Annotated in this window: 55 protein-coding genes and 1 pseudogene (1 of these 56 cut by a window edge); 11 read left to right on the top strand and 45 right to left on the bottom strand. The window is 64.2% G+C overall.

The window, feature by feature from the left end; translation table 11 throughout:
• The 7 genes in view from hisF to AMA01_RS04365 are tightly spaced (each overlapping or abutting the next) and all read right to left on the bottom strand, a layout consistent with a single transcriptional unit that may run on beyond the window.
• A protein-coding gene (gene hisF / locus AMA01_RS04395) for an imidazole glycerol phosphate synthase subunit HisF (protein WP_067847915.1) crosses the window boundary here: on the bottom strand, positions 1-547 show its 5' portion. It extends 224 nt beyond the left edge of the window; 547 of the gene's 771 nt are visible here — the first part of the coding sequence; the start codon lies at positions 545-547; its stop codon lies off the left edge, out of view.
• On the bottom strand, positions 541-1,299 hold the full coding sequence (locus AMA01_RS04390) for a 1-(5-phosphoribosyl)-5-[(5-phosphoribosylamino)methylideneamino]imidazole-4-carboxamide isomerase (protein ID WP_067847910.1): 759 nt from the start codon (positions 1,297-1,299) through the stop codon (positions 541-543). The genes hisF and AMA01_RS04390 overlap by 7 nt, the downstream gene beginning before the upstream one ends.
• Positions 1,296-1,958 (bottom strand): imidazole glycerol phosphate synthase subunit HisH, encoded by a 663-nt coding sequence (gene hisH, locus AMA01_RS04385; RefSeq protein ID WP_067847904.1) that lies wholly within the window; start codon positions 1,956-1,958, stop codon positions 1,296-1,298. Before hisH ends, AMA01_RS04390 begins: the two co-directional genes overlap by 4 nt.
• A complete protein-coding gene (hisB, locus tag AMA01_RS04380) occupies positions 1,955-2,560 on the bottom strand; it encodes an imidazoleglycerol-phosphate dehydratase HisB (RefSeq protein WP_067847897.1) in 606 nt (201 codons plus the stop codon). The genes hisH and hisB overlap by 4 nt, the downstream gene beginning before the upstream one ends.
• Complete coding sequence (gene hisD / locus AMA01_RS04375) at positions 2,557-3,837, bottom strand: histidinol dehydrogenase (protein WP_067847894.1); 1,281 nt, start codon at positions 3,835-3,837, stop codon at positions 2,557-2,559. Before hisD ends, hisB begins: the two co-directional genes overlap by 4 nt.
• Positions 3,827-4,468, bottom strand: coding sequence for an ATP phosphoribosyltransferase (hisG, locus tag AMA01_RS04370; protein ID WP_067847891.1), 642 nt, complete (start codon positions 4,466-4,468; stop codon positions 3,827-3,829). Before hisG ends, hisD begins: the two co-directional genes overlap by 11 nt.
• A complete protein-coding gene (locus AMA01_RS04365; RefSeq protein ID WP_067847888.1) occupies positions 4,462-5,574 on the bottom strand; it encodes an ATP phosphoribosyltransferase regulatory subunit in 1,113 nt (370 codons plus the stop codon). Before AMA01_RS04365 ends, hisG begins: the two co-directional genes overlap by 7 nt.
• A gap of 175 nt (positions 5,575-5,749) precedes the next feature.
• On the opposite strand from AMA01_RS04365, the gene AMA01_RS04360 reads away from it, so the two are divergent.
• On the top strand, positions 5,750-5,983 hold the full coding sequence (locus tag AMA01_RS04360; RefSeq protein ID WP_230087983.1) for a LysM peptidoglycan-binding domain-containing protein: 234 nt from the start codon (positions 5,750-5,752) through the stop codon (positions 5,981-5,983).
• Between the two features lie 72 nt (positions 5,984-6,055).
• On the opposite strand, the gene ispG is transcribed toward AMA01_RS04360, so the two are convergent.
• From ispG to cyoE, 4 genes are all read right to left on the bottom strand, one after another.
• On the bottom strand, positions 6,056-7,141 hold the full coding sequence (ispG, locus tag AMA01_RS04355; RefSeq protein ID WP_067847882.1) for a flavodoxin-dependent (E)-4-hydroxy-3-methylbut-2-enyl-diphosphate synthase: 1,086 nt from the start codon (positions 7,139-7,141) through the stop codon (positions 6,056-6,058).
• A 64-nt stretch (positions 7,142-7,205) separates the two neighbouring features.
• The gene (locus AMA01_RS04350; RefSeq protein WP_067847879.1) at positions 7,206-8,354 is read right to left on the bottom strand and encodes a zinc-dependent alcohol dehydrogenase family protein; all 1,149 of its coding nucleotides are present in this window, start codon (positions 8,352-8,354) and stop codon (positions 7,206-7,208) included.
• A 35-nt stretch (positions 8,355-8,389) separates the two neighbouring features.
• Positions 8,390-9,445 (bottom strand): zinc-dependent alcohol dehydrogenase family protein, encoded by a 1,056-nt coding sequence (locus tag AMA01_RS04345; RefSeq protein WP_067847875.1) that lies wholly within the window; start codon positions 9,443-9,445, stop codon positions 8,390-8,392.
• A 161-nt stretch (positions 9,446-9,606) separates the two neighbouring features.
• Complete coding sequence (gene cyoE / locus AMA01_RS04340; protein WP_067847871.1) at positions 9,607-10,533, bottom strand: heme o synthase; 927 nt, start codon at positions 10,531-10,533, stop codon at positions 9,607-9,609.
• Positions 10,534-10,766: 233 nt separating this feature from the next.
• On the opposite strand from cyoE, the gene AMA01_RS04335 reads away from it, so the two are divergent.
• Together AMA01_RS04335 and acnA are read left to right on the top strand one after the other, a co-directional pair.
• Complete coding sequence (locus AMA01_RS04335) at positions 10,767-11,732, top strand: MraY family glycosyltransferase (RefSeq protein WP_067847868.1); 966 nt, start codon at positions 10,767-10,769, stop codon at positions 11,730-11,732.
• A gap of 241 nt (positions 11,733-11,973) precedes the next feature.
• Positions 11,974-14,688: an aconitate hydratase AcnA gene (gene acnA / locus AMA01_RS04330; RefSeq protein WP_067847865.1), complete on the top strand. Its 2,715-nt coding sequence runs from the start codon at positions 11,974-11,976 to the stop codon at positions 14,686-14,688.
• Between the two features lie 70 nt (positions 14,689-14,758).
• Here the strand turns inward: acnA and AMA01_RS04325 are convergent, their stop codons facing one another.
• The 6 genes from AMA01_RS04325 to AMA01_RS04300 form a co-directional block, all read right to left on the bottom strand.
• Positions 14,759-15,601 carry a carbohydrate ABC transporter permease gene (locus AMA01_RS04325; protein WP_067847861.1) on the bottom strand — a complete coding sequence of 281 codons (843 nt, stop codon included), beginning with the start codon at positions 15,599-15,601 and terminating at the stop codon, positions 14,759-14,761.
• Between the two features lies 1 nt (position 15,602).
• Positions 15,603-16,535 carry a carbohydrate ABC transporter permease gene (locus AMA01_RS04320; RefSeq protein WP_067847856.1) on the bottom strand — a complete coding sequence of 311 codons (933 nt, stop codon included), beginning with the start codon at positions 16,533-16,535 and terminating at the stop codon, positions 15,603-15,605.
• A gap of 58 nt (positions 16,536-16,593) precedes the next feature.
• Positions 16,594-17,859: an ABC transporter substrate-binding protein gene (locus AMA01_RS04315; protein WP_067847852.1), complete on the bottom strand. Its 1,266-nt coding sequence runs from the start codon at positions 17,857-17,859 to the stop codon at positions 16,594-16,596.
• Between the two features lie 71 nt (positions 17,860-17,930).
• On the bottom strand, positions 17,931-20,168 hold the full coding sequence (locus tag AMA01_RS04310) for an amylo-alpha-1,6-glucosidase (protein ID WP_067847847.1): 2,238 nt from the start codon (positions 20,166-20,168) through the stop codon (positions 17,931-17,933).
• Positions 20,169-20,193: 25 nt separating this feature from the next.
• Positions 20,194-21,192 (bottom strand): LacI family DNA-binding transcriptional regulator, encoded by a 999-nt coding sequence (locus AMA01_RS04305; protein WP_067847842.1) that lies wholly within the window; start codon positions 21,190-21,192, stop codon positions 20,194-20,196.
• 263 nt (positions 21,193-21,455) lie between these two features.
• The gene (locus AMA01_RS04300; RefSeq protein ID WP_067847836.1) at positions 21,456-22,622 is read right to left on the bottom strand and encodes an iron-containing alcohol dehydrogenase; all 1,167 of its coding nucleotides are present in this window, start codon (positions 22,620-22,622) and stop codon (positions 21,456-21,458) included.
• 147 nt (positions 22,623-22,769) lie between these two features.
• On the opposite strand from AMA01_RS04300, the gene AMA01_RS04295 reads away from it, so the two are divergent.
• Positions 22,770-23,675 (top strand): DMT family transporter, encoded by a 906-nt coding sequence (locus tag AMA01_RS04295; RefSeq protein ID WP_067847831.1) that lies wholly within the window; start codon positions 22,770-22,772, stop codon positions 23,673-23,675.
• A gap of 55 nt (positions 23,676-23,730) precedes the next feature.
• Entirely contained in the window at positions 23,731-25,011 is a 1,281-nt protein-coding gene (locus AMA01_RS04290) for an NAD(P)/FAD-dependent oxidoreductase (RefSeq protein WP_067847824.1), read from the top strand.
• Between the two features lie 67 nt (positions 25,012-25,078).
• Here the strand turns inward: AMA01_RS04290 and AMA01_RS04285 are convergent, their stop codons facing one another.
• Positions 25,079-25,273, bottom strand: a complete 195-nt coding sequence (locus AMA01_RS04285) for a hypothetical protein (protein ID WP_008336644.1) — start codon at positions 25,271-25,273, stop codon at positions 25,079-25,081.
• A 92-nt stretch (positions 25,274-25,365) separates the two neighbouring features.
• On the opposite strand from AMA01_RS04285, the gene AMA01_RS04280 reads away from it, so the two are divergent.
• A complete protein-coding gene (locus tag AMA01_RS04280; RefSeq protein ID WP_067847821.1) occupies positions 25,366-25,965 on the top strand; it encodes a Maf family protein in 600 nt (199 codons plus the stop codon).
• A 77-nt stretch (positions 25,966-26,042) separates the two neighbouring features.
• Here the strand turns inward: AMA01_RS04280 and AMA01_RS04275 are convergent, their stop codons facing one another.
• The 10 genes from AMA01_RS04275 to AMA01_RS04230 form a co-directional block, all read right to left on the bottom strand.
• Positions 26,043-27,209: an alpha-hydroxy-acid oxidizing protein gene (locus tag AMA01_RS04275; RefSeq protein ID WP_067847819.1), complete on the bottom strand. Its 1,167-nt coding sequence runs from the start codon at positions 27,207-27,209 to the stop codon at positions 26,043-26,045.
• 12 nt (positions 27,210-27,221) lie between these two features.
• Positions 27,222-28,901 carry a long-chain fatty acid--CoA ligase gene (locus tag AMA01_RS04270; RefSeq protein WP_067847816.1) on the bottom strand — a complete coding sequence of 560 codons (1,680 nt, stop codon included), beginning with the start codon at positions 28,899-28,901 and terminating at the stop codon, positions 27,222-27,224.
• Positions 28,902-28,934: 33 nt separating this feature from the next.
• A complete protein-coding gene (locus AMA01_RS04265) occupies positions 28,935-29,912 on the bottom strand; it encodes an alpha-ketoacid dehydrogenase subunit beta (protein WP_067847813.1) in 978 nt (325 codons plus the stop codon).
• A 1-nt stretch (position 29,913) separates the two neighbouring features.
• Positions 29,914-30,981 carry a pyruvate dehydrogenase (acetyl-transferring) E1 component subunit alpha gene (pdhA, locus tag AMA01_RS04260; protein WP_067847979.1) on the bottom strand — a complete coding sequence of 356 codons (1,068 nt, stop codon included), beginning with the start codon at positions 30,979-30,981 and terminating at the stop codon, positions 29,914-29,916.
• Positions 30,982-31,013: 32 nt separating this feature from the next.
• On the bottom strand, positions 31,014-32,090 hold the full coding sequence (locus AMA01_RS04255; protein WP_231862819.1) for a class I SAM-dependent methyltransferase: 1,077 nt from the start codon (positions 32,088-32,090) through the stop codon (positions 31,014-31,016).
• 172 nt (positions 32,091-32,262) lie between these two features.
• Positions 32,263-33,429, bottom strand: a complete 1,167-nt coding sequence (locus tag AMA01_RS04250; protein ID WP_067847810.1) for a trans-sulfuration enzyme family protein — start codon at positions 33,427-33,429, stop codon at positions 32,263-32,265.
• A gap of 70 nt (positions 33,430-33,499) precedes the next feature.
• Positions 33,500-34,702 (bottom strand): SWIM zinc finger family protein, encoded by a 1,203-nt coding sequence (locus tag AMA01_RS04245; RefSeq protein ID WP_231862818.1) that lies wholly within the window; start codon positions 34,700-34,702, stop codon positions 33,500-33,502.
• A 41-nt stretch (positions 34,703-34,743) separates the two neighbouring features.
• Positions 34,744-35,394 carry an SdpI family protein gene (locus tag AMA01_RS04240; protein ID WP_231862817.1) on the bottom strand — a complete coding sequence of 217 codons (651 nt, stop codon included), beginning with the start codon at positions 35,392-35,394 and terminating at the stop codon, positions 34,744-34,746.
• Entirely contained in the window at positions 35,381-35,668 is a 288-nt protein-coding gene (locus AMA01_RS04235) for an autorepressor SdpR family transcription factor (protein WP_269447883.1), read from the bottom strand. Before AMA01_RS04235 ends, AMA01_RS04240 begins: the two co-directional genes overlap by 14 nt.
• A 124-nt stretch (positions 35,669-35,792) precedes the next feature.
• Positions 35,793-36,377 (bottom strand): YdeI/OmpD-associated family protein, encoded by a 585-nt coding sequence (locus tag AMA01_RS04230; RefSeq protein WP_067847967.1) that lies wholly within the window; start codon positions 36,375-36,377, stop codon positions 35,793-35,795.
• Between the two features lie 306 nt (positions 36,378-36,683).
• Between AMA01_RS04230 and AMA01_RS04225 the strand changes: the two genes are divergently transcribed.
• Together AMA01_RS04225 and AMA01_RS04220 are read left to right on the top strand one after the other, a co-directional pair.
• Entirely contained in the window at positions 36,684-38,486 is a 1,803-nt protein-coding gene (locus AMA01_RS04225) for an alpha/beta hydrolase family protein (protein WP_067847807.1), read from the top strand.
• Positions 38,483-39,298 (top strand): annotated as a pseudogene (locus AMA01_RS04220) (DMT family transporter); the annotation flags it as partial. The gene AMA01_RS04225 and the pseudogene AMA01_RS04220, both read left to right, overlap by 4 nt.
• A gap of 30 nt (positions 39,299-39,328) precedes the next feature.
• Here the strand turns inward: AMA01_RS04220 and AMA01_RS13530 are convergent.
• From AMA01_RS13530 to AMA01_RS04200, 5 genes are all read right to left on the bottom strand, one after another.
• Positions 39,329-39,691 (bottom strand): DUF423 domain-containing protein, encoded by a 363-nt coding sequence (locus AMA01_RS13530; protein WP_082743955.1) that lies wholly within the window; start codon positions 39,689-39,691, stop codon positions 39,329-39,331.
• A gap of 12 nt (positions 39,692-39,703) precedes the next feature.
• A complete protein-coding gene (locus AMA01_RS04215; protein ID WP_231862816.1) occupies positions 39,704-41,131 on the bottom strand; it encodes an amidase family protein in 1,428 nt (475 codons plus the stop codon).
• A gap of 343 nt (positions 41,132-41,474) precedes the next feature.
• Positions 41,475-42,884, bottom strand: coding sequence for a PTS fructose transporter subunit IIC (locus AMA01_RS04210; RefSeq protein WP_067847797.1), 1,410 nt, complete (start codon positions 42,882-42,884; stop codon positions 41,475-41,477).
• The gene (locus tag AMA01_RS04205; protein WP_067847794.1) at positions 42,869-43,849 is read right to left on the bottom strand and encodes a 1-phosphofructokinase family hexose kinase; all 981 of its coding nucleotides are present in this window, start codon (positions 43,847-43,849) and stop codon (positions 42,869-42,871) included. The genes AMA01_RS04210 and AMA01_RS04205 overlap by 16 nt, the downstream gene beginning before the upstream one ends.
• Positions 43,850-43,853: 4 nt before the next feature.
• On the bottom strand, positions 43,854-44,627 hold the full coding sequence (locus AMA01_RS04200; RefSeq protein ID WP_067847791.1) for a DeoR/GlpR family DNA-binding transcription regulator: 774 nt from the start codon (positions 44,625-44,627) through the stop codon (positions 43,854-43,856).
• Between the two features lie 252 nt (positions 44,628-44,879).
• Between AMA01_RS04200 and AMA01_RS04195 the strand changes: the two genes are divergently transcribed.
• Complete coding sequence (locus AMA01_RS04195) at positions 44,880-45,332, top strand: PTS sugar transporter subunit IIA (protein ID WP_067847787.1); 453 nt, start codon at positions 44,880-44,882, stop codon at positions 45,330-45,332.
• Positions 45,333-45,418: 86 nt separating this feature from the next.
• On the opposite strand, the gene AMA01_RS04190 is transcribed toward AMA01_RS04195, so the two are convergent.
• From AMA01_RS04190 to AMA01_RS04155, 9 genes are all read right to left on the bottom strand, one after another.
• On the bottom strand, positions 45,419-46,072 hold the full coding sequence (locus tag AMA01_RS04190; protein WP_067847784.1) for a hypothetical protein: 654 nt from the start codon (positions 46,070-46,072) through the stop codon (positions 45,419-45,421).
• 103 nt (positions 46,073-46,175) lie between these two features.
• Positions 46,176-47,135 (bottom strand): thioredoxin-disulfide reductase, encoded by a 960-nt coding sequence (gene trxB / locus AMA01_RS04185; RefSeq protein WP_067847781.1) that lies wholly within the window; start codon positions 47,133-47,135, stop codon positions 46,176-46,178.
• A 27-nt stretch (positions 47,136-47,162) separates the two neighbouring features.
• Complete coding sequence (locus AMA01_RS04180; RefSeq protein ID WP_067847778.1) at positions 47,163-49,076, bottom strand: acetate--CoA ligase family protein; 1,914 nt, start codon at positions 49,074-49,076, stop codon at positions 47,163-47,165.
• A 72-nt stretch (positions 49,077-49,148) separates the two neighbouring features.
• The gene (locus AMA01_RS04175; protein ID WP_067847775.1) at positions 49,149-49,469 is read right to left on the bottom strand and encodes a thioredoxin family protein; all 321 of its coding nucleotides are present in this window, start codon (positions 49,467-49,469) and stop codon (positions 49,149-49,151) included.
• A 177-nt stretch (positions 49,470-49,646) separates the two neighbouring features.
• Positions 49,647-49,814 (bottom strand): hypothetical protein, encoded by a 168-nt coding sequence (locus AMA01_RS13880; RefSeq protein WP_014463746.1) that lies wholly within the window; start codon positions 49,812-49,814, stop codon positions 49,647-49,649.
• Between the two features lie 141 nt (positions 49,815-49,955).
• Positions 49,956-50,429, bottom strand: coding sequence for a hypothetical protein (locus AMA01_RS04170; RefSeq protein ID WP_067847772.1), 474 nt, complete (start codon positions 50,427-50,429; stop codon positions 49,956-49,958).
• Positions 50,430-50,547: 118 nt separating this feature from the next.
• Positions 50,548-51,015 (bottom strand): low molecular weight protein-tyrosine-phosphatase, encoded by a 468-nt coding sequence (locus tag AMA01_RS04165; protein ID WP_067847769.1) that lies wholly within the window; start codon positions 51,013-51,015, stop codon positions 50,548-50,550.
• Positions 51,012-51,716: a bacillithiol biosynthesis deacetylase BshB2 gene (bshB2, locus tag AMA01_RS04160; RefSeq protein WP_067847766.1), complete on the bottom strand. Its 705-nt coding sequence runs from the start codon at positions 51,714-51,716 to the stop codon at positions 51,012-51,014. The genes AMA01_RS04165 and bshB2 overlap by 4 nt, the downstream gene beginning before the upstream one ends.
• A gap of 3 nt (positions 51,717-51,719) precedes the next feature.
• Positions 51,720-52,091: a YojF family protein gene (locus tag AMA01_RS04155; RefSeq protein WP_067847763.1), complete on the bottom strand. Its 372-nt coding sequence runs from the start codon at positions 52,089-52,091 to the stop codon at positions 51,720-51,722.
• Positions 52,092-52,238: 147 nt separating this feature from the next.
• On the opposite strand from AMA01_RS04155, the gene AMA01_RS04150 reads away from it, so the two are divergent.
• Positions 52,239-52,745 carry a cupin domain-containing protein gene (locus tag AMA01_RS04150; protein ID WP_067847760.1) on the top strand — a complete coding sequence of 169 codons (507 nt, stop codon included), beginning with the start codon at positions 52,239-52,241 and terminating at the stop codon, positions 52,743-52,745.
• Here the strand turns inward: AMA01_RS04150 and AMA01_RS04145 are convergent.
• Positions 52,738-53,187 (bottom strand): GNAT family N-acetyltransferase, encoded by a 450-nt coding sequence (locus AMA01_RS04145; RefSeq protein ID WP_067847757.1) that lies wholly within the window; start codon positions 53,185-53,187, stop codon positions 52,738-52,740. The genes AMA01_RS04150 and AMA01_RS04145 overlap by 8 nt on opposite strands.
• Positions 53,188-53,265: 78 nt before the next feature.
• Between AMA01_RS04145 and AMA01_RS04140 the strand changes: the two genes are divergently transcribed.
• On the top strand, positions 53,266-54,642 hold the full coding sequence (locus tag AMA01_RS04140) for an MFS transporter (protein ID WP_067847754.1): 1,377 nt from the start codon (positions 53,266-53,268) through the stop codon (positions 54,640-54,642).
• 64 nt (positions 54,643-54,706) lie between these two features.
• On the opposite strand, the gene AMA01_RS04135 is transcribed toward AMA01_RS04140, so the two are convergent.
• Positions 54,707-55,924, bottom strand: coding sequence for a helix-turn-helix transcriptional regulator (locus AMA01_RS04135; protein WP_231862815.1), 1,218 nt, complete (start codon positions 55,922-55,924; stop codon positions 54,707-54,709).
• A gap of 172 nt (positions 55,925-56,096) precedes the next feature.
• The coding region (locus tag AMA01_RS04130) for an ATP-binding domain-containing protein (RefSeq protein ID WP_231862814.1) at positions 56,097-57,376 on the bottom strand (1,280 nt) is incomplete at its 5' end.

The following is a 57,376-nucleotide window of genomic DNA, read 5'->3' as shown; positions in this document are numbered from 1 at the left end:
ACTTGGTGCCATCCTGCCGAAAGCTGGTCAAAAGAATTTCGCCCGCGCCAAGTTGCGCCGCGCGCTTGGCCCACTCCACCGCGTCGGTGCCGGTGCCCACCTTGCCGCCCTGCAGCATGACCTCGTAGCGGCCGAGAGGCTCGCTCCAGCGCGCGTCGATGGCCACGACGACGCACTGTTCGCCAAACCGCCACGCGGACTCCTCGATGAGCCGATGGTTTCGGAACGCCCCCGTGTTCATCGATACCTTGTCCGCGCCCGAGAGGAGCAGTCGTCGCACGTCCTCGACGGTGGACACGCCGCCGCCCACGGTGAGCGGCACATTGACGCGCGCGGCCACCTGCTCCACCACCCGCAGCATGGCGAGGCGTCCCTCGCTGGACGCGGAGATGTCGAGCAGCACGAGCTCGTCTGCGCCTTCGCGGCAGTACGCCTCCGCCAACTCCACCGGATCGCCCGCGTCCCTTCGGTTCTCCAAGAAGCTCACGTGCTTCACCACGCGGCCGTCGAGCACGTCGAAACACGGAATGATGCGCTTGGTCAGCACGCGCCTCCCTCCTCTTCCTGCGCGAGGCGTTGAAACAGTTCGCCGAGATGGATGCGGCCATCGTGCAGCGCCTTGCCGATCACGGCGCCAGCGAGGCCCGCCCGGCGCGCGGCCACGACGTCGTCGATGGAACCGATGCCCCCCGAGGCGATGGCAAAAAGCCCCGACTGCTGCACGCCAATCGCCAGATCCAGATTCGGGCCTTCGCCGGTGCCATCGCGCTCGACGTCGGTCACGAGTGCCTGGACGAGGCCGACTTTGGCGAGCTCGCGGGCGAGATCGAAGATGGACCACTCGGTCTCTTCCAGCCAGCCGGACACCGCGAGGCGCCCTTTGCGGCCGTCAAGCCCTGCGACGAGCCGATGGCCGCCGAACTCCTGCGCCCACTCCGCCACAACCTCGACATGTCGCACCGCGGTGCCGATGACGACGCGTGCCACGCCCGCCTCCAGCCATCGGGCGATGGCTTCCCGCGTGCGAATGCCGCCGCCCACCTGCACCTCCGCGCCGTAGGACGCGGCCGTCCCAACAATGGCGCGCACCGCCCGCTCGTTCTCACTTTGGCCGGAGCGGGCGGCGTCGAGATCGACCACGTGCAAGAAGCGAGCGCCCGCGTCGCACAGGCGCCCGGCGACCTCTGCCGGGTGACCCTCGTAGCGCGTGACCTGCTGGTAGTCGCCCTGGCGCAGGCGAACCACTTCACCACCCAGGATGTCGATGGCCGGGTAGACCGTGAACCCTAGCCCGCTCATGGGCGCACCCCCTCGAGCAACGCCGGATATGCCGCAATGCGCACGAAGTTCGCGAGGATGCGCTCGCCCACCGAGCCGCTCTTCTCCGGGTGAAACTGCGCGCCCATCACGCCGCCGCGCGCCACCACCGCGGGCACCTCCACGCCGGCGTATGGCGTGCTCGCGATCACGTCCTCGCCTCGCTCGGCGACGGCGTAGTAGGAGTGCACGAAGTACACGTAATCCCCCTCCCGCACGTCGCGCAGAAGCGGGTGATGGGGCGCGCGCACCTTGAGGCTGTTCCACCCCATATGGGGCACCTTGGCGCCACCCGGAAATCGGACCACGTGGCCGGGCACGAGATCCAACCCGCGGAAGACGCCGTGCTCTTCCGAACTTGTGAAGAGAAGCTGCATGCCGAGGCAGATGCCAAGCAGCGGGATGGACCGCGCCACGGCGTCTCGCACCACGTCGCACAGGCCCCGGAGGCGCATCTGGCTGATGGCATCGCCGAACGCCCCCACGCCGGGCAGGATGACGCCCTGCACCGCACGTTCTTCGCCCATCGCCGCCTCCCATTCGCCGCGCGACGCCACCACGCGGCCCTCGGTGCCCACGCGGCGAAGCCCCCCAAGCACGCTGTGAAGGTTGCCAATGCCGGGATCGAGCACGATGATCATTCCAGCACCCCCTTGCTGCTTCGCACGCCGCCTTCCGTCACCTCGACCGCCTCGCGCAGCGCCTGGCCGAACGCCTTGAACAAGGCTTCCGCCATGTGGTGGTTGTTCTCGCCGTACAGGACAGCGAGGTGCAGCGCCATCCGGGCCTCGTTCGCCACCGACTTGAAGAACTCGTGCACCAGCTCGGTCGGAAACGTGCCGATGCGCGCGTCCGTGAACCCGGCGTACAGGACGAACGCCGGCCGGCCGGACAGGTCGATCACGGCCCGAGCGAGCGTCTCGTCCATGGGCACGTGGCGCTCGCCGTAGCGGCGGATGCCCGCCTTGTTGCCGAGCGCCTCGCGGATGGCGCGGCCCAAGCACAGCCCGATGTCCTCGACGAGGTGATGATCATCCACGTCCACATCGCCGGTCGCCGAGACGGTGAGATCGAAAGACCCGTGCACCGTAAACAAATGCAGCATGTGGCGCAAAAAGGGGACAGGGAAGTCCATCAATGCGCGGCCCTGACCGTGCAGGTTGAGCGAAAGGCGAACCGACGTCTCGCCGGTCTCGCGCTCGATGGCCGCGGAAAAGGTGGGGCGTTCCATGCTCGAACTCATCGCAACTCCTCCCTGCGGATGCGCACCGCGTCCCGATGCGCGGTGAGCGATTCGGCCTCCGCCAGCACCTCGATGTAGCGCGCGTGGCGAGCGAGCGTCTCCGCCGTGTAGGTGGCGGCCGTCATCCGGCGCATGAAATCGAGCGTCCCGAGCCCGCTCGAGAACCGCGCGCTGCCGTGCGTCGGCAGCACGTGATTGGTCCCGGCGAAGTAGTCGCCCACCGGTTCCGGCGTGTAGGGGCCGAGAAACACCGCCCCCGCGGTGCGAAGCCCGTCCAGCACGCGCCGCGGGTCCTCCGTCATCACTTCCACGTGCTCCGGCGCCATGTCGTTGACGAGATCGACCGCATCCTGAAGACTTTTCACGCAGACGAGTGCCCCGTGGCGCTCCAGCGCCGCGCGCGCGATGTCCACCCTCGGCAACGCCGCCAGCTGCCGCACGATCTCGGCGTGCACCCGCTCGAGCAGCGCGCGAGACGGGCTCAGGCACACGGCCCCCGCCTCCACGTCGTGCTCCGCCTGGGCGAGCAGATCCGCCGCCACATACGCCGGGTTCGCCGTCTCGTCCGCCACCACCACCACCTCGGTCGGCCCGGCGATGCTGTCGATCCCGACGTCGCCCATCACCATCCGCTTCGCCGTCGCCACGTACACGTTGCCGGGCCCGACGATCTTGTCCACTCTGGCGATGGTCTCGGTGCCGTATGCGAGCGCCGCCACGGCCTGCGCCCCGCCCACCGCGTACATCTCCTCGACGCCGACGAGGTGCGCCGCGGCGAGGACCGCCGGGTGAGGCAGGCCGTCCGGCCCCGGCGGCGACACGAGGGCGATGGAGCGGACGCCCGCCACCTGCGCGGGGATGACGTCCATCAGCACGGTCGATGGGTAGGCCGCTCGGCCCCCAGGCGCGTACACGCCGACGCGGTGGAGCGGTCGCCACAGCATCTCGAGCGTCTCGCCGTCCTCGCCCCGGATGACGATGTCGTCCGGCAGCTGTGCCTCGTGAAAGCGGCGGATGCGCTCCGCCGCGCGCGCGAGCGCCTCCCGCACCTCGGCGCGAAGCGCGCGAAACGCGGCCTCCATCGCCTCCTGCGGCACGCGCAAGGGCGCGTCCACGCCGTCCAACGCCCTCGTCAGCCGCCGCAGCGCGCCGTCGCCGCCCAGGCGCACCTCCTCGACGATGCGCGCGACGTTCCCCCACACGTCCGCGTCGCGGCCGGTCGTTCGCCGCCAGTCAAACGAAGCCTGTTCGATCACGTCGACCCGGTCAAGGCGCATACGCGTTCCTCCTCGCGACGGCCGCCTCGAGGCGCTCCAGGCAGGCCGAGATTTCTCGGTGTTTCATCCGGTAGCTGGATCGGTTGGCCACGAGCCTCGCGGAGATGTCGAGCACCTCGTCGAAGACGACGAGCCCGTTGGCCCGGAGCGTTTCGCCGGTCTGGACGAGATCGAAGATGCGATCCGTCAGGCCAATCACGCTCGCGAGCTCGATGGACCCCGCGAGCGGCACAATTTCCACCTGGTGCCCCTGGCTGCGAAAGTACCGGTCCGCGAGCTTCGGGTATTTGGTCGCCACGCGCCGCGGCGCGTGCCGGCGCTCCTCCTCGCGCCCCGCGACGCACAGCTTGCAGCGCGCGACGCCGAGATCGAGCAACTCGTACATCTCCCGCTCCTGCTCGAGCAGGATGTCGTTTCCGACAATGCCGAGATCGGCCACGCCGTACGCGACGTACGTGGGCACGTCGGCGGGCTTGGCGAGGAGGTAGCGCAGGGTCCAGTCTTGCCAAGGGATCTCGAACACGAGGGCGCGGCTCTCGTCCCAGTCGCGCGGATACGAGATGCCGGCCTCTTCCCAGAGCGGCACCACGTCGTCCAGCGTGCGCCCCTTGGCCATCGCCACGGTCAACATCCGGCTTCACCCTCCTCCTGCGCCTCGAGCACCGCCATGACGCGCTCCACCTCGAACGCGAAGCCGACGGCGGGCGCGCCAGCCCCGAATTGGGCCAAAAGTTCATCGTACCGCCCGCCCTGCGCGATGGGCGCGCCGACGCCCGGCGCGAACATCTCGAAGACGAGACCCGTGTAGTAGTCGAGCTCGCGGTGGAGGGCGAGATCGAACGTCACCACGTCCGAGGCGAGGCCCGAGTCGTGAAGCGCATCGGCGAGGCGGCAGAGATACCGCCACGCGTCCCGCACGTCCTCGGCCGCGCGCGGATCGACGGCGTCTCGGAGCAGCGCCTCAAGCTCACCTTGCGACGCCTCGCGGATTCGCTTCCCGGCGTCGCGCTCAGCGGGAGACCACGCGAGCAGGCTCGAGAGGAGATCCCTATCCTTCGCGGCGTGCGTCTGCCACAGCTCGCGGAACTGGACGTAATTTCCACTCGTCAAGCACGCGAGGAACGCGCGCGCGCGCGATGCGGAGATGCCCAGCGCCTCGAGCAAGCGCGGCACCAGTCGCGCGTGGCTCACCACGATGCGGTGGCGCCTCACGCCGGCCGCAGCGCTCGCCTCGTGCAACAGGCGCAGCACGTCCATGTCCACATCGACGCTCGCCTCCTCGCCGATGCGCTCGATCCCGACCTGCGTCGACTCCGCAGCTTTGCCGCTCGCCCAGGAGAGCGAGGCCGGATCGTCCGTGCGGCGATACACCCGCTCGCAGTAACACCAGCGAATCGGCGTTCGCCCCGCAGCCACGCGTGGCGCCGCCATGCGCGCGATGGACGGCGTCATCTCCGGGCGAAGCGCCACGGCGTGCCCGCCCCCGTCGAACAGCCGGATCCAGTCGCGGCTCGACTCGGGCGATCTCGCCCGCAAAAGTGTGTCCACGTATTCAAACAGCCCGCTCGTGACGGACTCATACCCTGCGTCCTCGACAAACGAGAGCAGGCGCGTTTCGACCGCCCTGCGGCGCTTGGCGAAATCCGGATACCCGTCCTGCATCCCCGGAGGCCGGTCCGCAAACCCGCGCACCGCCCCCCACGCCCGAGCGCCCCACGCGCTTCTCGCGTCATTCATGCGTCGTTCTCCTCCACGCCTTCTCCGCGCCGACTCGGCGCTCTTTACTTCGCTAATATGCTAAAGCAAGCATATCGGACACGAGCTCACATTGCAACTAGTGAATCTAGGCGTGCATCCGCGGCAAGTCCCGGCACATCCGCATACGTTGGAACGAACCACGCACAGAGGAGGGATGACAGTGGTTAAGTACATCGTCCAACCCGGTGACACACTCGGCAACATCGCCGTCAAGTACGACACCACCGTGTCGGCCATCGTCCGAGCCAACGGCATCAAGAACCCCAACATGATCTACCCCGGCCAGGTGTTGAAGATCCCGAGCAAGCACTACGAGGACGTCAAGTCGGGCTCGTATCACCACGGCATGCATCACGACATGCACTCGCACCACAAGAGCTGGTACTGAACGCGTGCAAAATCGCACAAAAAAAGCGCGCCCGCCTGCCGATCACGCCGACAGTCGGGCGCGCGTCCGCGATCACCAGATGGATCCCGTCTCCGCGTACCGCTTCGCCATCGTATCGATTTCTTTTTTCAGCTCGGTGAGAAGATCCTGCTCCGGAATTTTCCGCACGACCTGCCCCTTGCGGAACAGCAGCCCTTCGCCTCGCGCGCCCGCGATGCCGATGTCCGCCTCGCGCGCCTCACCCGGGCCATTCACGGCGCACCCAAGCACCGACACCTTGATGGGTGCCCGGACCTTCTGCACGTAATCCTCGAGCTCGTTCACGATGCTGATGAGATCGATGTCGATCCGCCCGCACGTCGGGCACGACACAATGGTCACCGCGTCCGAGACGATGTGAAACACCTTCAAGAGCTCGCGCGCCACCTTGACTTCCTCGACCGGATCCGCGGAGAGCGACACGCGAATCGTGTTGCCAATGCCCATGTGGAGAAGCGTCCCGAGGCCCGCAGCGCTCTTGATGGTGCCGCCGAATATGGTGCCCGACTCGGTGATGCCGAGGTGAAGCGGATAGCGGAACCGCTCCGCCGCCAGACGATACGCCTCAATGGCGAGCGGCACGTCGGAAGCTTTCATCGAGATGACGATATCGTCAAAATCCAGATCCTCCAGGATCTTCACGTGATGCTCGGCACTCTCGAGCATGCCCTCCGCGGTGGGGTAACCGTGTTTCTCGAGGATGTGTTTTTCAAGCGATCCCGCGTTGACCCCGATGCGAATGGGAATCCCGCGCTCCTTGCACGCCTTGACGACTTCCTCGACCTTCTCGCGCTTGCCGATGTTGCCCGGGTTGATGCGCACCTTGTCGACGCCGTTTTTGATGGCCTCGAGCGCGAGCCGGTGATCGAAGTGAATATCTGCGACAAGCGGTATATGGATCTGCCGCTTGATTTCCTTGATAGCCTCAGCAGCTTCGCGGTTGTTGACCGTCACCCGCACGACCTGACAGCCAGCGTCCTCCAGACGGTGAATCTCCTCCACCGTCGCCTTCACGTCCGCCGTCTTGGTCGTCGTCATGCTCTGCACAATAACCTGATTACTCCCGCCGATCACGACGTCGCCGACGCGAACCGGCTTCGTCTCCCAGCGACGATACATACTCTCGTCTCCCCGCTACGTGATGAGGTCCCACCACGGATCTTACCGAACGAGGGCCCGTCCTTCAACCAATACGCGGATCATGCTCGCTCATGCGCACGACGATGCGCACCGCTTGACCCGCGGCGAGGCGATCGAAGCCCTCGTTGATGTGGTCGAGATCGATCACGTCCGACACCAGCCGGTCGACGGGGAGTTTTCCCTGCTGAAACAGCGAGATGAAGCGCGGAATGTCGCGGGACGGGATGCAGCTCCCCACGTACGAGCCCCGAATCGTGCGCTCCTCGGCCGCGAGGAGTACCTGGGGCACGCTCCACTCGTGGCGCGGATCCGGCAGCCCTGTGGTCACGGTCGTCCCGCCGCGCCGCGTCACGGCAAACGCCGTCTTCATGGCGGCGACGGAGCCCGCCGTCTCGAACACGTACTCCAGGCCGCCCGCCGAATCGGCGCGCACCATGTCGATCACGCCGGGATCGCGCGCGTCGTACGTGTGCGTCGCGCCGAGTTCGCGCGCGAACGCGAGCTTCTCGGGATTCACGTCGATGGCCGCGATATGACGGGCGGAGGAAGCCACGGCGCCAAGCAGCGCGGCGAGCCCCACGCCGCCGAGGCCCACGATGGCGACCGAGGCGCCCACGGGGACGCGCGCCGTGTTGACGACCGCGCCGACGCCCGTCATGAGCGCGCAGCCGAACAGCGCCGCGTGCTCAAACGGAAGGGACGGATCGATTTTCACGAGCGAGCGGCGCGAGACGACCGCGTAGTCGCTGAACGCCGATACGCCGAGGTGGTGATGGACGGGCTCTTGGCCAAGGCGCAGCCTGCGCGCGCCGGAGAGCAGCGTGCCGCGGCCGTTCGCCTCGGCGCCCGGCTCGCAGAGCGCCGGCCGGCCCTCTTGACAGGGGCCGCAGTGCCCGCAGCTTGGCACGAAGGCGCAGACGACGTGATCGCCCGGCACGAGGTCGTTCACCCCTTCACCGAGTTCCACCACCTCGCCAGCCGCCTCGTGGCCGAGGGCCATCGGCATCGGCCGCGGGCGGGCGCCTTCGATGACCGAAAGATCCGAGTGGCACAGGCCGGCGGCGCGCGCCCGGATGAGGACCTCGCCCGGCCCCGGCGGTTCCAGTTCCAGCGTCTCCAGGCGAAGCGGCCTTGTTGATGCATAGGGCGGCCTCGCCCCCATCTCCATCAGGACAGCGGCTCGCGTCTGCACGGTCGACGTCCCCCTTCGAAATGATGTCCCAAGCCTCACACGAACGACGTGATCACGTTGAAGCCCTTCGTCTCAAAGCGCAGCATGCGATCGAACACGTCGTTCAACTCAGCGAGGCCCACCTCGCGCTCCACGAGGGCCTTGGGCCGGAGCCTGCCCGCGGCCACGAGGCGCAACAAGCCGTCGAAGGCGACGTGCGGGTTGCCAAAGCTTCCGATGAACTCGATCTCGCCCGTGGTCATGATGTCGACCGGCAGTGCCACCATGCCCTGTTCAGCCGACGAGGTGAGGCCGACCTGCACGTGGCGCCCGCCTTTGCGCAGGCACCGCACGGAGTTGAACACCGTCTCGGCGAGCCCGAGCGCGTCGATGCTCACGTGCGCGCCTCCGCGCGTGACCTGCTTGATGGCCTTGAACACGCGTTCCTCGCGCCGACTGTTGATGGTCACCGCGGCGCCTTCGGCCCGCGCCTTCTCCAGCTTTTCGTCGTCGATGTCCACGGCAATCACCTGAGCGCCGATGGCGTGAGCCGCCTGAATCGCGGACAGTCCGACGCCGCCAGCGCCGTGCACGGCCACCCATTCGCCGGGCTGGACGCGGCCGCGCATCACGGCATGAAAGCCCGTCATGTATCGGCACCCCATGGCGGCCGCAGTCACGAAATCGACCTCGTCCGGTAAACGGATGAGGTTGACGTCCGCGTTTGGCACGCGGACATACTCCGCGAAACACCCGTCATACGTGGCGCCGTAGAATCCGAACTCGTCGCACAGATTCGACCTGCCCGACTGACACTGCGGGCAGCGGCCGCAGCCGTTGTGGAACGGGACGGTGACGCGATCGCCCACCGCGAAGCGGCGGACACCGCTCCCCACCGCCACCACTTCGCCGCCGAACTCGTGGCCAAGGATGATGGGCAGCTGCGGGCGAATCCCCACCCAGGCGAGTTCCCCCTGCCAGATGTGAAGATCGCTCCGGCAGACGCCGGCCGCGCGGACCCGAACGACGGCGTCCTCCGGGCCTGGCTCGGGATCTGAGATGGTCTCGATGGAAAATGGCGTTTGGAATGCGTGCAGGCGTGCCGCTTTCACAGTTGCAACATCCTTTCAACTATGAAATAGAACAATCCACTTACGATGCCCGAAATCGTTTACACTCTTAGGAAAGCGGACTCCGTCGGTGATGTCAATAGGATGATAGAGGCGCGAAGCCCCTGCGACGGACGCGCGGCCCGCCGCAGGGGCTTCTTTCATCACAGGATGGAGACCGAGAGCACCGACACGATGCAGAGCGCGGTGAGATAGATGAGCGAAAAGCGGAAGACCTGGTTGGCCCACTCCATGTCCTTCTCCGGAGGGACAAGCAACCCCTTGACCGCGAGGTACAAAAACCACAGTCCGAGCGCACCCATGACGACGAAGTACAGCCATCCCTCGGCGCCGAGCACGGTGAGCATCAGCGAGACAGGCACCATGGCCGCCGTGTAGAAGACAATCTGCCGCTTCGTCTCGCGAAATCCACGGACCACCGGGAGCATCGGCACGCCAGCCGCTCGGTAATCCTCCGTCTTTTTCATCGCGAGAGGCAGGAAATGAGGCGGCTGCCACAAAAAGAAGGTGAAAAACATGCACCAGGCCGCCAGAGACAGCGTCCCGCCGCTTCCAGCCACCCACCCGATGAGCGGTGGCATCGCACCGGACACGCCGCCGAGCACCGTGTTCAACGTGGTGTGCCGCTTGAACCATACGGTGTACAGGTAGGAATATACGAACAGACCCACAAACGCGCAGACGGCGGCCTGCCAATTCACACCGACGAGCAGCACCGCGAGGCCAACAGCACTCATGGTGAGTCCGATGCCGAGCGCGACACCCGGGGACACTTTGCCTCGCGCGACGGCGCGCATCTTTGTCCGAGGCATCCGCTGATCGATGTCGCGATCGTAAAAATTGTTCAGTGCCGCGCCTCCTGCCACCACGAACATCGTGCCGACGAGCGTGAACAGCATGATGGTGAGCGGCGGATGGCCGCCGGACGCCACCCACAGCCCGGCGAACGTCGCCATGAGGTTGGCGACCGTGATGCCCCACTTCATAATGGAAAGATAATCGCGAAGCGTGGCCCGCGCGGATTCTACGCCCTTCGGGGGCTCCTGATACACAACGCCGTTTGCTTGCAACGGTTCATCACATCCTTCGCCATGAGGCCACGAGAGTCGATGATCGCCGCACGCTGACCTTCGTTTCCGTCCACTATGTTTGCAAAGAGTGCGCGGAAACACAACGGCTGTGCCCCATTTGTCATCCAACAGACATACTTTGGCCCCTGAAAAGACACAGATTGCAGTATAGCCCGCAAGGGTCCTGTTTAGTATAATTGCCGTGGAATGACACGAGCTAGGGAGAGAAACGTATGCCCCTTTGGCTGTCGGGTATTGTGGCTTTCGCGCTCGCCTACCTGTTGGCGCCGCACATGCGAAAAATCGCGCTCCGATACCGTTTTGTCGATCTTCCAAACGAGCGAAAAATTCACCGGGACCCGCTGCCACTACTCGGAGGCGCGGCCATTTTCGCAGGTGTCCTCGGCGCGTTTATCGCGGGGGCGCTCTGGAAGAATTGGCTCGAAACGCCCTACATCGGCGTCGTAATCGGCGCAGCGATGCTCTTTGTGATAGGCCTTCTTGATGATTATTACAAGACGAGAGGCAAGGACTTCTCTGTCGGCATTCGCTTCGTGGTGCAGATCCTTGCGGCCCTCATGGTGCCGCTTTTCGGCGGCGCGATTCAGGGATTCACGTCTCCCTTCGGCGGTCACCACTTCGTGGCCATCCCCCCTTATCTTTCGCTCTTCCTCACGCTCCTGTGGATCGTGGGCGTGACGAACGTCTTCAACTTTCTCGACGGCGTCGATGGCCTCGCGGCCGGCATCGCGGCCATTTCGGCGACGACGCTGTTTTTTGTGGCGCTCATCAAGGGTGACAGCGCGTCCGCTTGGTTCGCCATTGCGGTGACCGGCGCGGCCGTCGGCTTCCTGCGCCACAATTTTTATCCCGCGCGCATCATCATGGGGGACGCCGGATCGACCGTGCTCGGCTATCTGCTCGCCTCCATCGCTTCGGTTGGCGCGTTCAAGTCAGCCACCGTTGTGTCCATCGGCGTGCCCATTCTTGCCCTGGGCGTGCCCATTTTCGACGCCGTACGCGTCGTATTGCTCCGCGCGCGGGCCGGCCGGCCGGTGTACAAGCCGGATCAGAACCACGTGCACCACTGGCTCTTGCGCCTCGGGCTGACGCAGGTACAGACGGTGACTGTGGTCTACCTCATCAGCGCTTGTTTTTCGCTCGTGTCGATGCTCGTACTGCTTCTGAATCGGGGGTAACGAATCGCCGCGCCCGGCGCCTAGCCGGGCGTTTTTTGTGCCCCCTACAACTGGGACTCTTCGCCTTGCGTAAATTCCTCCATGGTAGTAGAGTGACAGAGGACTCGTCTCGTGCGAACGCTTCCAAGCCCTCGCCTCGCAGGTTTTCGATATCGGTATCGGCAATCTGGATGAGGATTCGACAGATGCGGGGGACGCGTCGCAAAATAGAGGCAGAACCTACATAGAAGGAGTGAGTAAGGTGGGCGCCAATCTGTTTCAATCCAAACAGAACCTCGCCGTCGGCGGGAAATCCTACACTTACTACCGCCTGAACGCTCTTCAGGAGCAGGGCGTAGCCGACATCTCCCGCCTCCCCATTTCCATCAAAATCTTGCTTGAATCTGTGCTCCGCCAGTACGATGGCCGTGTCATCACAGAGGAGCATGTGCGCGAACTCGCGAATTGGAACGCGCAGAACCCGGCGAAGTCCGAGGTCCCCTTTAAGCCCGCGCGAATCCTGCTGCAGGACTTCACGGGCGTGCCCGTCGTCGTGGACCTGGCCGCCATGCGCACGGCCATGCACAAACTTGGTGGCAATTCGAAGCGGATCAACCCACTCATCCCGGTCGATCTCGTCATCGACCACTCCGTCCAGGTGGACGCGTTCGGCTCCAAAGAGGCGCTCGAGTTCAACATCGCCAAGGAATTTGAGCGCAACGAAGAGCGCTACCGTTTCCTGCGCTGGGCGCAGACGGCATTTGACAGCTTCCGCGCGGTCCCACCGGGCATGGGCATCGTTCACCAGGTCAACCTGGAGTACCTCGCGCGCGTGGTGCAGGAGCGGACGGTTGACGGCGAGCAGGTCGTCTTCCCGGACAGCCTCGTCGGCACCGACTCGCACACAACGATGATCAACGGCGTCGGCGTGCTCGGCTGGGGCGTGGGTGGCATTGAGGCCGAGGCGTGCATGCTCGGTCAACCTCTCTACTTCGTGCAGCCTGAGGTGATTGGCTTCAAGCTGACGGGCAAGCTCCCCGAGGGCGCGACTGCGACGGATCTCGCGCTGACGGTGGTCAACATGCTCCGCAAGAAGGGCGTCGTCGGCAAGTTCGTCGAGTTCTACGGTGCCGGCCTCTCCAACATCAGCGTTGCTGACCGCGCGACCATCGCGAATATGGCGCCCGAATACGGCGCGACGATGGGCTTCTTCCCCATCGACCAGGCGACGCTCGACTATCTCCGCCTGACCGGTCGCGACGATTCGCTTATCCAGCTCGTCGAGGCGTACGCGAAGGCGCAGGGCATGTTCCGCACCGACGACATGCCGGATCCCGTCTTCACCGACACACTGGAGCTCGATCTCGGCTCTGTTCAACCGACGATGGCGGGTCCGAAGCGTCCGCAGGATAAAATCTTCCTCTCCGATATGAAGAAGAATTTCGAAGCGGGGCTCGAGAAGCCGGTCTCGGAGGGCGGATTTGGCGTCGCGGAACAGCGGAACAAGACGGCTGTCGTCGAGTATCCGGACGGTCAGAAGGACGAACTTCACCACGGCGCGGTCGTGATCGCCGCCATCACGAGCTGTACCAACACCTCCAACCCGTCCGTGATGATCGGCGCAGGTCTGCTGGCGAAGAAGGCCGCAGAGAAGGGACTCAAGACGCCGCGCTACGTGAAGACATCGCTCGCGCCTGGATCGCGCGTCGTCACGGACTACCTGGAGCGCGCCGGGCTGCTTGAGCCGCTCGCCAAGCTCGGCTTTGACGTCGTCGGCTACGGCTGCACCACGTGCATTGGCAACAGCGGCCCGCTGCCGGATGAGGTGGCAAAGGCGATTCAGGAGAACGACCTCCTCGTGTCGGCGGTCCTGTCTGGCAACCGCAACTTCGAAGGGCGCATCCACTCGCTGGTGCGCGCCAACTACCTGGCTTCGCCGCCGCTCGTCGTGGCGTACGCCATCGCGGGCACGGTGGACATCGATCTCGCCAACGAACCAATCGGCAAGGACGAGAACGGCAACGACGTATTCCTGAAGGATATCTGGCCGTCGAATGAGGAGATTCAGGCGGTCATTCGGCAGATCATCAATCCGGAGATGTTCAAGAAGGAATACGAGAGCGTGTTTAACCGGAACGAGCGGTGGAACAAGCTCGACGTCCCGAAGGGCGAGCTGTATGAGTGGGATCCGAACTCGACGTACATCCAGGAGCCGCCATTCTTCGAGGGGCTGTCGGAAGAGGTTCCGGACATCCAGGAGATTCAAGGGGCGCGCGTGCTCGCGTACCTGGGCGACTCGGTCACGACGGACCACATCTCGCCCGCCGGCAGCATCGCGCCGTCTAGCCCGGCTGGCCAGTATCTGCAGGCCAAAGGCGTCAAGCCCCACGAGTTCAACTCGTATGGGTCTCGCCGCGGCAACCACGAAGTCATGATGCGCGGCACGTTCGCCAACATCCGCATCCGCAACAAGGTGGCGCCTGGCACGGAGGGCGGTTTCACCACGTACTTCCCGACGGGCGACGTGATGCCGATCTACGACGCGGCGATGAAGTACAAAGCGGACGGCACGCCGCTGGTGGTCATCGCCGGCAAGGAGTACGGCACAGGCTCGTCCCGCGACTGGGCGGCGAAGGGCACCTACTTGCTCGGTGTCAAGGCCGTGATCGCGGAGAGCTTCGAACGCATCCACCGGAGCAACCTGGTCGGGATGGGCGTGTTGCCTCTCGAGTTCATCGACGGGCAGAACGCGGAGACGCTCGGCCTGACGGGACGCGAGGTCTACACCATCAAGGGCCTGTCGAACGACCTGAAGCCGCGTCAGACGGTCACAATTGAAGTCGGACGCGAGGATGGATCGTCGTTCACATTCCAGGCGCTCGTGCGGCTCGATAGCGACATCGAGGTGGACTACTACCGCAACGGTGGCATCCTGCAAACGGTGCTGCGCAACTTCATGCGCGAGCAGCACGCGTAAAGAAACGCGCACTCGCAAGAAAGGGGCTCCCACGAGGAGCCCCTTTTGCGTGTGTCGGCGCAAGTTCTCGTCAGCCTTTGAGTCCTGCCTGAGACACGCCCTGAATGAATTGGCGCTGAAAGATGATGAACACCACCATCATCGGCAGCGTCAGCATGACCATGCCCGCCATCACGCTGTTCCAGTACGCGTTATACTGCCCATAAAACGAGTTCAGCCCCACCGGCAACGTGTACATGTCCGTTGTTTGACCGATGAGAAGCGGCCAGAGGAAGGAGTTCCAGTTGCCCTGGAACGTCAAAATGGTCTGCGCGGCCAAGAGCGGGCGCGCGAGCGGCAGCATGATGCGAAAGAACATTCCAAAGTGCCCGATCCCATCGATCCGGGCCGCCTCCTCCAACTCCTTCGGGATGCCGAGAAAGAACTGACGCGACAGGAAGACCATCGTGGAGCTCAACAAGAAGGGCACGGTGAGCCCGACGTAGGTGTCGATCCAGCCGAGGTGCGCGAGCAACATATAAATGGGAACCAAGACCACCTGTCCGGGAATCATCATGACGCCGAGGAAGACGTAAAACAGAACGCCCCGGCCCGGAAAGCGCAGACGCGCGAACGCGTAACCTGCAAACGTGTTGACCACAAGGTTGCCCACGGTCACGATGAACGCCACGATGGCGCTATTCAAAAACCAGCGCCCAAACGGGAAGTTCTGCAAGATGGACGTGTAGCTCGACAGCGTCAGGGTCCGCCAGGGCGCAAAGAGTTGAAACACCTCGGATGTCGGCTTGACAGAGGTGTAAATGGACCAGAGAAAGGGAACCAGGGAGATGGCTGCGTAGATGACAGCCATCACGTACATCCACAGGCCGGCGCGTCGCCAGGATGGGGACTGTGCGGACGTGGCCATTCGCATCTCATCCGTCCTCCCTTCCAAGCCACAGCTGCTGAATCAGCGTCAGAATCAAGATAATGGCAAACAAAACGAAGCCCATGGCGGACGCGTAGCCCATCTGCATGGTGCGGAACCCTTTTTCAAACAGATCAAGGACGACGGTCATGGTGTACTGCTGCGGAAGCGAACTGGCGCTTGAGATGACGTAGACGAGATCGAACACCTGAAATGCGCCGATCATGCCGAGCACCACGACCAAAAACGTCGTCCGACGCAGCGATGGGACGGTGATATAGCGCAACATGGCGAACCCTTGCGCGCCGTCGATGGCCGCGGCTTCGTAAAGTTCTTCCGGAATCTCCTGCAGCGCCGCAAGATAGATGACCATGAACTGGCCTGCCGTGGTCCACACGGCGACCGCCATGATGGCCGGAAACGCGAAGATGGGGCTGTTGAAGTAGTCGGGCCCCTGAATGTGAAACACGATCCACAGCAGGCGGTTCAACAGCCCGTTCGGCTGGAACAGAAAGCTGAAAATGACCGCCACGCCAACGGTCGACGTGATCGACGGCAGATAGTAGATGACTCGGAAGACCGTCTTGCCGCGGATGCGGTTGACGATCACGGCCAGCATCATGGCGATCGCAGTCTGCACCGGCACCACCACGAGGGCGTACACCGTGGTGTTCCACAGCGCTCGCAGAAACACCGGATCTTGGAAGAGGTGAACGTAGTTCAGGAATCCCACGAAATGCGAGTCCAAAGGATCCAGATACGAAAAGTGCTTGAAACTGATGACAAAGGCGTACAGGATGGGCCCCAGGAGAAACACGGCCAATTCCACGATGGCGGGGAGTATGAACAGGTAACCGGCGAGCGCCTGTTCCACCACGCTCCAACGGATGCGCCGCCCGCGCCCCGTGACCCGCTCGGCAGCGGAGTTTGCGACGCTCATTCCAACCCCCTCCTCGATCCCGGCGGCGGAGCCTCCGCCGGCCCCGCCGCGTAGAGCGTCAGTCGTTCATCTGCGAAGCGAGCGTCTGTTGCGCCTGGCTCAGGACTTGCTGGGCCGATTCCTTCTTGAGGATGCCTTGTTGCGTGGCATTGTTGATGGCATCAAGGAAGTTCTGCCCGAGCGTGCCGAACTGATACGGAATGGCGCCCTTGAGGCCGTCCACGAAGCCCTTATAGGACGGATACTTCTTCAGAAACTCTCCCTGCTCGCTTGTGCGGGACGGAATGGCGAGGCCCGAGTCGGCCGTCATCTTGAGCGCCTCTTTGCCCGTCATGAAGAAGAGCAACTTCGCGGCGGCATCCGGGTTTTTCGTGTACTTCGACATCTCGTACGCCACCGTGAACAGCATGTTGGCATCGTGCCCGTTGAGGGACGGGAAGTCCGCAATGCCGTACTTCATCTTCGGCGCGGTCTGCTGCATGAACGGTACAATCCAGGCGCCCTCGAGGGCCATCGCCGCCTTGCCTTCCGCGAAGGGCACGCCCGCCCAGGATCCGCCTTGGTCTTGCGGCGTCACGAAGTTGCCGTTCTCCATCTCTTTCATAAACCATGTGAGGCCCGCGGCGTTCGCCTTGTTGGTGAAGGTGGCCTGGTTGGTGGCCTTGTTGTAATAGCTCCCGCCCATATCGACGATGAACGGATAATAGCGCGCCACGTCAATCGGCATATCGAGCGGCACAATGCCCTTGGCCTTCAGCTTCGCGGCGTCCTGATCAAATTGAGCAAACGTCTTCGGCGGCGACTGGATGCCCGCCTTGGCGAGGAGCGCCGGGTTGTACTCCAAGGCCATCGTGTTCATGTCCTTGGGCAGGCCGTAGATGTGCCCCTGCCAGGTGAACGCGTCGAGCAAGTTTTTCTGAAAGTCGGACAAATCCACGTGGTCCTGCTTGATCAAACTGTCAAGCGGCATGATGGCTCCCGACGCCTCAAGCGTCGGTGCGTAGGACGAATCCACGTAGAAGATGTCCGGCGCGTCGTGGGCTGCGAGCATCGGCTGCAGCGCCTGCAGGTAGTTACCCGTGATGACCTGGATGCTCACCTTGATGTTCGGGTTTTCCTTTTCGAACAGGGCGACCTGTCGTTGCACGAGCTGCTTCTCCGCCGGGCTCGACGCCCACATCCCCAGCGTCAGATGAATGGGCGCCGCCGACGCGCTGCCGACATTCGCCTGACTCGAGGGCGCGCTCTGCGCCTGGCCGCACGCCGTCACCACGCCCATCGCGACCACCGCTGCGCCCGCCATACCCATCAGTCGTTTTTTCATGCCCTTTCAACCTCCCACGATTCGGTTTGACCCCGCTTGTCTCCCTTCTATCGCGCGTTCAGGGATCGTTCTCAGCCGGTGGACATCACCTCCTTCGCGCCGTCCATCGCGACCACACGCAAGCCCGTGGTGTTCTCCACCACATCCATCCAGAGGCGCCCGTCCCGGCGTGCGATCTCGACCGACAGCTTCCCGCGACCGATGCGGAGCCCGTGTACCTTCAACTCCTGCATGCTCGCCGGCAATCGCGGCATCATCGCCAATGCTTCCCGAGGTGCATCCGGGCAAAGACCCAACAGGTTTTCCAGCACGATGGCCGGAACTGCGGCCGCCCACGCCTGAGGCGAGCACGAAACCGGATACGGGACGGGCCGAGGGCTTTCCTCGCGGGAAAACCCACAGAACAGCTCCGGCAGCCGGTGGTTCGGGAACTGCGCCTGCGCCCGCATGAGCCCATCGAAGATCTGCTCCGCTTCATCCCAGGCTCCGTGCCCCACAAGCCCCGCGAAGACGATGCTCGTGTCGTGCGGCCAGACCGACCCGTTGTGATAACTCATCGGATTGTAACGGCGCTCCTTCGCAGAGAGCGTGCGAATGCCGAACCCCGAGAACAGGTCTGGCTGCAGCAGGCGCTTCGCGACGCGCGCGGCCAGTTCGGACGGCAGGATGTCGCTCCACAGCACTTGGCCCATGTTGGACGAGGCCACGGAAAGCGGGCGCTTGTTTCCATCGAGCGCCATCGCGATTTCATCCCGATCCTCCAGCCAGAAGTGCTGCAGGAAGCGAGATCGCAGCCCATCCGCGAGTTTCGCCAGCCGCTCCGCTTCGTCGATTTCGCCGAGCTCGCGGTAAATGTCACGCCAAGCCACGTACGCCGTGTGCGCATACGCCTGGACTTCCGCGAGCGCGATGGGGCCTTGCGCCAGGCTGCCGTCGGCGTGGACCATCGAATCCCCTGAATCCTTCCATCCCTGATTGGCGATCCCGCCCTCGGCCTCGCGCCAATACTCGATGAACCCGTCGCCGTCGCGATCGCCAAAGTGCACCATCCAGGCAAGCGCCCGCTCGGCATGCGAAAGCATCCGCTTGAGAAACGGCGTGTCGCCCGTGAAGCGCCAGTAGTCCGCGAGGAGGATGAGAAAGAGCGGCGTGGCGTCGATGCTGCCGTAGTACGGGCGGAATGGAACCTTGCCGTTGCGCGCGAGTTCGCCGTCTCTGAGCTCGTGCAGAATCTTGCCAGGCTGCTCATCCCGCTCCGGATCGACACATGTGCCCTGAAAGTGAGCCAGCGTGGCGAGCGTGCCTCGCGCGACCTCCGGCGCCGCGCAAAGGATTTGGCGGGCGGCTATCAAGCTGTCCCTTCCGAAGGGGACCGCATACCACGGGACACCCGCCACGAGAAACGGCCCGAAGCCGAAGTCAGACTGAAGCATGCGAATGTCCCGCATGCCCTGCTCGTACCAACGTCGAAACGACTCGTTTCCCGAAACCGACGGCGGCTGCTGAAGCCACCCATGCGCTGAGAGCCTCTCCGTCGACAGATATGCCGTTTCGGCCCCAGTTCCCTCGTCCGCGCCTCCACGCAGATGGCTGGAAACGTTTTCGGAAACAGACAAGCCGATCCCTGTTTCTCCTGTGCCCGGGCCTTCTTCGCCTCCGCGCACCTCCGGTCGAACGGTGAGCGCCCACTCCGCGACACCTCCGGCTTCGACGACCATGCGCAACTCCGCCTTGCCTACGCCGGCCGACTCCATCCACCGCGCGGGTGTCATCTCACCCTGGTGACTTGGATGCGCAGCGAGCTCGACGCGCGTCTCCCAAGTCCGCCCGTCCGAAGACGAATAGGAAAAACAGCAAACGTTTCCGGATGCGCGTGTGCGGATGGTTCTCGCGGGCGCCTCGACCTGGAACCCCCGAACTTCGAACATGTCCGCGAAGTCCGCCGCGACCTCGTAGATCACGGCAAGACGCACGGCGCGATCGCCAAAATTGCGCACGATACCGCTTTCTTGAAAACAATGCCCATCCACGCGCTGCCGACGCTCCACCAGCAGGCTCTCGCGTGGAGGCTCGTGTTCCGCACGCGGAGGGCGATTGGTGTAACGGTATACCGATTCCGATCCGGATTCAGCCGTGGCGTCCAATGCCACCCACACGTCGGGCTCGATGCGCCACACCAGCGTGGAAAGTACGCGCGTGTCCCTCGTGTAAAGCCCATGACCGGAAACGTTTTCAACCGCATGCGCGCTCAGGCCCTCTGCGTCTCCGTACCAAAACAGGTCGTTTTCTTTGATGACCCATCCCTGCATGATGCCTCTCCCCCAGTTGAAATGCTCAGGCCGTCTCGCGCACGACGAGTTGCGGCGGCAACAGCGTGCCGGATGGCATCTCGCCCTTCTGCAGCATATGGACGAGCATCTTCGCCGCTTCGCATCCCATCTCGTATCGCGGCTGTGCGACCGTTGTCAGCGCGGGCGTCACGAAACGAGCGAGATCGATGTCATCAAACCCGACCACCGCGAGGTCGTCTGGAACGCGAATGCCCATCGCCTTACAGTGTTGGATGCCTCCAATGGCCATGAGGTCGCTCGCAAAGAACACGCCGTCTACGTCCGGCGACTTGGCGAGCAGCTCGGCGAGGGCCCGCTGTCCCCCTTCGAGCGTGAAATCCCCGTAGACGACGAGGCGCTCGTCGAACGCGCCCACATATTGGCGCACAGCTTCCTCGAATCCCCTCAGCCGCTCGCGGCTCACCGCAGCGTGCGCAGCGCCGTTCACAAAACCGATGCGCTTGCAGCCCCGGGACACGAGATGCCTCACCGCGTAGCGCGCGCCGTTCACGTTGTCCGTCATCACATAGCCGCAGTGTCGACTGAGGAGCGGCAGGTCGATCACGACGCTCGGCAGCGTCGACTCGACAACCTCCTCGACGTACGGATCGTCCAGGCGAATGCCCATGACGATCACGCCGTCCAACCCTCGCGCCCGACAAAAGTCCACATAGCTGACCAGCTGCTGGCGAGCGGTATCCGTGCTGACCAGCGTGACATCGTACCCGTACTCGGCGAGCGTGTCGTGTACGCCGACCAAAACATCGTAGAGAAAGTGGTGGCCGCCTTTGCGAAAATCGGACACCAGAAGCCCAATGTTCTGGCTCTTTCTGAGCACGAGGCTCCGAGCCACATGGCTCGGGCGATAGTTCAATTGCTTGGCGACTTCAATGACGCGCTGGCGCGTCTCTTCCCCGACGTCTGCGGCGCCATTCAGCGCCCTCGACACCGTGGTAACCGAAACGCCTGCTGCGCGCGCCACGTCGCGAATGGTGACTCTCATGGCGGCAAACCCCTTTCGCGAGCCTCCGGCGCATCCGAAACGTTTTCGGCAACGCGACCCTACCACTCGCGAGTCAGCATCAATATACCCGAAAACGTTTTGGAAGCGCAAGAGGGAATATCGCGTTCATGAGGTGGTGATTCCTTCAACCCGTGGCGTGTGCGCTCCACTTAGGACAGGATGTGCCGCGGCGGGAGGCGCTTCCGCCAGAAGCCCAGGCCTCCCGCCGCAATCGACGACCCATGCCACATGGCGCAGAAGCGTCACAGGCTCGCCCGCAGGATGTTCAGCACATCCTCCTTGCCGAGCTTGCGGAAGTGGCCGATTTCACCGAACCGCACCGCCTGCGCCGCCATGCGCTCCAGCTGATCGTCGCCGATGCCGTAGTCCGCCAAACGCTGCGGAGCGCCGATCTCCCTGTAGAATTCCCTCACCTTCTCGATGGCAATGTCGGCCAACTCCTCGTCCGACTTGCCCGTCCCGTCGACCAAAAATACGTTTTTGGCGAGCGACGCGAATCGAGCCGGATCTGTGCCCTTCACGTACTCCATCCAGTGTGGGAACAGGATGGCCAAGCCGCCGCCATGCGGAATGTCGTAAACGGCACTCACCTCATGTTCCATCGCGTGGCAGGCCCAGTCGCCGACGATGCCCATCGAGATCATCCCGTTCAACGCCATGGTGCTGCAGTACATGATGGTCTCGCGCGCGTCGTAGTCGGTCGGGTTCTCCACCACGCGCTTCGCGTATTCCACGATGGTGCGCATGACACCCTCAATCAGGTGCCTCTGCAAGGGCGCATGCGGCGTGGAATGGAAGTAATGCTCGAAGCAGTGCGCGAGCATGTCGCAGATGCCGTACACCGTCTGATCGCGCGGCACCGTGAACGTATTTTCCGGATCGCAGAAGGAGAACGCCGGATACGTATACGGCGATCCCGCGCCGAGCTTCTCCTTCGTCTCCCAGTTCGTGATCACGCCGCCCGCGTTCATCTCCGATCCGGTGGCCGCGAGCGTGAGAATGGTGCCGAGCGGCAACGCGCCCGTCGCCTGCGCCTTGCGCTGATAGATGTCCCAGACGTCTCCGTCAAATTTCACGCCCATCGCGATGGCCTTGCCGCAGTCGAGCACAGAACCGCCGCCCACCGCGAGGATGAGATCGATGTCGTTCTGCCGGCACATCTCGATGCCCTTGTACACCGTCGTCAGGCGCGGATTCGGCTCGACGCCGCCCAGCTCAAACACCGTGACGCCCGCATCCTTGAGGATGTTCATGACCTTGTCGTACAGGCCAAACCGCTTGATGCTTCCCCCACCGTAAAGCAGAAGCACGCGACGCCCAATCTTCAGGACCTCGTCCGCAAGATGCTTCTCCAGCTGCCCCTTGCCGTAATACAGCGTCGTCGGATTGTGAAAACGAAAAGGTTCCATGTGATTCGATCCCCCGCGTCCCGTGTCACACACGTTTCTTCAGTAACTCATCCATTGTAACAACTTCAATGCCGATTTCCAAAAGCGGCGTTCTCACTCGAACCGCCCCAGCATACACATGGGTTGTCCGCGACCGGAGGTGAGACCGTGACGTCCCCTGGACTCTTGACCGCCATCGCGAGCGCCATCGCGTATGCGCTGTCCTATGTGTGCCTCCGCAAGGGTCAGGCCGATTCCTCGCCTCCCGACAGCGGTCTTCTCCCAGTGCTGACCACAAGCCTGATGGTGCTCCTGGCCCTCGTACCAGCAGGGCTCGCCTCACACCGAGCGCCGCTTGTGCCCGTGCGCGGACGCTCTCTCGCCTTCGCCTGTCTTTCGGGCGTGGTGGGCACCTTCCTCGGGCGGCGCCTTTTGTACCTCGCTGTTCAGCGCCTCGGCGCCGTGCGCGGCGTGGTTCTCAAAGGTCTGAGCCCGGTAGCCACGGTGATCCTCGCGTACGCGTTCCTCGGCGATCCCGTCTCATGGCGCATCACCGCGAGCCTCGCGGGCGTCCTCGGAGCCATTGTGCTTTTGGCGCTCGAGAATCGCGCCCGTCCCACGCGCGATCGCGCCGTCTTCTCGTCCGGCGCCCTCATCGGCATTTCGGCGGCGGGTCTCCAAGGCGTCGGGCACGTGTTCCGACGGATTTCCCTCGCGAGCGGCGCATCGCCGATGGGCTCGGCGTTCGTCGACGTCGCCGTCGCCACCCTCGCCTGTGTCGCAAGCTTCGCCGTCGAAGGCAAGCTCGGGCCGCTGTTGCGCCACTACCGCAAGCACCTGTCCCCCTGGCTGCTTGCGGCAGGCGCGGCGAGCGCGGCGGGCGTCCTCCTGTTTTTCGTCAGCGCAACCCTCATCCCCGTCAGCACGGTGGCGACCCTCGCCGCGTCGGAGCCCGTGTTTGTCGCCCTCATTTCCTGGATCCTCGTCCCGCACCTCGAGCGCCCGAGCCTATACAGCGCATCCGCCGCGTGCCTGGTCGGGTTCGCCACGATGATCCTCTCGCACACGCCCTAGTTGCCGACGGCCCCGCCTTCCCGTACACTTCAGGGCAGAAATGAGGCGGGAGCAGATGACGGATGTCTTGGTGATTGGCGGTGGACCCGCCGGTTTGATGGCGGCCATTGCCGCGCGCGAGGCGGGAGCCCGCGTATTGCTTGTCGAAAAGGGCGACAGGCTGGGGCGCAAACTGGCCATCTCGGGCGGCGGGCGCTGCAACGTGACCAACGCGAAGCCCCTGCCCGAGTTGATGCAACATGTCCTCGGGAACCCGAAGTTCCTGTATTCGTCGTTCCACCGCTTTGGCAACGAGGACATCATTCGCTTTTTTGAAGGGCTCGGGGTCAAACTGAAGGAAGAGGACCGCGGCCGAATGTTTCCCGTGTCCGATGACGCCCGCACGGTCGTGCGTGCCGTCGTGCGACACATGGAGCGCCTCGGCGTCGAGGTTCGGCTCCAAACGCCCGTCGCGCGTATCCTTACGCAAGAGCAGCGGTTTGTGGGCGTGGAGACGGAGCGCGGCGAGGTCCTTGCCGCGTCGGCCTGTGTCATTGCCTCAGGAGGAGCGAGCGTCCCGCAGACCGGTTCGACCGGCGATGGCTACCGATTTGCAGCGTCTGTCGGCCACACCATCGTGCCACCGTATCCGACCGCCGTGCCCATCACGTCGGATCACCCGTGGATTCGCCATCGAGAGCTTCAAGGGCTGTCTCTCTACGGCATCGAGCTATCCATCTTTCGAGGCGACAAGCGCTTGACCGTGGAACCGGGCGATCTCGTCTTCACCCACTTTGGGCTGAGTGGTCCGGCGGCGCTACGCGCGAGCCACTATGTAACGGTGTCCCTGCGGGACAAGCCGGGCGCGAAGCTCACAGCTTCCATCGATGTGCGGCCGGATCGTGCGTTTGAGGACTGGATGGCGCTCTTCAAGTCCGCGCGCGAGCGCCACCCCAAGCGGAGGCTGCGCACGGAGCTTGAAGGACACGTGCCGGATCGCCTCGCGGCGTTCATCTTGCATGAGGCGCAGGTTGACGGCGAGATGCCGCTGGCTCAGACGTCGCACGAATCGCTGACGAAGATGTCGCGCGCGCTGAAGCGGCTCGTCATCCCTGTGACGGGAACGCTGCCGCTTGAGAAGGCCACCGTGACGGGAGGCGGCGTGAGCGTGAAAGAAATTGATCCGAAGACCATGCAGTCGAAGCTGTGCGCTGGGCTTTACTTCGCCGGCGAGGTGATGGACGTTCACGCGCACACGGGCGGGTACAACATCACCATCGCGTTCTCCACGGGGCACACGGCAGGGAGCGAAGCGGCGCGCCACGCGCTCGCGCACGCCCGGCTCGAGCGCGTCTGAGGTCCCTGGAACGCGCGCAGGGCACAGGTCTCCCTGTGCCCTGCACTTTGCCCCGAGCTCAAAGGATTCAAATCTGTTCATCGCGCACCGACGCGCCGTATTCGCCGTCGAGCGCTCGGGCATAACGTCCGTAGGACGGATTGCCATGGCGAGAGGCACTGCCGACTTTTTCGCCGCGGCGCATCGCGCGGCTCGCTTCAGCGCTCATCACCGGGCCGGACGCTTCATCGCCCCGGCCAATCGACTTTCGCCGCGATGTCATGCCACCTTCGCCTCCTTGCCGCTCGGAGCTATGCTTACTGTGCGCGTCGGCGTCTTTTCCATGCGTGCAAATTGAGGAAGGAGATCTGCGCCATGCACATCATTCTCGCGTCGGGATCGCCGAGAAGGCGAGAGCTGTTGGGCATGCTCGGCGTGGCCTTTTCCGTGCGGCCGAGCCAGGCCGACGAGACCATCGCCTTGGGCACGCCGCCGCAGGAAGCGGTGGTAACGCTCGCCAAACGAAAGGCAGAGGCCGTGTGGGCGCAGCTCGACGAGTCCGAGCGGCGGGACGCCGTCGTCGTGGCGGCGGACACCGTCGTCGCCATCGATGGAGACATCCTGGGCAAGCCGCGCGATGCCCATCAGGCCCTCACCATGCTGACACGCCTCCGCGGGCGGACACACCTCGTGTACACGGGCGTATGCGTTCGCACGGCTTTTGCGGAAGAGCTTGCTTTCGCCGAGACACAGGTGCGCATGCGGCCTCGAGACGACGCGTGGTTGCGGCGATACGTGGCCACGGGCGAGCCGATGGACAAGGCAGGCGCGTACGCCATTCAAGGGTACGGGAGTCTGCTGGTCGAGTCCATCGCAGGCGACTACTACAACGTCGTTGGCCTGCCGCTCGGGCTGTTGGACGAGATGTTCAACCGATTGGGTCTGCAGTTGACCTCGCTCGGTCCTCCTGTCTAAGCGGTATCCTGTGCGGAACTCGAGCGCTGTGCGATGATCCTCCGCCCGTGAGCGCACGAGGAGGGTTGACGGATCCGCTACGAGTGGGCGAGCGCGTTCGCGTCGAGCGCCGAAAGTGAGCGGTGTCCCGACAGGGCCATCGTGAGATCGAAGTCCGCGAGGAGATACCGCAGGACGGTCTCCACGCCGCGCTCGCCGTCGACCGCGAGGCCGTACCCGTACAGCCGGCCCACCAGCACGGCGGTCGCACCGAGCGCCATGGCCTTCACTACATCGGAGCCGCGCCGAACGCCGCCGTCCATGAGGACCACCTTCTCGCGGCCGACGCGTTCCCGGATGGCCACCAGCGCGTCCAGCGATGCCACGGCTCCATCCACCTGCCGGCCGCCGTGGTTCGAGACGATGATGCCGTCGGCTCCGCGGCGGAACGCCTCCTCAGCGTCGTCGGGATGGAGAATTCCCTTCAGGAGGAGGGGAAGATCTGTCTCCTCGCGCAGCCACTCGAGATCGTCCCACGTGAGCCCCGGATTGCCGAAGATCTGCGTCCAGAGGAGGATGGCGCCCGCCGGATCTTCCTCGGGAGACCGGCGCAGCTTCGCGCGAAACGCCGGATCGGAGACATAGTTGCCGAGTCCTTCGCCAAGCAAGAAGGGCAGGTAGGCGCGCTCGAGATCCCGCTCCCGCCAGGCCATCATGGGCGTGTCGAGCGTGACGACGAGCGCCTTGCACCCGGCCGCCTCGGCGCGGCGCACGAAGCTCTGGGCAACGTCGCGATCGCGCGACCAGTACAGCTGAAACCAGAGCGTCGCGCCGGGCGCCTTTTGGGCGATGGTCTCAAGCGACATGGTCGACGCCGAACTGACGATGTAGGGCAGGCCCAGCTTCGCGGCGCCCCGCGCAGCCGCCACCTCCCCATCGGCGTGCAGAATGGACTGCACGCCGATGGGCGCGAGGAGCACGGGATACGGCAGCCGCTCACCGAAGAGTTCGAGAGACAGATCTCGATCCGACACGTCGCGGAACACGCGAGGCACAATCCGCCACTTGGCGAACGCCTCCTCGTTCGCGCGCATCGTCTCGCCCCGCCCCGACGCGCCCGCGAGATACCAGAACGCCTCTGGAGATAACACCTCCCGCGCCCGCGCCACCCAGTCCTCCACCGAGATACAAAGCGCTTCGTCCCGGTACTGGCCGGTCAGGCGCATCTGGTAAATCTGAAACTGTGCTTCGTTGCCGATGTTCATCCGCTTCACTCCTCAGGGCGATGCGACCTGCCGCTTCCTGCGTTCCTCCTCCTGCAGCACGCGCCAGAGGATCTTGCCGCTGCCGGACATCGGCAAGCTGTCGACGAACTCGATCTCGCGCGGGCACTTGTACGCCGCCATCTGCTCGTGCGCCCAGGCGACGATGTCCTCCGCCGTCACCGCGCCCTTGTGATCCTGCTTGAGGATGATGAACGCCTTGACGGTCTCGCCGCGGCGCGGGTCTGGGACACCCACGACGCACGCCTGCTCCACCGCCGGATGCTTGTAGAGGATGGACTCCACCTCGGTGGGCCACACCTTGAATCCAGACGCGCTGATCATCCGCTTGATGCGGTCCACGATGAAGAAGTAGCCTTCCTCGTCGTACCGGCCGAGATCGCCCGTGCGGAAGAACCGCTTGCCGTCGATCTCGACAAACGCCATCTCGTTTTCCTCCGGGCGGTTCCAGTAGCCTAGGAAGACCTGCGGGCCGGAGACCAGGATCTCGCCCTCCTCACCCGGGCCGAGCTCTGCGAGCGTCTCCGGATCCACGATACGGGCATCCACGTCAAAGAGCGGGACGCCGGCGCACTGGAGCTTGGCGCGATCCGGCGGGTTGGTGTGGGTCTGCGCGATGGTCTCGGACAAGCCGTAGCCCTCGACGTAGTCGAGGCCGGTGAGCGCCTTGAGCCGCTCGCCCACCGCCTTCGGCAGCGCGGCGCCTCCGCCGCCCACCACCATCAGCGAGGACAGGTCGTACGACTCGATGCGAGGGTTCGCAAGGAAGTCCACGACCATGGTGGCGATGTTGGTCCAGTGGGTCACGCGCAGCTTTTCAATCAGCTCTGCGGCCGTCTCGCGGTCCCAGCGCGTGAGAATCGCGAACGTGTTGCCGGAGTAGATGGGCGCGTTCATGCTGTGCTCCATGCCGGTGACGTGGAAGAAGGGCAGGGTTGAGAGCGCCACGCCGTCCGGCGTCACGCCGTTCCAGACGACGGCGCAGACGGTGTTGGCCTGCACGGTGCGATGCGTGTGCATGCAGCCCTTCGGCACGCCGGTGGTGCCGGACGTGTAGGGGATGACGGCGAGATCGTCCGCGGAGACCTCGCTCGGCCGCGGGGCAAGCCCGGATGTAAGCGCTTGCGAACACGGCACCAGCGCAGGGTGATCGAGAGGCACGGCGGGCGCCGCGACCACGTCCGGCACGCGGTGCGCCGGCTCGGGCGGCAGGGCGTCGCGGTAACAGGCGACGATGGCCTTGTCGATGGCGCCGGTGTCTGCGAGCGGCCGGACGCGATCGACGAGTTCCTGGCCGACGATGGCGACGCGCGCGCCGGAGTCCTCGAAGTAGAAGGGGAGCTCGTTCGCCACGAGCATCGGGTTCAGGGGCACGACGACGGCGTCGGCGCGCAGAATGGCGTAATAAGCCACGACGAACTGCGGCGAATTCTGCATGTAGAGCGCGACGCGATCGCCCCGCTTCACGCCGAGGGCCTGTTGGAGGTAGCCGGCGAGCGCCTCGACTTCCGCGTGAAGCGCCCGAAAGGAAATCTCGCGGCCGTAGTAATAGATGGCGGTCTTATCCGGGTAGCGGCGAGCGGACACGGCGAGGTTGTCGTGAATGGGCGTGCGAGGCACGGTCAGCGTGCGTGGAACACGTTTCGGCCAATACGCGAAGTGGCGCGTGAACATGCAAATCCCTCCTTCAATCGCAAACAGGTGGTGTCAATCTTCCATGACCCGCTCGATGGCCTCGACGACGCGGGTCACGCTGGGAAGCCAGGCGTCCTCGAGCGCGGCTGGCGGATACGGCGTGTCGAGCCCGGCCACCCGCTCGATGGGCGCCCGCAGGTGGTAAAACGCCAGGTCCATGATGGAGGCGGCCATCTCGGCGCCGAGCCCGGCATATCGCACAGCCTCGTGGACGATGACGGCGCGCCCGGTCTTCTCCACCGACGCTTTGAGGGCGGATCGGTCGAGCGGCGCGAGCGTGCGCAGGTCGATGACCTCGCACGAAATCCCCTTCGATGCCACCTGCACCGCGGCCGATTCCGCCACCGGCACGGTCGGCCCCCAGGCGACGAGCGTGACGTCCGAGCCCTCGCGGCGGACGGCGGCACGGCCGAGAGGCACCTCGTAATCTCCCTCCGGCACCTCTTCCCGGAAGGCGCGATAGAGCCTGATGGGTTCCAGGAAGATGACGGGATCGGGCGAGCGGATGGCGCTGAGCAAAAGCCCCTTGGCGTCGTACGGCCGGCTCGGCGTCACGACGACGAGCCCCGGCGTGTGGGCGAAGAGCGCCTCCAGGCTGTCCGAGTGCAGCTCCGGCGTGCGCACGCCACCGCCGTACGGCGCGCGAATGACCGCGGGTGCCGTGAACCGCCCCTGGGTGCGGAAGCGGATGCGCGCGAGCTGCGCCGCAATTTGATCCATGGCCTCGTAGGCAAAGCCGAGAAACTGGATCTCCGCGACGGGCTTCATGCCCGCCATCGCGAGACCGACAGCCGTTCCCACGATGGCCTTCTCCGCGAGCGGCGTGTCGACGACGCGGGCTTCGCCGAATTCGGCCTGCAGCCCGTCCGTCGCGCGGAAGACGCCCCCGTTTTTCCCCACATCCTCGCCGAAGACGAGAACGCGCGGATCGTCGCGAAGAGCGATGGCCAGCGCATCCCGAATGGCCTCGATCATCGTCCACTTGGGCATGTCAGCGCGCCTCCTTTCCGCGCTCGGCGAGATCGAGCGCGAGATCCTCGGGGACTTCGGCGTAGACGTGGCGCGCGGCCTCCGCGAGGGGCTTATGCGGGTACGCTTCCATCTCGGCCACCGCCTGGCGCACGCGCGCCTCGGCCTCCTCTTCACACGCGGCCTGCCGCGCATCGTCCCAGAGCCCCTGGCGCGTGAGCCAGAGCCTGAGCCTCACGAGCGGGTCCTTTGCCGCCGCCCATCGCTCGACATCCGCGGCCTCCCGGTATCTTCCCGGATCGTCCGCCGTCGTGTGCGGGCCCAGGCGATACGTGACCGCCTCGATGAGCGTCGGGCCCTCCCCGCGGCGCGCGCGATCGACGGCGTAGCGCATGGCCTGGTACACGGCAAAGACGTCGTTCCCGTCCACCCGGAGCCCTTCCACGCCGTAAGCGATGGCCTTCTGCGCAATCGTGGGCGACGCCGTCTGCCGCTCAACAGGCACACTGATGGCGTACTGATTGTTCTGGCAGAAGAACACGACGGGCAGGCGCATGACGGAGGCGAAGTTCATGCCCTCGTGAAAATCCCCCTCGGACGTCGCGCCGTCGCCGAAGTAGGCCACCGCAACGTCGTCTGCCTGCCGGAGTTTGCACGCCCATCCCGCGCCCACCGCGTGCAGGATCTGCGCCGCAATGGCAATCTGCACCGGCGCCATGTGGAGCCCCTCCGGCATGCGTCCCGCGTCCGGATGGCCGCGGCTCTTGAGCAGGGCGTGCACAGGTTCCAGCCCGTGGTACATCATGCCGGCGAGCTCGCGGTACGTGGGAAACACCCAGTCGCTCGGACGAAGCACGGCAAAACTGCCGATCTGCGAGGCCTCCTGGCCGCGAAACGGCGCGTAGGTCCCGATTCGTCCCTGGCGCTGCAGGAGTTGCGCGCGCTCGTCGAACTTTCGGCAGAAGATCATGAACGGGTACCACTCGAGGGCGAGATCGACCGCGTTGTCCGGCAACGATCCGACCACCTCGCCCGCCTCGTTCAGCACCTGATCCGGCTTTGTGTCGCCCGTGAACCGATAAACCTGCACGTCATCCACCCCGATTTCGCCGCTTGTAGCCCTCAGCGCGGTTGCGCCACAATGCCGTTGTGGGTCTTGATCCAGCCATGGCGCAGAATATTGAATCCGTTTTCATAAAGGTAAAGCCCCATTTGCTCGACGGTCATCAGTTCCCGATACGTGTAGTTCATCGCATCCGCCATCACGTGGTAGAACAGCTTGGTCCTCCACCCGAGCCTCGGCGTGGTCAGGATGGCGTAACCGCCCGGCCGCAGAAACTTCCGGTGCCAATCGATGCATTCCGGTTTGTACTCGTCCGGAAAGTGCTCCAAAAGCCCCACGCTCAGCACGATGTCGAATTCCGGCCCAAACGGCAGCTTGCGGATGTCCTCCACCAGGTACGTCAGCTTCATCTCGCTTCGGTACCACGGGCGCGCCGATCCCGTCGCCGGATGGTACCCGAGAAACGGGTAATCCTCCGGAAAGTCCCCGAAGCGATGATCGCGGCAGAAGGCGTCGTAATCCACCATGACGGCCTCGCCACCGGGATACATGGCGTACAGCTGCATCGCCTCGTAACCCTCCGCCGCGCCAAGGAACAGAATGCGGGGACGCTTCACGTCAAGCCCGCGAAACAGCGCGCGCTTCCCGCGCGGGTCCCAGATGGTGTCGGTGACGCGGTGCGCCAGGTTCCACAGCGTGACCTGCTGTAGGTCCTGAAAAACCGAGGCGATCTCGTCCGCTCGAAGCGAAGCGACGCTCTTCAGCATGCGGCGCATGGCGGCCCGCTGCGCCGCTGGCCCGTCCTTCACGAACCAGCTGTGGAACGACCGGTTGAACATCTCCCAACTCGTCTTGACCGGCATCGTGTCGCCGTGCTTCTCTTCCCAGAGCCGTTTGCCGGATGCGTAGTTCTCGACGCGAACGGGTTTGCCGACGTCCTTCCAGCGAACGAGGGACCAGTCGCGAATCGGACGCTCGACGATGAACCGATCCAGCTCCTCGAGGCGCGGCGCGCGAAGATCGTAGCGAAACTGCGGGCCCAGGCGCGTTTCCCCCACACGCACGGGGTGTTCGGCGCCTAGCAACGCACGGCTCTGCTCCGCGTCGGCGCCCCTCGCCTTGGATGGCACCTCCACATTCGCCACCCCCTGGTTTCAGAGATGAAACGCAATTTCGAAACCTTTCACTAGGAACATGTTCGACGCGCATCTCACAAAATCCTATGCGCCCGCGCCACGATTCCGCACCTCTTCCCTCATATGGCCCGGGCCGATCCGCCGTGCCTGTGGCGAGATCGGCCCGTGCATGTCATCGCCTGCGGGAGAGCACTTGCTCGGCGGCGTAATCCAGCGCCTGGCTGAGATCGTCAATCAGATCCCCGATGTGCTCGATGCCCACCGACAGCCGCAGCAGCCTGTCGGTGACGCCCACCTTCTCCCGAATTTCCTCCGGAATGTCGGCATGGGTCTGCCGAGTGGGATACGTGATGAGCGTCTCGACGCCACCCAGGCTCTCCGCGAACGTGACGAGCTTCAAATGCTCGAGGACGAACGGCACCATCCGCGCGTCCAGCACCTCGAACGACACCATGCCCCCGAAGCCGGACGCCTGCTTCGAACAGATGGACTTTCCGGGATGCGTATCGAGGCCAGGATAGTAGACCTTCACGATGTCGTCGCGCGCGTCGAGCCACGCCGCAATGGCGCTCGCGTTCATGGCGCACCGCTCCATGCGGATGGCGAGCGTCTTCATGCCGCGCATGAGCAGCCACGCGTCCTGCGGCCCGAGCACGGCTCCGATGGAGTTCTGGACGAAGTAAAGCCGCTCGGCGATCTCGTCCGATTTCGCCACGACGAGGCCGGCGAGCACGTCGTTGTGTCCGCCCAGAAACTTCGTGGCCGAGTGAACCACGATATCCGCGCCCAGCTCGATGGGACGCTGGAAGTAGGGCGTCATGAACGTGTTGTCCACGATGGTCAAAAGACCGCGCCGGCGTGCAAACAGGCTCGCGGCCGCGATGTCCGTAATTTGCATGGTCGGATTGGTTGGCGTCTCGATGAAGAGCGCCCGCGTGGTATCGCGCAGGGCGGCCTCCACCTCCTCGAGGTGGCCCGTGTGCACATACGTTGCCTCGATGGCGAGCGGGCGAAAGATGTGCTCGAGCACGCGATAGGTGCCGCCGTACAGATCGCTCGAGACGATGACGTGATCGCCCGGGGAGAACAGCGAAAAGACGGCGTGGACCGCGGCCATGCCGGAGGAGAAGGCAAATCCGCGCACGCCGCCCTCCAACTCGGCGATGGCGTCCTCGAGGACTTTGCGAGTCGGATTGAGCGTCCGCGTGTAATCGAATCCGGTGCTTTGGCCGAGCGCCGGATGAGCGTATGTCGTCGAGTGATAAATTGGGGCAGACACGGCCCCGGTCCTGGGATCCTGCCGATTCCCAATTTGGGCCAACTTCGATTCGATCTTCAACGTGGTCGGCTCCCTTCCTGCGCTCAAATCACAAGCGATAGACAAAATGTACAGACGCGCAGGGCAAGCGTCAAGGACGCGCGCGAGCGTCCATGGCGGCCCGCGCCAGGCGCATATCCGCATCGCGGTCAGACACGGGCCGCATGCGGGCGATCTCGTCGGCCGCGGCGAGATCGCCCATCTGGAGCGCAAAGGCGATCATCTCGCGCCAATTCTCCTTGATCCGCGTGGCCAGCGACACCGGAATCCAGGGCACGTGCGGCACGCAGCCTTCTAGGCCGGGCGGACGGGGGAAATCATCGACGGCAATCACCCGCTCGCAGGCGGCGCGCAGATGGCGCGTGTCGAACCACCCGCCCTGCAGCGCGGCGAGCGCGTCGAGTGCATCTTCGGCACAGGTCGCTTCGGAGAGTCTGGCAAGCGACCATGCGCGCCACTCGTCCATCGCCGCCTCCCCGAGGCCGGAAAGCCGCTTGACCGCCGCCGCGAGTGGGGCGCCAAGCGAGCGGAGGAGCTCCCTGTGGGGAAGCTCGTACTCGCCCGGGACGTCGTCGCTCAAGCGCGCCACGAGCCGGCGGAAATCGTAGACCGCATAGGTCGCGAGCTCCGCGGGCGTTTCACCCGCGAGAGCGTCCGCGAAGGCTTGAATCAGCCTTCGTGCGCTCTCCCAGCCCGCGCCGGTGTACGTGACGGTGAAGGGAGGCGCCGCGCCCCGCTCCGCAGCGACGGCCGCATCGCCTTGCGCGATTTGGTCGGCGGCAAGAAGCAGCGCTCGCGCCTCCTGGTGAAGACGGGAGAGCGGCGGTTCATTCGCCCAACGGGCGGGCGCCGTTTGCACGAAGCGCATGGTGCGAAGGAGGAGCGAGACGTCGGGGCGCAACGCCATGACATCGGCGACATAGGCCGGCACTTCACCGTCTCCGATGGAGCCGAGGCACACGTCGAGATCGAGCGGTTGCCCTCCTCGAATCCCGTCGAGCCGCGTCTCGCGGGCGACGTGCAGCGCGACGGCGACCCAGTGTTTGCAGGGCCCGCCGTACGGACACGAGCAACGGCTCTGCTCGACATCTTCGATGTGCAAAAAGACGCGATAGTCTGCCGAGCCGCGCACGACAGCGCGGATAGCGCCGTCGTGCAGCGACCAGGAGACCACGCGCCCGGTTTCCGCGTATTCCACGCCGCGATAGAACACGTACTCCGGGAGAAGATCCTGCCACCCAACGGGTGACGTGAGTTCTCTCAGCGCCTTGCGCCACTTTGAGACTTTGTGCACCTCGCCGCCTCCGTTTCGCGAGCGCCGCCTCGAAGCGCCCGTCACAGCTTCCGAAGGCGCCTCGCGTACATATACGAGGCCACCAACGCGATGAAAAGCCACAGGCACACGGGAACCAGCATGGCGACCTCGAGCATCCCGTGTCCGGCTGGCAACACCCACGCCAACAGGATGATCAACATCCCGGCGGGAATGCCCAGTTGGCCGCAGAGGCGGTGCGTCCAAGTCCATACGCGCTCGTCCGCAAACGTCCATGACACGCGCACGCCGATCCAACCGTTCGGCCGTACGCGCGGGAGCACATTCGCGATGAGCATAAACATGAGTCCAGACGCGGTGGCCTCCCACCGCAGCGTCGCCCTGTCAAGCACATGAGCAAGGTCCGCCGCGTACATCAGAGAAACGCAGACCACCACCACGCCGCCAATGTACCGATATGTCGACCAAAAGGAAGCATCGAGCTTCGAGTTCCGTTTCCACCACCGATACGCGTACCAAAGGAGCATGATGCCCAACATCACAGCAGGTCCATCAAAGACGACCCAAAATCGCGAGCGCGGCGTATCATTCGACTGCAGATAACTTGGGATATCAGCGGGCAGATGCGGGTACGCCAAGCAGCCAAACGCCAACGCCATGGCCCATGCCGCCCAGCCCCACCACGGCACCGCTTGCGGTTTACGCTTCCCCATCACGGTCATCACTCCCAAAGTGTTCAAGAAGCCAGGCCAGCCACTCCTGCAACACGGTGGTGTTGAGCCGGTAGACGATGTGCGTTCCCTCGCGCCGGTCCACCACCAGATCTGCGTATTTCAATACGCTGAGATGACGGCTGATTGTGGGCTGCGCATGGGGAAAGTGGTCCGCAATCTCTCCGGCCGTCTTCGGTCCTGTCTTCAACAGTTCAAGAATCCTCCGCCGCGTCCCATCCGACATGGCTTTAAATACGCGCTCATTCACCTTCACCACCACAATCCTCGCACGACTTCTTCATTCATTTTATAGCCATATAGCTAAATACGCAATATGCCGAGGCACAACACCAGCGCCCATCCGTTCTCGTCCGTCCATATATTTCTTCCCTTGCCGTTCAGCGGTCGTAGAGGCCCTTGCCCTCCAGGATCATGGGGATGCATTTCTCGATTCGCGCCGCCCGCGTCTTCGACTGCTTGGGCGCCGAAAAGTGCAGGAGGTACGCACGCCGCCTGCCAGGTGTCAGCGACTCGAACGCCTGCCGCAACTCCGGCATCTCATCGAACTTGTGCAACAGCTCCTCCGGCATCGGAAGCTCCGGCGCCTCGCAGGGTGGCGCCGCTTGGCCCCCGCGCTCGATCTCGACAGCCTGCTGGATGTAGTCGCGAATGGCGTCCTCGCGCGCCTTCACCTCATCCGCGCTTCGAAACCGCATCTGGCGCCCCACCTGCGTGTGCTCGCCCGGCTTCTCCAACAAGCCGTGGCGATCCTCCAACATGCCTCCCTTGAGAAAGTTGAGCGCGCAGGAGTCCTTGAAGGCGCTCATGATGACCACATTCCGGCCCTGATAGGTATAACAAGGCTGCCGCCATTTCACTTCCTCGGCGAGCCCGCAGCTCTGCAGAATGGCGCGAAGCGCCTTTAACGCGTCCTCCCATCGGTGGACCTTGCAGTCCGGCGTGCCGCCAAAGCGACAGCGCATGCAACCCTGTTCGAGATACAAGTCGACTTCTGGGTTGGAATGCGCCTCATGTGCACCCTCAAGCTCCAATGGACCTGTCAAGTACCTTCACCGCCCGTCTCGCTTCTGCTCACCCGACTATAACACAGAAGGGCGACCGCCGGCGTGAACCGGGTGACCCCCATGCCGATACGGTTCCCCGCGCCTATCCTCCAATCTTTTGGAACCGCCCCACGGCTCGGCAGGAATTTTCACACTCCGCGCAAAATATCCATCTCAGATGGCCGAACCACCCTCAGGTTCACCCCACGAAGGAGCGTGAAACTCGTGATACAACTCCCGCGCCCGAATCCCGAACAACTCTTTCACACCCCCACCATCTTCGGGCTGGCGGTCGCAAAGGACGAGACCCGGATCGCCGTCGCCACCAATTTCTCCGGCCGCTACGACGCCTGGGGCATCGATCTCGATTGCCCCTTCCCCTACCGGCTGACGAACGAAGGCCAGGTGCCCTACGCGATGCACTTTGACCCCCAAGGCCGCTACGTGCTCGTCGCGTTCGATCACGACGGAGATGAGAACGCCCAACTCTACCTCATCCCGCCCCGCGGCGGCGAAAAGCAGCCGCTTTGCACCCACGAGGGCCGCCGCTTCATGTTCTGCACGACGTCCAAGGACGGAAACCGCATCTACTACTCGTCGGACAAGGACAATCCCACGTATTTGTGCGGCTACGTGTTCGATCTCGAATCCGGCGAGGAGAAAACCCTTTACCAAGGTGAGGGCGGTCCCACCGTCTTGGTGGCCGTGAGCGACGACGAGACTTCCTGGGTAACCGCGACGTCCTTCGCGAACACGTACCAGATCGCCCACCTCCACCGCGGCGGCGAACGCGTCAGCCTGACGCCGGACCCCGGGACTCCGCACATCGTGGAGTCCATCGAATTCGCGGGTCATCTCGTGGTCTTCGCCACGGACTATCAAGCGGACGAACTCTATCTCGCCTCGTTTGATCCGCAAACCGGTTCGTTCCAGCGCATCTGGGCGCCGGAAAAGGGAAGCGTCACGCACGTGGCCGTGCACGAGGACAGCCAGACCGCGTACGCCGCCGTGATGCGCGGCGTGATCGACGAACTGTACCGAGTGGACCTGCGCACCGGTTCTGCAGAGAAGCTGAGCGCGCCTTGCGACGTCGTCGGGCAAATCAAGGTTGGGGACAGCGGGCGCCTGTATCTTCTCGGCGGAAGCGACAACGAGCCCGGGAATGTTTGGATGCTCGACCTGGACGGCACATGGCGTCCGCTCACGCGGGTGCGCCCCATGGGCTTTTCCCCGGACGACTTGGTGCAGGCCGACGTGGTCCACTTCCCGTCTTTTGACGGTCTGACCCTCGAAGCGCTGCTCTTCCGCCCAAAGCCCGAGGTTGCGAATGGCTACACCATCGTTTGGCCACATGGCGGGCCGCAGGCCGCCGAGCGCAAAGGCTTCCGGAAACTGTTTCAGTACTGGCTCCTCTTCGGGTACCAGGTGTTCGCGCCGAATTTCCGCGGCAGCACGGGGTACGGCAGCCGGTTCATGAAGATGGTGGAGCGCGACTGGGGCGAAGGGCCGCGCAAGGACATGATTGCGAGCATCGAGTGGCTCGTCGCGCAGGGCCTCGCGGACCGCGACAAGCTTTTCTTGGTCGGAGGCAGCTACGGCGGCTATATGACGCTTCTTTTGCATGGCCGGCATGCGGACTACTTCCGCGCCTGCGTCGACCTCTTCGGGCCGAGCAATCTCGTCACCTTCGCGCAATCAGTCCCGGACTTCTGGAAGCCCATCATGAAAATGTGGCTGGGCGACCCGGACGATCCGGCGGATCGCGAGCGGCTGATCAAGGACTCGCCCATCACGTATCTGGACGGCATGACGAAGCCCATGCTCGTCATCCAAGGCGCGAACGACCCGCGCGTCGTCAAGGCGGAATCGGATCAAATTGTGCAAGCCCTGCGGGAGAAAGGGCGGGATGTGGAATATATCGTGTTTCAGGACGAGGGCCACGGATTTATGAAGCTGGAGAACGAGATTGAAGCCTACAGGCGGACCATCGCGTTTCTCGATCGGCACCGCCACGCTTCGACGCCGTGAGGGCGAGCACGGCCTTGCTCCTCGCCGTCGGCCTCGTCGCCATCTCGTTCTCCGCCATTTTCATCGCGTGGTCGACGGCGCCGGCGGGCGTGATCGGCATGTACCGGCTGTGGATGGCTGCCGTCCTGCTCGTGCCCGCCGTGTGGCGGGAACGGCCGCCGGCGCAGTCCGTTCGGCGGATGTCGGGATGGCTCGCGGCGAGCGGGGTATTGCTCGGCCTTCACTTTCTGTTTTGGATTGAGTCGCTGAAGCTGACGAGCGTCGCCTCGTCGCTCATCATTCTGGCGCTCGAACCGGTGTTTGTGTGGATGGGTGAGCGGCTGTGGCGCCGGGCGCCCGCGGCGTGGGTCGATCTCGCCAGCATGGCGGTGGCCATCGCTGGCGCCGCCCTCGCCGCAGCGGCGAGCGCCGGAGTCACCCGCACCGGCGCCCTGGGCGACCTGATGTCGCTCCTCGGGACCCTCGCCGTCTCGGGCTACGTCCTCGTCGGCGCACGGGCCCGGATGGAGATCCCCGCGTGGACGTACAACGCATCGGCTTTTGTCGTCGGCGGTGCGGTGCTCGCCCTGGCCAACGCATGCCTGGGCGCGCCGTTTTGGGGCTACAGCGCCCACAACTGGCTCTTGTTCGCAGCGCTTGCCGTTGTCTCGACCATTCTCGGCCACGGCATCTTCAACGCGCTCCTGCACCGCGTGCCGCCGACGGCCATCGCCATGACCGTCGTGGGGGAACCGGTGGTCGGTTCCATCCTCGCAGCGTTGCTTCTGCACCAGCCCATCTCGCCGCTCGAGGGGCTCGGCGGCGCCATCTGCCTCACCAGCGTGGGCGCTTATCTCTGGCGATCAGCGCGCCAAGGCGAGGATGAAACAAATCCACCCGGCCAGGAAGCAGAGGCCGCCGATGGGCGTGATGGCCCCGAGCACCTTGACGCCAGACACGCTGAGGGCGTACAGGCTGCCCGAGAACAGCACAATCCCCACGGCGAACAACCACCCCGCCGCGGACATTAGGCGAGAATCGGGATGAAGCCGGAGCAGGATGCCGACGGCGATGAGCGCCAGCGCGTGATACATCTGGTACTGATCGCCCGTGTGGTAGACGGACATCATCTCGGCTGACAGCTTGTCCCCCAACACGTGCGCGCCAAACGCGCCAAGCGCGACGGCGAGAAATGCGAACACGCCTCCCCAAATCGCAAACGCCATGGTGCTTCCTCCTCACATCGCAGGCGGGCGGCGGTGATGGGTCGCCTGCTCGTAGTCGTACGCCAACTGGCACAGCCGGACGTCGCTGTACGCGGTGCTGGTGAGCGTCAGTCCCACCGGCTTGCCCTCCTGCGTGTACCCGGCGGGCACGGTGATGGACGGATACCCCGCCTTCGCCGCAATGGAACAGCCGTAGTAGTTCACAAACGCAAGCGCGTCCAACCGGTGCTCCGCGAGCACGCGGTCGATGCCTTCCTGGCGCGACCTGCGCAGATCGCGAAGCCGCGCGCGGATGTACGCGCCGTCCGCGAGGTGGAGGTGGCTCTGCGCCCGCGCCCGCTCGAAAATCGCCTGGCCGTATCGGAGGGCGCGATCGGCGTGACAGGCATTGAACGCCATCACATCGGCGAGCGAGTGGACGGGCAGCCATGGCTCCACGGTGGCGAGATACCGATCCAGCGCCGGCGGAAACTCCGCGACGAGCACGTCGTAATCGAAGCTGTCCTTCGCGAGGTCGCACTCGATCACGTCCGCCCCAAGCTCGCGCAGCTCGGAGAGCGCCTCATGGAAGACCGAGCGCTCGTCCTCTGGAACGTCCTCCAGATACGCCTGCGGCACGCCAATCCGCGCGCCTTGGAGCGCGCCGCGGCGAAGGTGAAGCCACGCCTCGCGCGCTGGCCAGCGCACGCCCTGCGTCGCCACGTCCCGCGGATCCGGGCCGGCGATGACGGACATCAAAAGCGCTGCATCGGCGACGGTGCGCGCCATCGGCCCCGCCGTATCCTGGCTCATCGCGATGGGGATGATGCCCCGCCGGCTGACCATGCCGAGCGTCGGCTTCAACCCCACGAGGCTGTTGGCGCTCGACGGGCTCAGGATGGAGCCGCTCGTCTCCGTGCCGATGGCCGCGGGGGCAAAGCCCGCCGCGACCCCCGCGCCGGACCCTGAACTCGAGCCGCCGACATCGAATTTTCCAGGTCCGTATGGATTCAGCGTCTGCCCGCCGCGCGAGGAATACCCGTTCGGCATATGATCGCTCAGGAAGTTCGCCCATTCCGTCAGATTCGCCTTGCCGATGATCACGGCGCCCGCCGCGCGAAGCCGGCGCACCACCTCCGCGTCCTCCTTGGCCCGGTGCCCCTCGAGCGCCACCGATCCAGCCGTCGTCTGCATGGCATCGGCCGTGTCGAGGTTATCCTTGACGAGGATGGGCACCCCGTGCAGCGGGCCCCGCAAAAATCCGGTGCGGCGTTCCCGATCCCGCGCTTCGGCCTCCAACAGAGCCTCGGGGTTCACCTCGATCACGGCTCGAATCCCCATCCCGTCCACATTGTGCGCGGCCATTTGCTCGAGATGCCGCGCCACGGCGTCGAACGAGGACACATCGCCTTGTCGAATGGCCATCGCCCACTCGACGAGCGTTCCAGTCATGGCGTCCATCCAGCCGTCCCCCATCCCTTCGAGTCTCACGGCTATTGTGCCACAGTCCATGCGCCCTTGTCTCGGCGACCGCGGCCGAGCCCCAACTCAGCCATGGAAGGCGACATTCGACGGGAAATTGCAAGATGCAGAATAGGCGGAGGAGCGGGCAGGAGGAGAGGACGCGGGCGGCGTCGGCATCACGGATTGGCACATGCCGAGGGTTCTCGTGGATTAGACACGATGTCAGACACGATGGAGCGACCCCAGCGCAAGATCTGGGGCCGCTTGTAAGCCGCGTGCGGATGCGGGATGACGGATCGAGTCTCCTGCGTGCGTGCTGCGAACTTCGCCTGCCAACACATCAGGCGGACTGAGCCTGGATTTCCCGCTTGAGCGCCGTGACCATGGCGGCGCCCACGCCCGCCCCGACGAGGATGGCGACCACGAACAGGTACCAGTGCCCGATGAGCGGGAACACGAAGATGCCTCCGTGCGGCGCCGGGTTCGTGACGTGGAACAGCATGCTGAGGGCGCCCGTCACGGCGGATCCCACCATGATGGACGGGATCACGCGGAGCGGATCTCGCGTTGCGAACGGGATAGCTCCTTCGGTGATGAAGCAGGCCCCCAGAATCACGGCGGCTTTCGCGGCGTCCCGCTCCTCCGGCGAGTACTTGCGCGGCGCGGCGAAAGCTGAGATGGCCATCGCGAGCGGCGGAACCATGCCCGCCCCCATCACAGCTGCCATGATCATCTCTGCTTCCGGCGTCTTCGTGGCCAGCAGGCCGACAGCAAAGAAATACGCCACCTTGTTGAACGGACCGCCCATGTCGAAGGCCATCATCAGGCCGAGCAGGGCGCCGAGCCCGAGCGACGCGCTCGCGCCAATGTGCATGAGGCCACTGGACAACGCGCCCATCAGCGCGGCCACCGGATGGCCCAAGACGTAGATCATCAGCAGCCCCACGATGCCCACGGACAGAACCGGAAGGATGAGAACGGTTTTGATGCCTTCGAGCGATCGCGGCACCCGGATCCACTTTTTCAGCGCAAGCGTGACATAGCCCGCCACGAACCCTGCGATGATGCCTCCCAGATACCCAGCGCTCGCGTTCGGTCCCGCGTGATACATGGTCCCCTGCGTGCCAATCCAACCGCCGATGAGCCCTGCCGCGAACGCGGCGCGATCCGCGATGGACTGCGCGATGAAGGCCGCCAGAACGGGAACAAACAGCTTAAAGGCCGATCCGCCGCCGATGTTGTCAAACGCCTGAGCCAAGGAGGACTGGCCGTTGATGTCGATAGCCGTGGACAGCGCAATGAAGATGCCCCCGGCGATGACAAGCGGCAACATGTGCGACACGCCGTTCATCAGGTGGCGGTAGACGGCGGGCGTCCCTTGGTTGCGCGCCTGCTTCGCGGCCTGAATCTCGTCGAGCGCCCCGGGCGATCCGTCAGGATCAAATGTCGGCGCCCGCAGCGCATCTTCCAGCAGCTTCTCCGGCTCCTTGATGGCGGCGCTCACAGACGTCTGCAACAAGCGCTTTCCTTGAAACCGGTCGAGATCGACCTGCTTATCCGCCGCCACGATGACGGCGTCCGCCTCGCGGATCTCGGCCTCGGTCAACGCGTCCTCGGCGCCGAGCGCGCCCTGCGTCTCGACGCGCACGTCGTGCCCCAACTTCTTCCCAGCCTGCAGAAGCGCCTCCTGCGCCATGAACGTGTGCGCGATTCCGGTTGGGCACGCGGTCACCGCTACGAACTTGGCCACAACACATCCCTCCATGTTTCGATTTCAATCTGTCGCTCCATCGCCGCAATTTGTCCGAGCGACGGAAAGGTACCAGGCGGCAGCGCCACCTTGCACGTTGCGGTCGCTGACGCGAAGGCGAGCGCCTCGGGCACGGGAAGTTCACTTGAGAGCGCATGGACCATTCCGGCCACGAGACTGTCCCCGGCGCCCACTGGCGATACCACCTTCACGCTCGGCACCCGCGCGCGCCAAACGCCCTCTTGCGTGACCGCGATGGCGCCCTCCGCGCCGAGCGAGACCACGACGCAGGCTGCGTATTGAGCCATGCGCCGCGCCTGTCGAACCGCGTCCGCCACGTCCAGCACCGGAGCCTTGGCCCACTCCGCGAGCTCCTGCCGATTTGGCTTCACGACGTGCGGACGAGCTTCCAGCGCCACGCGCAGCGCATCACCACTTGAATCGAGGACGACGCGGGCCCCCTTCTGCGCTGCCGCCTCCGTCCACGCGCGATAGCCATCCACAGGACATCCATCCGGCAGATTCCCGGCGATGACGAGCCACGCCCCCGGCCGCAAGGCCTCGAGCACCTGAGCACTCATTAGCGCCCAGCTCTCGGCGTCGATGTGAGGCGAAGGCCCGTTCAGCTCGGTCAGCCGACCGTTGTCCTCCATCACCTTCAGGTTCATCCGCGTCTCCCCCGCGATGGGGATCCACCGGGCCCACTCCGGAAGCGAGGAGGCAAGCCACCGCCCACGTGAACCGCCTGCAAACCCGAGCGATCGACTTTCTCTGCCCATCGCCTCGAGCGCGCGCGAGACATTCACGCCCTTGCCACCAGGGACGAGAATCTGTTCGTCCACGCGGTGCAGTTCGCCCGGCTGGAGGGTCTGTGTGCGCACGTACACGTCGATCGCCGGATTGACGGTCACCGTCACGATATCCGTCGAGCGGAGGTTCTCTGACTCCTCCGACTGCGCCGTCATCCAATCACCCCCCATGCTCGTTGTCACAGATGAACTCCACCTCGGTTTCCGCCTGCCATTGGCGCCACTCACCGTCCGGCAGGGGACCGTCCGACACCCACATGTCGATCTCGTCCCAGGTAGCCACGCGCACAAACGCGGTCTGATGGAGCTTGGTGCGATCCGCCACGACAACCACACGGTCGGCACTCGTGACCATCGCCCGCTTGACGGCCGCCTCCTGGGGATTGGGCGTGGTGATGCCACGGAAATCGACGCCGTTCGCGCCTAAAAAGGCGATATCGACATGCAATTCGCCCAACATGCGCTCCGCAAACGGACCGACAAAGGCGCCGGTCTTGGCGCGAAACTGACCGCCCAACATGACGAGATCCAGTTCACGGCGTGAGCTGAGTTCGGAGGCGATATCCAGGCTGTTGGTGACAACCGTCACGCCCTCATGGCGCCACTGCCGGGCGATTTCGTATGTCGTCGTCCCTGCGTCGAGCAGCAACACTTGCCCTGGCCGCACGAGTTCGAGAGCGAGCGCGGCGATGCGCGTCTTCGCATCCTGGTTCTGGATTCGCTTCTCGCTCCAAGTCGGCTCGAATGCGGCCACTTCCTTGGCCACCGCGCCGCCGTGCGTGCGGTGCAACACGCCCTGCTCCTCTAGTTCTTGCAAATCTCGCCGAATCGTGGATTCGGAAGCTTGAAACATCTGCGCAAGTTCGCTCACGGTCGCTCGCTTGTGCACAAGCACGTGTTGCGCAATGCGGGCCTTGCGCTCGTCCGCGAACATGCCGCTCACCTCCCGCTCGGCGCTTGCAAATCGTTGTTCTCCGGTCGTCATTCGCTCGCGAACGATGGCCTATCCTTCACATACGAGCGCTCAAATATGCTCGAAAATGATTGATTGCGATCATTTTATGGTGTAGCATGGAGGTTGTCAATCGGGGTATCGATTCCGCGTGTAAACGCTTGGGGCGGCGCCGCGCCACGCCCGACGAATCACGCGACCTCAGGATTCGTGGCGAAAGGATGATCGAAGAAGATGACGATGCTGACGCGCGAGCACGTGTGCTTTCTGGACGAATCTATCGCGACGCGCACGGACGTCATTCGACGGATGGTGGAACTGGCTTTTCGCTTGGGCCACGTGGACAACGTGGACGTTGCGGTTCAGGCCGTCGAGCACCGCGAAGAAGAAGGTACGACCGGATTCGGGAAGGGCATCGCCATTCCGCACGGAAAATCATCGGCGGTGCGGGAAGCCGCGCTGATGTTCGCCCGGCTGGCAAAACCAGTGGACTGGAACAGCCTGGACGGCGCCCCCGTCGACACGGTGTTCCTCATTCTGGTGCCAGAAGGCGCTCACGATGACCACCTTCGCCTGCTGTCGAAACTGGCGCGCAAGCTCATGCACGATGACTTTGTCGGCGCGCTGCGAGAGACGAACGATGTGGACCGACTCGTGGGTACCATCCGCGGCGCGCTCGACGATTAAGGAAATGGCCAGAATCGGGCTCTGACTGCTCATGCGAAACAGAAAGAACAGGGCCAGCCGCCCTACTTGGCGACTGGCCCGTTGTGTCACTGCATCGCACCGTAATAGCCGAGATCCTGCTGAATGTGTTGGCGCACCACCTGGGGATCCGTCCCATATTGTGCAAACGCGCCGCGCGACGGATGGTTCTGCATCCCGTAACCGTAAGCTTGTTGACCGGGTTGCATGTGCATCATCTGTTGATACGGTTGCTGGTAGGGTTGCGCGTGGCCCTGTGCACCCATCATACCGAATTGCGGGCCGTAACCCGAGGGCGACATGCCGTAGCCACCTTGTGCTTGGCCCGCCGCCTGTTGATACGCCTGGCGTCCCTGCATGGAGACGACATGCGCCTGATGAGGCGTGCCGTACGAGCCGTACCCCATACCATATCCAGCACTGTCATGCATCCCCGCCATCGCTTGTCCCATCGGGTGCCCGCCGTACTGTTGCAGGTCCTGCTGAATGTGTTGACGAACCATCTGCGGATTGGACCCAAACTGGCTCAGCATGCTGTGGCCCATGCCCATGGTCCCCATCGGCGCGTAGCCGTAAGACGGCTGTGCGTACTGCGCGTCCTGTTGCATGTGCTGATGAACCGTTTCGGCCGGGGTGGCGAACTGGCGCATCTGCTGATACACCTGCGCATTGTAGCCCATTCCCTGGCCCTGGCCACCATACGTCGGTTGCATCGGCTGCATCTAGGCGTCACTCCTTCTTTGAAGTGGATGTTTCGCCTGAAGTATGCGCCATCGTCGCACCCGACATGCAGACGGTGCCGGAACCAGAAATCCCGTCCAGAGGTCAGGCGTTGAGCGACACCGACCAATCGTGCGCCGCCTGACCCTCCAGGAACTTCTCTGCGTCCATGGCCGCTTTGCAGCCAGATCCCGCCGCTGTGATGGCCTGCCGATAGCGCGAATCCATCACGTCGCCGCAGGCAAAGACTCCTTCCACGCTCGTCTCCGACGTGTTGCCCTTGGTGATGATGTACCCGATGTCGTCCAACTCGAGCTGGCCGCGCAGGAAGTCCGTGTTCGGTTTGTGGCCGATGGCGACGAACACGCCGTCCGCCTCGAGCACCTTCGTCTCGCCCGTCTGGTTGTCCACCACCTCGAGCCCCGTCACCTTGTTGCCATCTGACAGCACGCGCTTCGACTGCACGTTCATCACAAACCGGATTTTCGGATTCGACTTGGCGCGCTCCTGCATGATCTTCGACGCGCGGAACTCCTCGCGGCGGTGGACAATCGTCACCTCGGACGCGAATTTCGTGAGGAACGTCGCCTCTTCCATGGCGGAGTCGCCGCCGCCCACCACGATGACGCGCTTGTTTCGGAAGAAGAATCCGTCGCACGTGGCGCACGTTGACACGCCCCGGCCAATCATCTCGCTCTCTCCCTCAATACCCAGCAGCTTGGCCGAAGCGCCCGTCGCCACGATGAGCGCGTCCGCGGTGTATTCACGTTCCTTGTCGATCACGACCTTAAACGGGCGCTGCGACAAGTCGACATCGGTCGCAACACCCGGTCTGAATTCCGCGCCGAACTTCTCGGCCTGCTTCTTCATGGCCTCCATCAGTTCCGGGCCCATCACGCCATCCGGAAAGCCCGGGAAATTCTCCACTTCGGTCGTCAGCGTCAATTGGCCGCCCGCCTGGTCTCCCTCAAACACCATCGGCTCGAGATTCGCTCGCGCCGCGTAAATGGCCGCCGTGTATCCGGCAGGCCCTGTTCCCAGGATAATGAGCCTCCTGTGTTCCATGGAAAGGCCTCCCCTCTTTCATATATGTTACCCGTTGCGCCGCGCGACTTCCACTCGGCCCGCCACGCACACGGCGCGGTCTCCCTCAATGACAAAATACAGGTCCGCCTCCACAATCTCCGGCACGTCTTCCACCCACTGCGACATTCGGATCATCGCGTCGATCACGACGTCCTCATGCGGCTTCATCCGCGACGAAGCGCTGTTCAAGAGCGCGTCGCTCCAAAGTTCTCTGGCGTCCGCATCCGTCAGCGGCAGGAGGCGCACCGTCGGCAGCGTCTTGGCCGAGCGCCGGAGCGCCGCGGCGCCCCGTTCCTCCGAGGAAAGGTACAGGCGCAGAAGCGGGCCAAAGAGTGGATCGGTCTCCACGACGATGTTGAAGCTCGCCTGCTCTTCCGCTTGGGCGTTCGGCGCATCCGCCGCGTCCAGCCCGATGGCCGCCAGCACCTCTCGGACGGCGGGCCAATCGAGCATCACGAGCCCCTGAACGTCCTCCTCGCCTCGATACGACTTGGCAGATATTTCCTGAAACATGCGCGCCCTGGCCAAATCCGTGTCGATCCCGTCCACAAACGGGATCACGCCCGGATCCTTCTCGCGATACTCGTGATACGCAACGACCTTCGCGAGCGCACGAACCGCCTGCTCCGGGAACGGGTAGATGGGGATCTGCCGCTCTGAGTCCACCTCAAGCATCCGCACGCGGTAGTCGCCCGTGGTCAGAAAGTTGGCCACCACCGGTTTCTCGTATGGGTGGCGGACGCCTGGGGCGGGCGGATCGTTCGCCACTTCGCACAGTGCCGCCGAAATGGCGACGCGCACAGCCTCCTCATTGGACGGGCCCACAGGCGTGAAGAGCACGATGACCGAATCCACGCTCGGATCGCGCAACACCTGCGGCAGCACCTCGCGGTAGCTCTCGGCGAGCGTCTCGAATCCCACGTTGATGACCGGGCCGACAAAATCGAGTCCCTCGCGCACAATGCGATCGACGGTCATTACGGCCCCACCGGCGGTATTGGTGACAACCGCCACGCGGCGCCCACCGCGCGTAGGGCCTGCCTTCAGCAGGACGGCGACATCGAACAGCTCCTGCAGCGTATCCACGCGGATGACGCCCGCCTGCAGGAACATCGCTTCGACGGTCGCGTCCTCCGCCGCGACCGACACCGTGCGCGCGTTCGCCACATCGTGGCCAACGGGCGTCCGCGCGCTCTTCACAGCCAGGATGGGCTTCTGGCGTGTGATGCGCCGGGCGAGCCGAGAGAAATTTCTTGGATTCCCAAACGACTCGAGGTACAGGAGGATCATCTCGATGGCCGGATCGTCGCCCCAGTATTGGAGCAGGTCGTTGCCCGAGACGTCCGCTCGGTTGCCCAGGCTGACGAAGCTGGCGACGCCCAAACCGATGTAGGCCGCGTAGTCCAGGATGGTGATGCCGAGCGCGCCAGAATGGGATGCGATGGCGACATGACCGTACTCCGGCACCTTCGGCGCGAAGCTCGCGTTCAGCCGCGTCTCGCTGTCCATCTGGATGAGGCCGAGGCTGTTGGGGCCAATGAGGCGGCACCCCGCCGCGCGCAGCTTTTCCGAGATCTCGCGCTCCAACTCCTCGCCAGGTTTGTCCATGTCGGAAAACCCAGACGACAAGATCATCACGTGCTTGATGCCCGCCGCGATCACGTCGTCGATCACGGACAAAACCTGCGAAGCGGGCACGACGAGCACGGCGAGATCGACGGGTTCCGGGACGTCGCGCAGGCTGGGGTAGGCGCGCACCGCGGCCACCGATTGCGCCGATGGGTTGACGGGATAGACCGTCCCGCGAAAGTCGCTGTTCAAGATGTGGCGAAACAGGACGTGGCCGAGTCGATCCTTATTTCTCGACGCGCCCACAACCGCAACCACCTTCGGGTGAAAAAAGTGGTGCAACGACGTCATACCGCTCTCTGCCCCTCTCCTGGCGCGAACGGCCGCAGTGGCAACTGCCGCCCGCGGCCGTGATCGCACAAATCAGGCGTACGCCTGGTCCAAGAACTGCTCCACCTGCTCCTTGGACTTCGCGTCGCGGCTGAAGAGCCGCTTGACTTCGCGGCCTTGGTCGTACACGAGGAAGGTCGGAATCCCGAGAATCTGCAACTCTTCCGCCAAGTCCGGCACCTCGTCCCGATTCACGCGGACCAGCGCGAATTGCTCACGGTACTTTTCCTCCCATCCCCCCAAATATGGCTCAATGCGACGGCAGTCTGGACACCACGTCGCATAGAATTCCACCACCACGCGGCCTGATTGCACCGCTTCCCGATACCTTTCGCTCGTGCGGATCTCTTCCACGGCTCTCGCTCCCTTCCGCCTTCATTATACTGCTCGCCGTGTCTAAAACCACCCGCCCGAGCGAAGGCGTCCGACAGGGCACAAAAAGAAGGCGGATCACATCGATCCGCCCAAGAGAAGGAGTGGCGTGGACAGCCTGAAGCGACCGGCGCGTGGCCGGGGTGGCTCCCGCCCATCTCAGGACGAGAGCCGGCGAAAGGTGACGATCAACTGATCCCGATACCGCCGAATGTCGACGACGCGGATTTGGCTCCGTTCCACCGCTTCCTTGAGCTCCCGCATCATCAACTCGTTGCGAGCTTCGTCGGCCTGCGTGAAGATGACCGTTTCGAATGGCGGTTCCATCGAGATCGACCCTCCGCGAGAGAATGCGGACCAGGGCGTGCCCTGTTGTCTGTAGCGTAGCGCATCGCGGGGGTCGGATCAACGCCTTTTGTTAGGATATCTTACATAAACGAAGTTTTTTCTCTGTCATCGTCATGTTTCTTACCAAGACCGGCGCACGCGCTGCGGCAGGAAATCGCGCCAAACTCCTGCCGACCAGCGCTCCCCCGTGGCATCCCGCACGAGAATCTCGGCATCCGCCGCGCCATCGTGCGCCCCGATGAAGTAGCGGTCCGCAGCCGCCATGGCGAAGATGAGCGGGCGGGCAAGCCCCAGTGCGCGCTTTCCGTCGCTCCTCGGCGCGATGGCCGGAAGTGGACGCCAACGCTCCACAGACAGCTCGAAGGTGTGTTCGTCCAGCCACGCGCCGACGGCGACGGTGCCGCCCAGCCTTCCGCGAGCCCGGCGCGCCCATTCGGCCACTGCTTCGCCGCAGCCAATCCACACTTGATAGATGCCGCCTCGCGGCAGGCGAACGGCGGCCAGGGTGCGCCCGGCGAGCGGGCCGTCGGGATACACGCCTTCGAGGAACACGGTGCGCACGCGCCGCAGTTGATTGCGATGAATGGTCGTCATCTCATATCCTCCACCCGATTCAGCCGTTCGCCCATGTGTATGCCGATATGCGAGCGCGGGTGCCAAAACGAACGCGGGCCCGGCATCACCGGGCCCGCATACAGCAGAATAGGTTCCATCACGCCTTGGCGAGATCCGCCTGAATCCGTCGGAGGAGCGCCTCACAGCCCAAGCACACGAGGCGGTACACCTCTTCGAACCGGCCGTCGTAATACGGATCCGGCACCTCGTCCGGCTCGTCCGGGACGAGATCGAGCAGCCGGAACACGCGCTCCGACCGAGTCGCGCCGAGGCGCTCGAGGGCGTGCATGTTGGACTCGTCCATCGCGACGATGTAGTCGAACCGCCGGAGATCCTCCGAGCGGATCTGCCGGCTCACGATGCCCGCGTAGTCGATGCCATTTTGTTCGAGCACGCGGCGCGTCCCGTGATGCGGCGGATCGCCGGCATGCCAGTCGCCGATGCCGGCGGAATCCACCTCAATTTCGCCCTCGAGGCCAGCTTTTCGAACCATGTCCCGGAAAACGGCCTCGGCCATGGGCGAGCGGCAGATGTTGCCGAGGCACACGAACAGCACGCGGATCATGCGCTCTCTCCCCCGTCGTCCAACCGGTACACCCAATACCGCTCCGTGCCGAGCAGGCGCAGGACTTCCGCCCGAGCCTCTCCCCCGGCCGCGAGCGCCTCCTCGACCCTCGCGAAGATGCCCGAGAACTGCGAGCGGTGCGCCTTCATCGCCGCGAGCTTCTGCTCCAGAACGCTCGACACATCGATGACAAAGTCGGGATCGCCAAGGATCTTCTCGGGCTCGTGGACCACGGCCGAGCCCCAGATGACCGGCCGTTCCTCCTTCGGTAGCCGCTTGACGGCGATCACGGCCGCGTTCGACATGGCGTCGTGATCGGGATGCACGCCGAGCCCGGGATAATACGTGATGAGAATCGACGGCTTCACCTCGCGGATCACCGCTTCGATCCGATCCGCGATACGCTCGGGATCCTCAAACTCCACCGTCTTGTCCCGCAGGCCGAGCAACCGGAGATCCCGGACGCCGAGAATCTCGCACGCGTCTTCGAGCTCCTTGCGCCGGATCTTGGGGAGCGTCTCCCGATTCGCGATAGGAGGATTCCCCATGTTGCGGCCGAGTTCGCCGAGCGTGCCGCAGATGAGGGTGGCTGGCGTGCCCGCGCGGGTGAACAGAATCACCGTCCCGGCCTTGCCGAACGACTCGTCGTCTGGATGAGGATACACGAGCAGCAGGTGACGCGTCTTTTCCACTTGTGCCATCGCTCACGCCTCCTCCTCGATCGCGCTCATGGGCCAGGGGGTGCGTGAAAGCTGCAGTGCAACCGCGAGCCGCCCCTCGTCATCGTGGCCTGCCAAGAGCAACCGACCCTTCTCGTCCACTTCGTAGTCCGTGAGTCCCTCGGCGTAAATCCAGCCGTTTTCCATCTTCAGGCCAACGCGGTAGGGCCGATTTCCGGCGATGGCGGCCCGCTCAAAGCGAACCCGCCCGTTTCGAATGTAGGCACACACCGCCATCGGCTGGCCGAACCGGTGCGCGGCATACGCGCCGTTGGTGGTCTCGAGATGCAGGTACACATCGTCTCCCACAAAGCGGCTCAAAGCAGCCTGCACGGCCTGCACATCGATCGGTTTCAAAGCGCAGCACCTTCTTCCGAGTTTCGCAGCTGTGCGATATGCGATAATCGTGACGAATCAACGTCCTCTATCGTGCCAAAACATCGGGGCCGATTCAAATGGCCGAACGGCCCCGCGCCGGGCGCGGTGGAGTGAAGGAGGTCTTCCATGAACGCCGACGCGCGCAGATGGATCGAACGCCTGCAACTCACCCCGCACCCCGAAGGCGGGTACTACCGCGAAATCTACCACTCCCCGCGCTATCTACGCGATCCGGCCACCGTGGAGGCGTATGGCGGCGCGCGCCGCAGCGCCACCAGCATCTACTTCCTGCTGCCCGAAGGGGAAGTATCTCGACTCCACCGGCTTCGCTCCGACGAGCTATGGTACTTTCACTACGGCAGGCCACTCGTCGTGCACCTTTTCCATCCTGGCGGCCGCTACGAGGCGCGAGAGCTCGGGCTGCCCGACGCGCCGGGCCGGGAACCCCAGGTCTTGGTTCCCGCTGGGACCATCTTCGGGGCCGAGCTGATTCCGAGAGACGATCCGGGATTCGCGCTGGTGGGCTGCATGGTGACGCCCGGATTCGACTTTCAGGATTTCGAGCTGCTTTCGCGCGAGGCGGTGGCTCCCCTCTTTCCGGATTATGAGGACGTGATCGCGCGCCTCACGTGAGCGATTTTTGCATCCGAACGTGAGGAATGCCGGCGTCGTCAAACACGTCGTCCGAAGTCCGCCGGTAACCAAGCTTCAGATAAAAGGGCTCGGCGTGCAGCTGCGCGTCGAGCACAATCTCCTGAAACCCATCTTCGCGCACCAGGTCCTCCACAGCCTGCATCACCCGCCGCCCCAGTCCGCGGCCGCGCGCATGCGCCAAGACCGCCACCCGCTGCACCTTGGCCGTGTGAGGGTCCCCCGGATGATACGGGCGAAAGCGCGCCGTCGCCATTGGCGCTCCATCGTCGTCATACAGGAGCATGTGCACTGCCCGATCCGGCTGATCGAACTCGTCGATCTCCAACTCTTCCGGCACTCGCTGTTCCTCAATGAAGACCTGCCGCCGGATGGACAGGCAATCGCGCAACTGCGCGTCATTCGTGACCTTCACCGCGCGCATCCCCAACACCCCCAGCGATTTGGAAGACATCTTTCGAGAAGCGTATAATTCAACGCGAGTATGCAAGGAGGAAGGCGCATGTCCACCATCACCGTGTCCGCAAAGGAACCGCGCGGCGGGCGCCGGGCCCTCTTCTTGATCACCATCGCGCTCGGCGTGCTTCTCAATCCCCTCAACTCGTCCATGATCTCCGTGGCCATGGCCAAATTCGAACACGTGTTTCACGTCCATTTTACCACGGCGTCGTGGCTCATCTCGTCGTACTACCTCGCCAGCGCCGTCGCGCAACCCATCATGGGCAAGGTGGCCGATCTCGTCGGCCGCAAACCGCTGTTTCTGATCGGGCTCGCCCTGGTCGCGCTGTCCTGTGCGCTCGCCCCATTTGCACCCTCGTTCACTTGGCTCGTCGTCTTTCGGCTGATCCAGTCGTTCGGCAGCGGCGCCATATATCCTGCAGGCATGGGGATTGTGCGCAATGTCATCACGGATCGGCAGGCGCAGGCGCTCGCCTTTTTGTCCGTGTTCTCGTCGGGCGCTGCGGCCTTTGGCCCGTCCATCGGCGGGGTCATCATGAACTACCTGGACTGGCAGGGCATCTTTCTCGTCAACTTCCCGTTTGTCGTAGCGAGCTTCCTCCTCGCCATATTTGTGCTGCCGAACCCCCGCCGCGGCGACCGCCAGAAAGCCCGCGAGGTGCTGCGCGAGATCGACCTGCCAGGCATCGCCCTGTTCATTCTGGCCATCGCCGCGTCGCTCGTGTTTCTGCTCTCGCTCACGGAAAAGCCTGTTTGGTGGGCGGCCGCCGCGGGACTCTTGGCTTTTGTCGCCTTCGGGTGGCGAGAACACCTCGCGCCAAGCCCGTTTTTAAGCCTGCGCTTCTTCCGGCAATACACCTCGCTCGCGTGGGTGTTGGTCCAGTTCACCACCGTTAACATCATCTTCTATTCCATCTTCTTTGGCATGCCCACCTACCTGCAGGAAGTGCGCGGCTTCAATTCGCAAGAGACGGGGCTCATCATGCTCGCGGTCGCTGGTTTCAGCCTGATCACGGCGCCCATCACCGGCCGCTGGGTGGCTCGCAGCGGTTCCCGGCCGCCGCTCATCCTCGCCGCCTTGTTCATGACGGCGGGCAGCCTGCTCATGTTGACATTGCACACGGCGTCGCCCGTGTGGTGGCTGTGCGTGGTGTTGTCCGTCCTGGGCCTGTCCAACGGTTTTAACAACGTGGGCCTTCAGACGGCACTGTTCGCGGCCAGCCCACGCGAGGTCATCAGCACGGCATCCGGGCTGTTTCAGATGTCCCGTTACATGGGGACCATCCTGTCGACGGTCGTGCTCGGGCTCTTGTTTGGCGCGCGCCTCACGACGTCCGCGCTGCACATCTTGGCCGTGGTGCTTGCCTGCCTCGGCGCCCTGGTGTTGGTCATGAGCCTGCGCCTCCCTCGCCAGAGCTGACGCCATGAGAAAAGGCCGCCCGAAGAGGCGCTTTCGCCTCGTCGAGCGGCCGCGCGATGCGCACTCACGACGATCGCGTATCCTCCTGCTTGAACGCCCGCGCTTGCCGCATGGCGCGATCGCGAAATGCCTTCGGCGTGAGCCCCACCTGTCGCTTGAACAGCTTGTTGAAATACGTGGGATCCGGGTAACCGACGTGTGCGCCCACCTCGTACGCCTTGAGGTGGAAGTCGCGCAGCAGCAGGTCCTTCGCCTTGTTGAGGCGTGTCTGCACAATGAACTCCCGAATGGTCATCCCCGTCTCGCTCTTGAATCGCTTGGACAAGTAGCTCGGGCTCAGAAACACCTGGCTCGCGAGCGTCGCCACATCGAGATCCGAATCGTAGTTGCGCTCAATGATCTCGATGACCTGCCCGATCTGCGCGCTGTGTGCCGTGCGCGCCACTTCCTCCCGACCGAGCACGACCATGAGCGCATGTTTGAGCCTGTCGCGCCAGTCCCACCACTTCGGGCATTCCTCAGCCACAAAGCGGAGCCACTGGCGCGTCGAGATGGGAACCTGCAGCATCCGATCCCGCCCGTCCGCCTGGCGCTGCCCGACGGCCGCCATGATGAGCTGAGCGCAGAGTTCAGCCACGTCTTCCAGCTTCGTCGGCCGCTCCGCGAACTGTGCGAACCAGTCCTCCACCACGGAGGCAATGCCTTCGTAGCCCCGGTCCCCGAGTTGCATGACGGCGCGCGTGATGAGCCGGGTCCTGTCCTCCTCGTGAAGCGGCACGAGCTCGCGCCTTCCCTGCGAGTAGGCCGACAACTCAAACACGTTCCAGTGCGACGCCGCAGTGGCCTCCAACAGCGCCTGCCACCAGCGCACAACCTCCCGCTCGTCACTCGCCGAGCTGACGCCCACCAGCGTCCGATCCGCCGCCAACCGCCCCAGTGCGGCCTCGAAGCCCTCCATGGCCCGCTCCGGATGGTGGGCGGCAAGGGTGATGACGTATGTCGCCGGGTCGCAAGACAGGAGATGCACGCAATCCAAGCCCGCCGCTTGAATCTGCGCTAAAAACGGATAGATGGGGACGACGCGCGAACTGCGGACCACGGCCACCAGCCACGCCTGACGGTCGCGGACACCTTCGAGCGCCCTCTTCACTTCTCGAAAGTCGAGTTCCACGGGATACTGCTGCAGCACGTCCCAGGTGACAGACGGCCAACTGGTGCGAATTTCGCGGATGGCGTGCAGCGAGGATGAAACACTTGTCTTTTTCGGCATGCGCACGCTCACGTTAGCCCTCCCCTCGCGCCCCACGAGGAATGAAAACGGTTTCTCTCAAAACATTATAAAAGAATCTCTGCCCACAGGGGAGTCGTAAATGCCATCGTTCTTGTCTTTCTTGGCACTTGTTTGCGAAAGAAAGGCGCCGAATTTCCCTGTTTCGGCGCCAAAAGACAAGAATCTACTCCGCGTTCGCCCACCTGATGAGCGACGACGGGCGATCGCAGTACATCAGCCGCAGCCGGTGCAACGCGCGCGTACAGCCAACATACAGCAGTTTCGCGTCTCGCTCGTCGGCGCGATAGTGGGCCTCATCGGCGTCCACGATGATGACGCTGTCGAACTCAAGCCCCTTGGCGAGGTACACGGGCACGACGCTGATGCCACCTTCGTAATGCGCCTGTGCCGCCGTGAGCAGATGCGCATCCAGCCCCGATTCCAGGCACACCTGGTGATACACGTGTGCGTCCTCCTCCGTGCGCGTCAGCACGGCCAGCGTCGTCGCTCTGCTCCTCTCCTCGGACAGTCGTTCGATAAGGGCATCGAATCGGCCCTCCCAGGTCACGGGCTCGACGACGACGGGATCGCCGCTGCGGAACACCGGTTTCGCCAGGACCTTCGGCCTGAACGGCTCGAGAATCCGGTTGGCAAACGACACAATCTCGTGGGTCGAGCGATACGATACGGACATTTCCACATACCGGCTTCCGCGCGGAAACAGCGCGCGAACTTCGTTCCAGTCCCGGAAACCGGCCTCGGTGTGTATGCTCTGAGACAGGTCCCCGAGAATGGTAAACGATTGGCTCGGACAGTACGACTGAAGCACCCGGATGTGGGCCGGAGAAAAATCCTGGGCTTCGTCGATCACGACGTGATGAAACACGTCTCTCGCGTCCACGCCGCGAAGCCATTGATGAATGGCGAGGAGGAGCGGCAGGTCTTCGGGTTGCACGAGCGGTCGGGCCCCGTACTTCGCAGGCCGCTGAATGGATGCGAGCGACAGCTCGGGATGATGCCGCAGAAAGGACTCGTAGATGGGCAGCGGCTCGAGATCGGGCCACGCCCGCTCGAACTCGCGCGCGGCGGCCGCAATTTGCCGTTTCACGCCCTTATCCGCCTTTCCCGCATCCTTCGCCTGCATCTCCCACTGCCGCTTGACGCGAGCTATGACGCGATCCCGCCGATCCCGCACCGGGTAGCGCGCATACTCCACGTGAAACCAGTGGGCGATGGTCTCCGCGGAGATGGGCGGCCCGACTGGAGACGGCACGTCTCGCTTGGGCACCATGGTCCTCTCCATCCCTTTGAGGAAACCCTCGAGGTCTTCCAGTGTCTGAACGCGGCCTTTGACCTCAATCTCCCGCCGCATCGCCTCGTACGCCTCGTACGCCTCGTACGCCTCGTACGCCTCGTACGCCTCGTACGCCTCGTACGCCTCGTACGCCTCGTACGCCTCGTACG

It is taken from the genome of Alicyclobacillus mali NBRC 102425 (genome assembly GCF_001570745.1).
GTDB lineage: Bacteria > Bacillota > Bacilli > Alicyclobacillales > Alicyclobacillaceae > Alicyclobacillus > Alicyclobacillus mali.
This window is presented reverse-complemented; position numbering and strand designations above follow the sequence as displayed.

Bases quoted from the DNA above. Each gene is read 5' to 3' on its own strand.
- AMA01_RS04170 (WP_067847772.1), bottom strand. From the start codon at position 50,429: ATGACGACCATTCATCGCAATCAACTGCGGCGCGTGCGCACCGTGTTC.
- AMA01_RS04320 (WP_067847856.1), bottom strand. From the start codon at position 16,535: ATGAGCGTCGCAAACTCCGCTGCCGAGCGGGTCACGGGGCGCGGGCGG.
- AMA01_RS04305 (WP_067847842.1), bottom strand. From the start codon at position 21,192: ATGAGAGTCACCATTCGCGACGTGGCGCGCGCAGCAGGCGTTTCGGTT.
- AMA01_RS04145 (WP_067847757.1), bottom strand. From the start codon at position 53,187: ATGCGCGCGGTGAAGGTCACGAATGACGCGCAGTTGCGCGATTGCCTG.
- AMA01_RS13530 (WP_082743955.1), bottom strand. From the start codon at position 39,691: ATGGCGTTTGCGATTTGGGGAGGCGTGTTCGCATTTCTCGCCGTCGCG.
- AMA01_RS04230 (WP_067847967.1), bottom strand. From the start codon at position 36,377: ATGCGCTGTCGCTTTGGCGGCACGCCGGACTGCAAGGTCCACCGATGG.
- AMA01_RS04240 (WP_231862817.1), bottom strand. From the start codon at position 35,394: ATGGGGAAGCGTAAACCGCAAGCGGTGCCGTGGTGGGGCTGGGCGGCA.
- AMA01_RS04310 (WP_067847847.1), bottom strand. From the start codon at position 20,168: ATGCAGGGATGGGTCATCAAAGAAAACGACCTGTTTTGGTACGGAGAC.
- AMA01_RS04215 (WP_231862816.1), bottom strand. From the start codon at position 41,131: ATGGACGCCATGACTGGAACGCTCGTCGAGTGGGCGATGGCCATTCGA.
- hisD (WP_067847894.1), bottom strand. From the start codon at position 3,837: ATGCGCCTTGACCGGGTCGACGTGATCGAACAGGCTTCGTTTGACTGG.
- AMA01_RS04325 (WP_067847861.1), bottom strand. From the start codon at position 15,601: ATGCGAATGGCCACGTCCGCACAGTCCCCATCCTGGCGACGCGCCGGC.
- AMA01_RS04360 (WP_230087983.1), top strand. From the start codon at position 5,750: ATGACAGTGGTTAAGTACATCGTCCAACCCGGTGACACACTCGGCAAC.
- AMA01_RS04165 (WP_067847769.1), bottom strand. From the start codon at position 51,015: ATGATCCGCGTGCTGTTCGTGTGCCTCGGCAACATCTGCCGCTCGCCC.
- AMA01_RS04300 (WP_067847836.1), bottom strand. From the start codon at position 22,622: ATGGAACCTTTTCGTTTTCACAATCCGACGACGCTGTATTACGGCAAG.
- AMA01_RS04200 (WP_067847791.1), bottom strand. From the start codon at position 44,627: ATGTTCGCGGACGAGCGCAAGGCCCGCATTGCGCAACACGTGCTTGTG.
- bshB2 (WP_067847766.1), bottom strand. From the start codon at position 51,716: ATGGCACAAGTGGAAAAGACGCGTCACCTGCTGCTCGTGTATCCTCAT.
- AMA01_RS04390 (WP_067847910.1), bottom strand. From the start codon at position 1,299: ATGAGCGGGCTAGGGTTCACGGTCTACCCGGCCATCGACATCCTGGGT.
- AMA01_RS04180 (WP_067847778.1), bottom strand. From the start codon at position 49,076: ATGACGTCGTTGCACCACTTTTTTCACCCGAAGGTGGTTGCGGTTGTG.
- ispG (WP_067847882.1), bottom strand. From the start codon at position 7,141: ATGTATCGTCGCTGGGAGACGAAGCCGGTTCGCGTCGGCGACGTCGTG.
- hisB (WP_067847897.1), bottom strand. From the start codon at position 2,560: ATGAGTTCGAGCATGGAACGCCCCACCTTTTCCGCGGCCATCGAGCGC.
- AMA01_RS04265 (WP_067847813.1), bottom strand. From the start codon at position 29,912: ATGCCCAAGTGGACGATGATCGAGGCCATTCGGGATGCGCTGGCCATC.
- AMA01_RS04140 (WP_067847754.1), top strand. From the start codon at position 53,266: ATGTCCACCATCACCGTGTCCGCAAAGGAACCGCGCGGCGGGCGCCGG.
- AMA01_RS04315 (WP_067847852.1), bottom strand. From the start codon at position 17,859: ATGAAAAAACGACTGATGGGTATGGCGGGCGCAGCGGTGGTCGCGATG.
- AMA01_RS04365 (WP_067847888.1), bottom strand. From the start codon at position 5,574: ATGAATGACGCGAGAAGCGCGTGGGGCGCTCGGGCGTGGGGGGCGGTG.
- AMA01_RS13880 (WP_014463746.1), bottom strand. From the start codon at position 49,814: ATGGAACCGCCATTCGAAACGGTCATCTTCACGCAGGCCGACGAAGCT.
- AMA01_RS04280 (WP_067847821.1), top strand. From the start codon at position 25,366: ATGCACATCATTCTCGCGTCGGGATCGCCGAGAAGGCGAGAGCTGTTG.
- AMA01_RS04195 (WP_067847787.1), top strand. From the start codon at position 44,880: ATGACGATGCTGACGCGCGAGCACGTGTGCTTTCTGGACGAATCTATC.
- hisH (WP_067847904.1), bottom strand. From the start codon at position 1,958: ATGATCATCGTGCTCGATCCCGGCATTGGCAACCTTCACAGCGTGCTT.
- AMA01_RS04205 (WP_067847794.1), bottom strand. From the start codon at position 43,849: ATGACGGCGCAGTCGGAGGAGTCAGAGAACCTCCGCTCGACGGATATC.
- AMA01_RS04150 (WP_067847760.1), top strand. From the start codon at position 52,239: ATGAACGCCGACGCGCGCAGATGGATCGAACGCCTGCAACTCACCCCG.
- hisG (WP_067847891.1), bottom strand. From the start codon at position 4,468: ATGTTGACCGTGGCGATGGCCAAGGGGCGCACGCTGGACGACGTGGTG.
- AMA01_RS04335 (WP_067847868.1), top strand. From the start codon at position 10,767: ATGCCCCTTTGGCTGTCGGGTATTGTGGCTTTCGCGCTCGCCTACCTG.
- AMA01_RS04275 (WP_067847819.1), bottom strand. From the start codon at position 27,209: ATGAACATCGGCAACGAAGCACAGTTTCAGATTTACCAGATGCGCCTG.
- trxB (WP_067847781.1), bottom strand. From the start codon at position 47,135: ATGGAACACAGGAGGCTCATTATCCTGGGAACAGGGCCTGCCGGATAC.
- AMA01_RS04190 (WP_067847784.1), bottom strand. From the start codon at position 46,072: ATGCAGCCGATGCAACCGACGTATGGTGGCCAGGGCCAGGGAATGGGC.
- AMA01_RS04285 (WP_008336644.1), bottom strand. From the start codon at position 25,273: ATGACATCGCGGCGAAAGTCGATTGGCCGGGGCGATGAAGCGTCCGGC.
- AMA01_RS04270 (WP_067847816.1), bottom strand. From the start codon at position 28,901: ATGTTCACGCGCCACTTCGCGTATTGGCCGAAACGTGTTCCACGCACG.
- AMA01_RS04290 (WP_067847824.1), top strand. From the start codon at position 23,731: ATGACGGATGTCTTGGTGATTGGCGGTGGACCCGCCGGTTTGATGGCG.